Source organism: Pseudomonas sp. MF08817 (genome assembly GCF_059862705.1).
The window spans coordinates 1-56,652 of record NZ_JCBCUY010000037.1 but is presented as its reverse complement, the minus strand read 5'-3'; the positions used below and the strand labels follow the sequence as shown (position 1 = coordinate 56,652).

Below are 56,652 nucleotides of genomic sequence, written 5' to 3'. Positions count from 1 at the left end.
GGGTGGTTTTATCGGTGCTGCGTTTGTAGAGGTAAGTGTCGGGGTCGTCGGCGACTTCCTCGGCGCTACCGCGCCGCTCCTTCACCGGGGTCGCCTTCGCCGCCGCGAAGTCCGCCCCATACCGCCCCGCACACAAATCCGGGCGGTGCAGGCGCTCGTTCAAACCCTGCATCAGCCCGGTTTCCACTGACTCATAGGCGGCGCCGGGGTCATTGACGCCATGCAAAAAAATCACGATACCGGGCATATCCCGAGGGATGGCGATCAGTCGATCACCCGGTCGATTAGGGACAAGCCGACTGCGTAGTTCGGCGATAACACTGTAGTTGGGGTCGCTCATGCCTTAGCTCCTTTGAAGGCGGCCATCAGCCCACCTCACGGGGATTCGATGTCCGGTTCGTACTGATTCAACACCTGCTCAAACGCAGTGCTGCCGGCGTATTTGAGCTTGAGCCGTTGCAGTTCAGCGTCCGTGCCTCGGCATTGCTGGTTGATGTCGTCGATGGCCTGCGATTGCTCATCACCTTGGTCGGGGATTTCGCCACGCAAGTGGTCGCACAGGTCCCGCTGTTGAACGAATTCACTGATATCGCTGGGCATTTGTTCCGATCCGCAAGCCACTTGAGTCAATGCGAATAACAGCACTGCCGCTACTGAGAAATGGGTAGTCATCGGTTACTTTCCATCCGTCGACCAATGCGGTTTGTCTCGGTCGCCCCGCAGAAATTTGATAACGCCGTAGGTCTTCCCCACAGCGTGCAACTCAAGGTTCATTTCGGTTCGAGGTTCGGTATTGATGATCACCGCAGTACCTGATGCGTTATTGATAGTGAGGGTCCCCGCCCAACTGATCGTCGTATCGATGGCGTTACCTTCAATATGTCGGGACGTTAGGGATGGAGAGGTTTTAAGGTTTTGCATGCCGTATGCATTGACCATCGCTTTAGCGCCAGCCACGGATTTAACACGCGAATAAGCGCCTGCATCGTCTTGATGGGCCCACTCAATATCGATGCCTTCACGTTCCGGCACGGTTTGTGGGTCAGCGGCTTTGTTCACGATTTGCCATGCCCAGTGCATGAGGAAGGCCCTGTTGGCAGGCCGTAACGTTGCAGAGATGCTGACGGTTGCGCCGGCAGCACGAAGCGCAGCAATGAAGGCCGTTGCCTTCGTCGCAAACGGTGCGGCTAAGTCATCCAGGCTGACGCTGGTCGGAAATTCACTCACCCACGAGCGGCCGCTGGGCTTTTTCGTGGAAATCTCAACAATCACAGGTGTCTGGTCCGACGTGGGTGTGAGGTTGTGTCGGGCTATCGTCATCGTAAGGCACCTCGATTTTGGCGATTTGTGGTGTGTCGGATTGCACGGTTTGGGTGTTGCCGTGCTCGTCGGTGATGCCAATGACGACATCGCCGGACTCAAGCTGAATTCGATATTTCACGTCGCTGAGCGGCACGCCGGTCTGCTTGTCTTTGATGAGATAGGTGAGGTCATAAGGGCTGTTCTTGCTGGGCGCAGGTTTCAGGCCGCTCCCCACACCCGTTGCACCTGAGTCAAGTAACGGCTTCAACACATTCACATTCGCCAACTGCATGGCTTCTCGCTGAATCTTTTCCGTCCCCCCGTCACCTCCAGTGATCCCTTGCACCACGCTGCCATCCTCCAACGCGACGTTGTAAGCCTGCGATAACGCAGCAGCCTTTGCGTCACCTTCGAAGTGCAAAACGTGACGCTGATCTGCCCCATCACGCCCAAACGCTGGCATCGGCACGCGGTCAGTTTTGGGACCGACCCAATCATGGGCCGCCGCATGCACGATGGCGCTGCCCGCCGTACCGATCTCGATGCCGCCGCCAAGCTTGATGTAGCTGCCGTCGTCGGCGACCAAGCGAATGGTCGGCGCCGTCAGGACGATTTCACCTTCCGCCGCCGAGGCGTGCAGGCTCTTGTGTGCATTGAGGGCGATGTCGTCGCTCTGGCCCTGCACCAACACCTTGCCGCGGTTGGCGATGGCGCTGATGCCTGCATCCTGGGCAAACGCAGAGATGCCTTGGCCCGCGTGCAGGCGCATGGCCGCGCCGCTGGTCATTTGCAAGTGGTCCTGCGCGGTCGTGTCGTGGTTGCCACCGGCGTAATGGGCTTGGGATGCAGGGGTAGTGCTGACAATGCCCGCCTCGCCGGTGATGGCGATCAACGGTTCACCACGGCCAGAACTGTCGGCGGCGGGCCATTGATCCAGGGTTTGGCGAAGGGCCTCGATACCGGCGTGATCGAGGGCCTGGGCGCCTTGTGCCGAGGCGGTTTCGCCCAAGGCCTTGAACAGGTCAGCGCATTGGCTGAGCAACTCCAACAGCGCTTCGCGGCCCAGTTGCGGGTCCAGGGCCTGATGTTTGGCATAGCTGGTCAGCAGCAAACCTTGTGCGGCTCGCAAGGCAATTGCGGCGTTAGTGCGCAGCTCCGCGCCGTTGCCCAACGGCTGGGCCCTGCCTTCACTGCGCGGCGCAGTGAGTTTGCCCAGGTTCAACGCACTATCCTGATGGCGGCTCGCCAGCCGGGCGCGCAGTTCACCGGCAGTGTCATCGAACAGCAACTCGTTATAGCCGCAGCCCTTGTGCTCTTTGGTCTTGATCCCGGACAGGGCTTGGTTGGCGGGCAATTGCCCGGTTCCCCCCACGTCGCTGAAGCGTGGCGAGTGGTGGCTGCTGTTGTAGACAGCCCCGGTAATCAACGGCCGGTTGATGTCACCTGCGATAAAACTCACCACCACTTCCTGACCGATGCGCGGCATGAACTGGTGGCCAAAACCGTCCCCGGCGCTGGGCTGGGCCACCCGCAGCCACGCGGTGTCTTGCGCATGCTGCCGGGCGCTGTCGTGCTCATCAGGCTGTTGGCGTTGCCAATGAAAGCGCACTTTCACCCGCGCCCACTCATCGGTGTACACCTCGCCCAACGCTAGATCGCCCACCACGACGGCAGTCAGAGGCCCCGCCACCACTGGGCGTGGCGTCAAGCATTGGGGGCGGTAGGGAATGTCGCGACGAATGCTGGAAAAGCTGTTGCGGTAATCCGCTTTGTCTTCGTTGAGGTAGTTGTTGCGCCCCTGATGTTGGACGCTTAGCAGCAGAAACTCCCTGGCGTACAAATGATGGCGCTGGGCCGGCGCCCCCTCATGCCGGGGATGCTCTGTCAGGGTGAAGGTGTAGCCCGGCTCCATGGCGCGACAGTTGCTGACACCGCGAAAAGTCTTACTCAGCACATGCAAGGCATCGCGGTGGCTGTCGAGCCGATGCTTGGCCTCGCGTTCATCGCCAGCGCTGTATTGCCCTGAAAAGGCGTAGCGCTCCAGTGGCACGGAGCCACTGGCGGGTGTCAGTAGCGCTGTAGACACGCGATCCCACTGGCCCACCTGTTTGTAATCGAACGTGCCAGCGCTAACGGCATCGGGTTGCCGTACGCGCTGGGCGGTCCATTCGCAGATGGTGTCGGCATGGGTCGGGATCGAGCCCTGGAGGTACGCAATCACCGGTTGTTGTGGCAGTGGCGAGAGCCCACGGCAGTCATCGCGCACCACCAGCGTGTGCCCTTTCGCCGTGTGCTCGAAGTAGAACAGCCAGCCCTCTTCTTCCAACAAACGGCGTACGAAGTGCTCGTCGGTTTCATTGAACTGGGTAATACAACTGTGGGTTCGCAGGGGCAGATCCTGCTGAAGATCGAAGCGCAACACCGCCAATGCGCCGTAATGGGCGAACACCGTGCGCAGTACATCCACCACCGTGCGCTCTTGAAAAATACGGGCATCAACCCGCTGCCCCAAATACCAAAGCCATGGGCTCAGTGTCGCGCAGTAGTGGCTCAAGCCACCGTCACTCTTCAAGTAGCTGAAGGCAGTGATATGGCCATGAATGCAGCGGTGGGCGCCGTTGGCCAGTTCGATTTCAAGCAACGCGCCTTGGTCGATCAGGGTCTTGAGTTCAATACGTGGATCAGGGCTCAGTAACGCCAGATCGAAGCTGAACGGTTGCGATATCGCTTCACTGCCGCTGAAGCTGTCCAGCAGTAATTCATGCTTGGGTTCAGTGTGGACGGTCAGCTTTATCAAACGCTGTTTTTGCGCGCTGAGAAGTGATGCAGGGGTGATGAGCATGCTGGCCTCTTCTTATGCTGAGGACGGCGAACGTTCATCGATAGGGAGAGGGGCTACCCATTCGCCTGACCGCGCGAATTTGAGCATGGGAAAAGGAAAACGACATGTCGGACGCAAGCCACCGACAAGTAGGAGCACTCCGAAAACACGGCATATCGGCTGGCAGCAGTTGCCAAGACAACAGCACTGAGGGTAGGCGCCACGCACCGTTCTTAACCATTTAAGTAAAAAAAAACCGCGCCCTTGGGACGCGGTTTTTTTCGTTTCGCTGCTGGCGTTAGAGCCTCAGCTCAACGCCATCAGTGGTTCAGGGCGAAGTCTTTTTCTGCCGCATCGAAGCGCTGGATCATGCCCGCGGTTGGCGCGCCGGCCTTGCTCACCAGGTAGATGGCGAGGCTGGCGAAGATGAAGCCCGGGATGATTTCGTACAGGCCCAGCAGCTCGAAGTGTTTCCACACGATCACGGTGATCGCGCCGACCAGGATACCGGCCAGTGCGCCGTTGCGGGTCATGCCTTTCCACAGTACCGAGATCAGCACAACCGGGCCGAAAGCGGCACCGAAGCCGGCCCAGGCGTAACTCACCAGGCCCAGTACGCGGTTTTCCGGGTTGGCGGCCAAGGCAATGGCGACCAGTGCAACCACCAGCACCATGGCACGACCGACCCATACCAGCTCGACCTGGGAAGCGCTTTTACGCAGGAAGGCTTTGTAGAAGTCTTCGGTCAGGGCGCTGGAGCACACCAGCAACTGGCAGCTCAGGGTACTCATCACGGCCGCCAGGATGGCCGACAGCAGTACACCGGCAACCCATGGGTTGAAGAGGATTTTCGCCAGTTCGATGAACACACGTTCGTGGTTCTCGGTCACAGGGCCGGCCACTTCCGGGTGCGCCGAGAAGTAGGCGATACCGAAGAAACCAACGGCCACGGTGCCGCCCAGGCACAGGATCATCCAGGTCATGGAGATGCGACGGGCATTGGCGATCGACTTGACCGAATCCGCCGCCATGAAGCGCGCGAGGATGTGCGGCTGGCCGAAGTAGCCCAGGCCCCAGCCCAGCAGGGAGATGATGCCGATGAAGGTGGTGCCCTTGAGCATGTTGAAGTTGTCAGGGTTCTGCGCTTCGATCGCCAGGAAAGTGGTGTCCACGCCACCAGTGGCCAGCAGCACGATGATCGGCGTCAGCAACAGGGCGAAGATCATCAGCGTGGCTTGCACGGTGTCAGTCCAGCTCACCGCCAGGAAACCACCCACGAAGGTGTAGGCAATGGTCGCCGCAGCACCGGCCCACAGCGCGGTCTCGTAGGACATGCCGAAGGTGCTTTCGAACAGACGGGCGCCGGCCACGATGCCGGAGGCGCAATAGATGGTGAAGAACACCAGGATCACGATGGCCGAGATAATCCGCAGCAGGCCGCTTTTGTCTTCAAAACGGCTGGAGAAATAGTCCGGCAGGGTCAACGCGTCGCCGTTGTGTTCGGTCTGCACCCGCAGGCGACCGGCCACGAACAGCCAGTTGAGGTAGGCACCGATAATCAGGCCGATGGCGATCCAGCTTTCCGAAAGGCCCGACATATAGATGGCGCCCGGCAGGCCCATCAGCAACCAGCCGCTCATGTCCGAGGCACCGGCCGACAATGCGGTCACGACGCTGCCCAGGCTGCGGCCACCGAGGATGTAGTCAGAAAGGTTGTTGGTGGAGCGATAGGCCGCAAAGCCGATCAGGACCATTGCCGCGATGTAGATCACGAAAGTGATCAGGGTTGGATTACTTGCACTCATTGAGTTACGCCCTGGCTTTGTTTTTATGTAGCGGCGGCTTCTAGCCCTCCGCCAACGGATCACGTTTGACAGACGATTGCACGAGCCACGCATTTATGACCGATGTTTCCCCAGGAAAGCCATCGGCCGATGCACCGTTCTTTTGGTCCGGTTGCACCTTGGCCGCGAATGCTATGCAACAAAGCAAATAAGGTGCAACCAGTTTCTCGGGAATAAGTTGCACCTAGTCGGAAATATATTTCCCATGCGGTTTTATGCTCCTTTTTGGAGCACAAAACGCCGCATTGCTAAGCCCAAATGCACCAAGGCCGTGCATCCTACACAGGCAGGAAAAATTTTCCTGACGAGCCGTCTATTATTCCGTCAAAAAAAGGGTTGCACCCGGTTGCACCTCTATCGGCTCGCCGCTAATCTTGCCGCCAGCTGATGCCACCGGTCGTGGCAAACATGAGGATAAAAATATGGCTACCACCACCCTTGGGGTCAAACTTGACGACCCAACCCGCGAGCGCCTCAAAGCAGCCGCGACCTCGATTGATCGCACGCCGCACTGGCTGATTAAGCAGGCAATTTTCAATTACCTGGAAAAACTCGAGGGTGGTGCAACCCTGACCGAACTCAGCGGTTTGACCGCCAAGGACGCAGACGACGCCGGCGAAGTGCAAGCCGACCACGCGCACCAGTGCTTCCTGGAGTTCGCCGAAAGCATCCTGCCGCAATCGGTATTGCGCGCCGCCATCACCGCCGCCTACCGCCGCCCTGAGCCCGAAGTGGTGCCGATGCTGATCGAGCAGGCGCGCCTGCCCGCCGCGATGGCCGAAGCCACCAACAAACTCGCCGCCTCGATTGCCGAAAAACTGCGCAACCAGAAGAGCGCCGGCGGCCGTGCCGGGATCGTGCAGGGCCTGCTGCAAGAATTCTCCCTGTCGTCTCAGGAAGGCGTGGCGCTGATGTGCCTGGCCGAAGCACTGCTGCGCATCCCGGACAAAGGCACCCGCGACGCCCTGATCCGCGACAAGATCAGCACCGGCAACTGGCAGCCGCACCTGGGCAACAGCCCTTCGCTGTTCGTCAACGCCGCCACCTGGGGCCTGCTGCTGACCGGCAAACTGGTCTCGACCCACAATGAAACCGGCCTGACTTCGTCCCTGAGCCGCATCATCGGCAAGAGCGGCGAGCCGATGATCCGCAAGGGCGTCGACATGGCCATGCGCCTGATGGGCGAGCAGTTCGTCACCGGCGAGACCATCGCCGAAGCCCTGGCCAACGCCAGCAAGTTCGAGGCCAAGGGTTTCCGCTATTCCTACGACATGCTCGGTGAAGCCGCACTGACCGAACATGACGCCCAGAAGTACCTCGCGTCCTACGAGCAAGCCATCCATTCCATCGGCAAGGCTTCCCATGGCCGCGGCATCTATGAAGGCCCAGGCATCTCCATCAAGCTCTCGGCCCTGCACCCGCGCTACAGCCGCGCCCAGTACGAGCGCGTGATGGACGAGTTGTACCCGCGCCTGCTGTCGCTGACCCTGCTGGCCAAGCAATATGACATCGGCCTGAACATCGACGCCGAAGAGGCCGACCGCCTCGAGCTGTCGCTGGACCTGCTCGAACGCCTGTGCTTCGAGCCGCAACTGACCGGTTGGAACGGCATCGGTTTCGTGATCCAGGCCTACCAGAAGCGTTGCCCGTATGTGATCGACTACGTGATCGACCTGGCTCGCCGCAGCCGTCATCGCCTGATGATCCGCCTGGTCAAAGGCGCGTACTGGGACAGCGAAATCAAACGCGCCCAGGTTGAAGGCCTGGAAGGCTACCCGGTCTATACCCGCAAGGTGTACACCGACGTTTCCTACATCGCCTGCGCACGCAAACTGCTCTCGGTGCCGGAAGTCATCTACCCGCAGTTCGCCACCCACAACGCCCACACGTTGTCGGCCATCTACCACATCGCCGGGCAGAACTATTACCCGGGCCAGTACGAGTTCCAGTGCCTCCACGGCATGGGCGAGCCTCTGTACGAACAGGTTGTGGGCAAGGTTTCCGAAGGCAAGCTGAACCGTCCGTGCCGCGTGTACGCCCCGGTCGGCACCCACGAAACGCTGCTGGCCTACCTGGTGCGTCGCCTGCTGGAGAACGGCGCCAACACCTCGTTCGTCAACCGCATCGCCGACCAATCCATCTCCATCCAGGAGCTGGTGGCCGACCCAGTGGCCAGCATCGAGCAAATGGCCACGGTGGAAGGCGGCTTCGGCTTGCCGCACCCGCGCATTCCACTGCCGCGTGACCTGTATGGCCACGAACGCGCCAACTCCGCCGGCATCGACCTGGCCAACGAACATCGCCTCGCATCGCTGTCCTGCGCCTTGCTGGCCACCGCCCATAACAACTGGAAAGCCGCGCCCATGCTCGGTTGCGCTGCCAGCAGCGAAACCCCGGCACCGGTGCTCAACCCTTCGGATCTGCGTGACGTGGTCGGCCATGTGCAGGAAGCCACCGTCGAAGACGTTGATAACGCCATCCAGTGCGCCCTCAACGCCGCACCTATCTGGCAGGCCACCCCGCCGGCCGAGCGCGCCGCGATCCTGGAGCGTGCCGCCGACCTGATGGAAGCCGAGATCCAGCCGCTGATGGGCCTGCTGGCCCGCGAAGCCGGCAAGACTTTCGCCAACGCCATCGCCGAAGTGCGCGAAGCCGTGGATTTCCTGCGTTACTACGCGGTGCAGGCGCGCAACGACTTCACCAACGACGCCCACCGCCCACTGGGCCCGGTGGTGTGCATCAGCCCGTGGAACTTCCCGCTGGCGATTTTCAGTGGCCAAGTCGCCGCTGCCTTGGCCGCCGGTAACCCGGTGCTGGCCAAGCCTGCCGAGCAAACCCCGCTGGTGGCCGCGCAAGCCGTGCGCCTGATGCTGGAAGCCGGGATTCCCGAAGGCGTGCTGCAACTGCTGCCCGGCCGTGGCGAAACCGTGGGCGCCCGCCTGGTGGGTGACGAGCGCGTCAAAGGCGTGATGTTCACCGGTTCCACCGAAGTGGCGCGCCTGCTGCAACGCAACATCGCTGGGCGCCTGGACACCCAGGGCCGGCCGATCCCGCTGATCGCCGAAACGGGCGGGCAGAACGCCATGATCGTCGACTCCTCAGCGCTGACCGAACAAGTGGTCATCGACGTCGTCTCCTCGGCCTTCGACAGCGCCGGCCAGCGTTGCTCGGCCCTGCGCGTACTGTGCCTGCAGGAAGATTCGGCAGACCGCGTCATCGAAATGCTCAAGGGCGCCATGGCCGAATGCCGCCTCGGCAACCCGGAGCGCCTGTCCGTGGACATCGGCCCGGTGATTGACGCCGAAGCCAAGGCTGGCATCGACAAGCACATCCAGGGCATGCGCGATAAAGGCCGCAACGTGTACCAGGTCGCCATCGCCGACAGCGAAGAGGTCAAGCGCGGCACCTTCGTGATGCCGACCCTGATCGAGCTGGAAAGCTTCGACGAGCTGCAACGGGAGATCTTCGGCCCGGTGCTGCACGTGGTGCGCTACAAGCGCAAAGACATCGACCAGTTGATCGAGCAGATCAACGCGTCGGGCTACGGCCTGACCCTGGGCGTGCACACCCGCATCGACGAAACCATCGCCAAGGTGATCGACAACGTCAACGCCGGTAACGTCTACGTCAACCGCAACATCGTAGGTGCCGTAGTGGGCGTGCAGCCGTTCGGCGGCGAAGGCCTGTCGGGCACCGGCCCGAAAGCCGGCGGCCCGCTGTACCTGTACCGCTTGCTGTCGACCCGCCCTACCGATGCCATCGAACAATCGTTCGTACGCAGCGATGCAGCCAACGCCCCGGACATGCGCCTGCGTGAAGCCCTGCTTCAGCCGCTGACCGCCCTGCAAACCTGGGCCGACAGCCACAAACTGGCCGACCTGAGCGCCCTGTGCGTGCAGTTCGCGGCCCAGTCGCAAAGCGGCATCACCCGCACCCTCAACGGCCCGACCGGCGAGCGCAACAGCTACGCCATCCTGCCGCGCGAACACGTGCTGTGCCTGGCGGAAGTCGAAGGCGACCTGCTGACCCAACTGGCGGCCGTACTGGCAGTCGGCGGTTCGGCAGTGTGGCCGGAAGGGGAGTTGACCAAGGCTGTGTTCGCACGTTTGCCCAAGGCTCTTCAGGCGAAGATCACCCTGGTGGCCGACTGGACCAAGGACGAAGTCACCCTCGACGCCGTCCTGCATCACGGTCACAGCGACCAGTTGCGCCAGGTCTGCCAGCAAGTGGCCAAGCGTGCCGGTGCCATCGTCGGCGTCCAGGGCCTGTCCCAGGGCGAAACCAACGTCGCCTTGGAACGCCTGGTGATCGAACGCGCCCTGAGCGTCAACACCGCGGCCGCGGGCGGCAACGCCAGCCTGATGACCATCGGCTAAACCGCACCAACACCGGGCCGCTGCAATGGCGGCCCGGTGTGCTTGAAAAACCTGTGGGCGCGCCGCCCGGCGCGCTTCCACACAGGTTTCCGGCAACGTTTTTTAGGTGGCTGGTTAAGCCGCTGCTCTGCCCCACCATCACGCTCATCAATCATCCTGTTCAGCCCTTATTCACGCGCCTAGACTCGGTCCATTCCAAAAAAAGGTAGGCCGCCATGTCCGAGACGCTGCTCAGTTCCCGCAATCTGGCTTTCGAGCTGTATGAAGTCCTCGACGCCGAGGGCCTGACCCGGCGTGAGCGGTTCGCCGAGCACAACCGCGAGACGTTTGACGCCGCCATCGGCACTGCGCGCAGCATTGCCGAGAAGTTCTTCGCCCCGCACAACCGCAAGGGCGACGAGAACGAGCCGCGTTATGAGGACGGCAACGCAATCCTGATCCCGGAAGTCAAACCGGCGGTGGATGCCTTTCTCCAAGCGGGCTTTCTCAACGCCGCGCGCAGTTTCGAGGCCGGTGGCATGCAGTTGCCGACGCTGCTGTCGCAAGCCTGCTTCGCGCACTTCCAGGCCGCCAACGCGGCGTCCACGTCTTACCCGTTCCTGACCATGGGCGCGGCCAACCTGATCGAGAGCTTTGGCACGCCGGAGCAAAAACAGCGCTTCCTGCAACCGATGATCGACGGCCGCTTCTTCGGCACCATGGCCCTGACCGAACCCCATGCCGGCTCGTCGCTGTCGGACATCCGTACCCGCGCCGAACCCGCGGCGGACGGCACTTACCGGCTCAAGGGCAATAAGATTTTCATCTCCGGGGGCGACCATCCGCTGTCGGAAAACATCGTGCACATGGTGCTGGCCAAACTGCCGGACGCGCCGGCCGGAGTGAAGGGTATTTCGCTGTTTATCGTGCCCAAGTTCCTGGTCAACGAGGACGGCAGCCTCGGCCCGCGCAATGACGTGCTGCTGGCCGGGTTGTTCCACAAGATGGGCTGGCGCGGCACCACGTCCACGGCGCTGAACTTCGGCGATAACGGCAACTGTGTCGGCTATCTGGTAGGTAAACCGCACCAGGGCCTGAGCTGCATGTTCCAGATGATGAACGAGGCGCGCATTGGCGTGGGCATGGGCGCGGTGATGCTCGGCTATGCCGGCTACCTGTATTCCCTGGACTATGCCCGCGAACGCCCGCAGGGGCGCCTGCCCGACAGCAAGGACCCCAACACCGCGCCGGTATCGATCATCCAGCACGCCGATGTGCGGCGCATGCTGCTCACCCAAAAGGCCTATGTGGAAGGCGCCTTCGACCTGGGCCTGTACGCGGCGCGGCTGTTCGATGACACCACCACGCTGGAAGGCGAGGCCGAGCGCAAGCAGGCCCAGGAACTGCTGGATTTGCTCACGCCCATCGTCAAGTCCTGGCCATCGGAGTTCTGCCTCAAGGCCAACGAACTGGCGATCCAAATCCTCGGCGGCCACGGCTACACCCGCGAATACCCGGTGGAGCAGTACTACCGCGACAATCGCCTGAACCCGATCCACGAAGGCACCCACGGCATCCAGTCCCTGGACCTGCTGGGGCGCAAACTGGCGCAAAACGGCGGCGCGGGGCTCAAGCAACTGATTCGCCTGATCGCCGACACCGGTGCGCGGGCCCAGGAATACCCATCACTCAACGCCTTGCGTGAACCGCTGGAACAACTGGTGGCGCGCCTGCAAACGGTGACCCTGGGCCTGCTCGGCGACCTGGCCCAAGGCAAGGTCAACAGCAGCCTGGCCAACTCGGCGCTTTACCTGAAAGTATTCGGGCATACGGTGATTGGCTGGCGTTGGCTGGAACAGGCGATTCGCGCCGAGGAAGGCCTACTGCGGAGCAATGCGGCGGATGTCACCTTCTATAAAGGCAAGCTGCAAGCCGCACGCTACTTCCTGACCTGGGAAGTGCCGGGTTGCCACCATGAACTGGCGATTCTCGAAGCGCGGGATGACACCTGCCTGGGGATGCAGGATGAGTGGTTTTAGTTGGATCCCACACGCTGGCAACTGACCACCCGCGCGCTGCGCCTTTTGCGCAGCGCGCCAGTCGCCTAGATCACGGTGCCAGCTGTCAAAAATGTGCCCCGACAATCAGCTAGAGGCTCACGCTTCGCTGCCAATGGCCTTGGAAATCACCTCGACCGTGGCGCTGACCTGCTCTTGATAACGGTCCAGTTCCAGCTTGTGCTGCTTTTGCATTTCCAACTGCTGGGAGCACAGGTTCATCGCCGCCAGCACCAGCAACTTGTCGCCGATCAGGGTCGGGTACTTGCGTTTGGTTTCGGCCAGCGCGGCCTTGAGCATCAGGGCGGCGTCCAGCAGGGTCTGTTCTTCCCCCGCGGGGGCCTTGATCGAGTAGTCCTCACCGAGAATGGAGACAACCTTGATTGCGTCTGGCCCCTGTCTCATGCGTTGCCAGGGCCTGCACTGACGCGCTCGACCAGCGCCTGGATACGCGCGGCGGTGGCGCCGTGTTTTTCTTCCTGCTCCATCAAGTTCAGTTGCAGGTTTTCGTTTTCGTCCTTGGCCTGGGCCAGTTCGGCGCTCAGGGTGCGGTTGCTGTCGGCCAGGGCCTGGTTCTGTTGCACCAGATCGCCGACCAGTTGCTCCAATTGACTGAGGGATGCTTCCAACATTTTGATTTCTCGGGCTTTTTCGAAGGGCGCGTACGATAAAGAAAAGTCACCACACACGCCAGGGTTATCCGGGTGCAAAGCCTTGATTTTCCTGGCGATGGACCGGCTTGCGAGCTTTACAGACTGCGATTAGCGCTTCTGGTTCCCCCCCTGGGGGGCTGCGACAAAACCGCACAGGCACTCAAGACTTTGCCTACATGACCGATAGGTCAGGATTCTGCCTTTTTTGCACCCTGCGCCAAGGCGAGCCTTTTGTCGGTAACTGTCATGTCTCTTCGCAATATGAACATCGCTCCGAGGGCGTTCCTCGGTTTTGCCATGATTGGCGCCCTGATGCTGCTGCTGGGGGTGTTTGCCCTCAACCAGATGAGCAAGATCCGCGCCGGCGGCGAAGACATCGCCCTGACCAGCGTGCCCAGCCTCAAGAGCCTGGACGAGTTCACCCAACTGACCCTGCGCCTGCGCGTGCTGTCCTATCGCCTGCTTATCAACCGCGAACCGGACGTGCAGCAAAAGACCCTGGAGCTGTTCGACCTGCGCAACCAGCAGATCGCCAGCGCCCAGCGCGACTACGTAAAACTCATCAACGGCGCCCAGGAACAGGCCGCCTACGACCAGTACGTGCAGCTCCTGGGCCAGTACCGCCAGCTCGAAGAGCGGATGAAAAACCTGTCGCGCAATGACCGGGTCGATGAGTTGCGCGAGTTGCTCAACACCGAGTTGTTGAACAATTCCGAGGCGATCAACAGCGTGCTCGCGCGCCTGATGGACATCAACACCGAGCAGACCCACGCCACCGACCAGAATGCCGCCGACCAGTACGACCACGCCTTCAACCTGGTGGTGGGCCTGTTGCTGGTGGCCAGCGCCCTGACGGTGTTGTTCGCCTGGCTGTTGACCCACAGCATCACTGGGCCTATCGCCAACGCCCTGAGCGCCGCCGAGGCCATCGCCGAGGGCAACCTGACCCAGCCGATCACGGTGGACGGCAGCGACGAGGCCGGCCGCTTGCTGCTGGCCATGGCGCGGATGCAGGAAAAACTGCGCGACACCCTGCAACGGATTTCCGGCTCGGCCACCCAACTGGCCTCCGCCGCAGAAGAGCTCAACAGCGTCACCGACGAAAGCGCCCGGGGCCTGACCCAGCAGAACAACGAAATCGAACAGGCCGCCACGGCGGTCAATGAAATGACCAGCGCCGTGGAAGAAGTGGCCCGTAACGCGGTGAGCACCTCTCAGGCGTCCAGCAACGCCACCACCTCGGCCAGCGACGGCCGCGATTTGGTGCAGGAAACCGTCAGTGCCATCGAACGCATGAGTGGTGATGTGCAGAGCACTGCCACCCTGATCGGTGAGCTGGCCGAAGAATCCCGTGACATCGGCAAGGTGCTGGATGTGATTCGCGGCCTCGCCGACCAGACCAACCTACTGGCCCTCAACGCCGCCATCGAAGCCGCCCGTGCCGGCGAGGCGGGCCGCGGTTTTGCCGTGGTCGCCGATGAAGTGCGCGCCCTGGCCCACCGCACCCAGCAGTCGACCAGCGAAATCGAACGCATGATCGCCAGCATCCAAAGCGGTACTGAACATGCGGTGGACTCGATGCGCAACAGCACCGACCGCGCCGAATCGACGCTCAACATCGCCAAAGGTGCGGGTATCTCCCTGGATACCATCAACACTGCCATCGTCGAGATCAACGAGCGCAACCTGGTGATCGCCAGTGCTGCCGAAGAACAGGCCCAAGTCGCCCGCGAAGTGGACCGCAACCTGGTGAACATCCGCGACCTGTCGGTGCAATCGGCTACCGGCGCCAACCAGACCAGCGCCGCCAGCAATGAGCTGTCGCGCCTGGCCGTGGACCTCAACAGCCTGGTTGGGCGGTTTAGCCTCTAAGGCTTGCGGCCCAGAGCACGGTGGGAGCAACTGGCTTACCCCTGGCCACTCAGTGCCCCCATCGCGAGCAGGCTCGCTCCCACAGTGGAAAAGTGAAAATCCCGCCCGCACCACAGTTCAACTGCAGGCCGGGCAGCGCTTTGCTCGCCCGCGATGGCGGGACTCAAGCCAATAGAGGAGTAGTGGTTATACCGGCTTCATCGCGGGCCAGCCCACTCCGGCTGGGAGTGGGTTCACGCGGTGTGGCCAGATAAAAGCTTTTTGACAGTACGCTATTTCAACAGGTTAGAATCCCTGGCACGCAGACTGCATGGTCAGTTTGCGCCCGCCCTTCTGCTTCTGGAGTACTGCCTTTGAATGCGACGACCATCAACAGCCTGTTCTTGATCGGCGCGTTGCTGGTAGGTGCGAGCATTCTGGTGAGTTCCCTTTCTTCACGCCTGGGCATCCCGATTCTGGTGATTATCCTGGCGGTGGGCATGACCGCTGGCGTCGATGGCGGCGGCATCATTTTTGACAACTACCCCACGGCCTATCTGGTCGGCAACCTCGCCCTGGCGGTCATCCTGCTGGACGGTGGCTTGCGCACGCGGGTGTCGAGCTTTCGCGTGGCGCTGTGGCCGGCGTTGTCTTTGGCCACGGTGGGGGTGTTGATTACCACCGGGCTGACCGGCATGGCCGCCGCGTGGCTGTTTGACCTGAGCCTGATGCAAGGCCTGCTGGTGGGCGCCATCGTTGGCTCCACCGATGCCGCGGCGGTGTTTTCACTGTTGGGCGGCAAGGGCCTGAACGAGCGGGTCAGCGCCAGCCTGGAGATCGAGTCCGGCAGCAATGACCCGATGGCGGTGTTCCTCACCGTGACCCTGATCGACATCCTCGCCAGCGGCCAGAGTGACCTGCACTGGAGCCTGTTGGGCCACTTGGTGCGCGAATTCGGCATCGGCGGCGCCATTGGCCTGGGCGGCGGCTGGTTGCTACTGCAACTGGTCAACCGCATCAACCTGGCCGCGGGCCTGTACCCGATCCTGGTGATCGCCGGCGGCCTCTTGGTGTTCGCCCTGACCAACGCCCTGCACGGCAGTGGGTTCCTGGCGGTGTACCTGTGTGGCCTGGTGATCGGCAATCGCCCGGTGCGCAGCCGCCACGGCATCCTGCATATGCTTGATGGCATGGCGTGGCTGGCGCAGATCGGCATGTTCCTGGTGCTGGGGCTGCTGGTCACGCCCCATGACCTGCTGCCCATCGCCCTGCCGGCCCTGGGCCTGGCGCTGTGGATGATCCTGTTCGCCCGGCCGCTGTCGGTGATGGTCGGCCTGCTGCCGTTCAAGGCGTTCCATGGCCGCGAAAAAGTGTTCATTTCCTGGGTCGGCCTGCGCGGCGCGGTGCCGATCATTCTCGCGGTGTTCCCGCTGATGGCCGGGCTGCCCAATGCCCAGTTGTACTTCAACCTGGCGTTCTTCATCGTTCTGGTGTCGCTGTTGGTGCAGGGCACGAGCCTGCCGTGGGTGGCCAAGTTGCTCAAGGTCACGGTGCCGCCGGAACCGGCGCCGATCTCCCGGGCGGCGCTGGAGGTGCATGTCACCAGCGAGTGGGAGCTATTCGTCTACCGCCTCGGCGCGGAGAAATGGTGCATCGGCGCCGCCCTGCGCGAGCTGAAAATGCCCGAGGGTACGCGGATCGCCGCGTTGTTCCGCGGCCAGCAACTGCTCCACCCCTCCGGTAGCACGGTGCTAGAAGCCGACGACCTGCTGTGTGTGATCGGCCACGAACACAACCTCCCAGCCCTGGGCAAGCTGTTCAGCCAGGCGCCGCAACGGGGCCTGGACTTGCGCTTCTTCGGCGATTTCGTCCTCGAAGGCGATGCCCAACTGGGCGCGGTGTCGGCGTTGTACGGCCTGCAACTCGAGGGCTTGGACCCCGACATGCCGCTGAGCCGCTTCATTACCCAGAAGGTCGGCGGCGCGCCGGTGGTGGGCGACCAGGTGGAATGGAACGGCACAATCTGGACCGTCGCGGTGATGGACGGGAACAAGATTGGCAAAGTGGGCGTCAGATTCCCCGAAGGAAGTCGCCCGGGCCCCGGGTTGTTCCTCTAAACTGCGTTTTTCCACCCTGTCTTGACCGGTCTCTATGCCAATCTTGCGCACTCTTTTTGCCACGGCCCTGCTGAGCCTGTGCCTGTCCCTCGGTGCCGTCCAGGCAGCCGAGCCCCCCAGCAGCGAAGCGGTTCAGCGCAGCCTGGACAAAATCGCCGACCGCAAACTGCCGGAGGCCGACCAGAAAGCCCTGCAAGCGGTGTTGCAGCAAACCCTCAACCAGCTCAATAACAAGGCTGACTACGAGCAGCGGCTGATCGACCTCAAGCAGCAACTGGCCAACGCCCCGCGCCAGAACAGCGAAAACCAGAAAGAACTCGAACGCCTCAAGGCCACCAAAGTGGTGCCCGTGGCCCAGCGCTACGCCAACCTGGACGTGCCGCGGCTCGAACAGTTGCTGACCGAGCGCAGCACCCAGCAAAGCGACCTGCAAAAGGCCCTGGCCGACGCCAACAGCCTGACCATCACCGCCCAGACGCGCCCCGAGCGGGCCCAGGCCGAAATCAGCAGCAGCCAAACGCGCATCCTGCAAATCAACAGCCTGCTCAAGGCCGGCAAGGACGGCGGCAAGCCCCTTACCGCCGAGCAACGCGACCAGCTCAACGCCGAGCTGGCGGCCCTCAACGCCCTGATTCCGCTGCGCCGCCAGGAACTGGCCGGCAACAGCCAACTGCAAGACCTGGGCAACAGCCAGCACGATTTGGTGCTGGAAAAAGCCGCGCGCCTGGAGCAGGAAATCCAGGACCTGCAAACCCTGATTAACCAGAAGCGCCTGGCCCAGTCCCAGGAAACCGTGACCCAGCAATCGATCGAGGCGCAGAAGGCCGGCGGCAGCAGCCTGTTGGCCAGCGAGAGTTCGGCCAACCTCAAGCTCTCCGATTACCTGCTCAAAAGCACCGACCGCCTCAACGAACTGACCCAACAGAACCTCAAGACCAAGCAATTGCTCGACAACGTGACCCAGAGCGACGCGGCCCTGGACGAGCAGATCAGCGTGCTCAAGGGCAGCCTGCTGCTGTCCAAGATCCTCTACAAACAGAAGCAGGCCTTGCCGCGCCTGCAGATGGACGGCGACCTGGCCGACCAGATCGCCGACATCCGCCTCTACCAGTTCGAGGTCAACCAGCAACGCGAACTCATCAGCAGCCCGAGCAAGTACGTCGACAACCTGCTAGCCACCCAGCCCGCGGAGCAAATCACCCCGCAACTGCGCCGCACCCTGCTGGAACTGGCGATGACCCGCGCCGACCTGCTGGAGCGCCTGAGCCGCGAACTGAGCGCCCTGCTCAACGAATCCATCACCCTGCAACTGAACCAGAAGCAACTGCTGACCACCGCGCAAAACCTGCGCGCCACCCTCGACGAGCAGATGTTCTGGATCCCCAGCAACAAGCCCCTGGACCTGGAATGGTTGCGCACCATGCCCCAGCGCCTGGAAAAGCAGATCGATAACCTGCCCTGGGCCTCCAGCCTGAGCGAGTTGCGCGACGGCCTGACCCAGCGGCCGCTGCTGTTCCTGCCGTTGCTGCTGCTGTTCGGCGTGTTGCTGTGGCGGCGCAAGCCCTTATATGCGCGGCTCAACAAGGTCCACCAGGACATCGGCCACTTCAAGCGCGACAGCCAGTGGCACACGCCCCAGGCGATCCTTATCAACGTGCTGCTGGCGATGCCGGTGGCCCTGGCCCTGGCCCTGTGCGGCTACGCCTTGCAGATCGATGCCCGCGGGCAGAACGCCAACCTCGGCGCGGCGCTGATCCAGACCGCCCAGGCCTGGCTGGTGTTTTACACCGCCTACCGCATCCTCGCCCCCGGGGGCGTGGCGGAGCTGCATTTTCGCTGGGAGAAACCTCAGGTCGAGTTCCTGCAGGTGTGGGTGCGGCGCCTGGGCATCGTGGTGCTGGCGCTGGTGGCGGTGGTGGCCGTGGCCGAACACCAACCGGCGGCGCTGGCCGAAGACGTGCTGGGCATTGCCGTGGTGCTGACCTGCTACGCCCTGATGGCGTGGCTGCTCAGCCGCCTGCTGCTGAGCAGCCCGACCCACAAGAACACCTCGCTGTTTCGCAAGGCCCTGGGGGTGCTGTTCACCGCGCTGCCCATCGCCCTGTTCATCGCCGTGTGCTTTGGCTACTTCTACACCGCGCTCAAACTCAGCGACCGACTCATCAACACCCTGTACCTGCTGATGTTCTGGCTGGTGATCGAAGCCACTTTCGTGCGTGGCCTGGGCGTGGCGGCGCGGCGCCTGGCCTATGCCCGGGCCCTGAGCAAGCGCCAGGCCGCCAAGGAGGCGGGCGACGGCGACGTGGTGGTCGAAGAACCGACCCTGGACATCGAACAGGTCAACGAGCAGTCCATGCGCCTGATCCGCCTGGCCCTGCTCGGCGGGTTCATCGCAGCGCTGTACTGGGTCTGGGCCGACCTGATTACCGTGTTCTCCTACCTGGACAACATCACCCTCTACGAATACACCAGCGGCACCGGCGCCAACATGAGCATGGTGCCCATCAGCATCGGCGACATGCTCGGCGCGCTGATTATCATCGGCATCACCTTCGCCCTGGCGCGCAACCTGCCGGGCCTGCTGGAGGTGCTGGTGCTGTCCAAGCTCGACCTGGCCCAGGGCAGCGCCTACGCCACCACCACATTGCTGTCGTACGTGATCGCCGGCGTGGGCTTTGTCTCCACCCTGTCCACCCTGGGCGTGAGCTGGGACAAGCTGCAATGGCTGGTGGCCGCGCTGTCGGTGGGCCTGGGGTTTGGCATGCAGGAGATCTTCGCCAACTTCATCTCCGGGATCATGATCCTGTTCGAGCGCCCGGTGCGCATCGGCGACACCATCACCATCGGCAACCTGTCGGGCACGGTGAGCAAGATCCGCATCCGCGCCACCACCATCACCGACTTCGACCGCAAGGACATCATCGTCCCCAACAAGACGTTCATTACCGGGCAACTGATTAACTGGTCGCTGACCGACACCATCACCCGCGTCACCCTGAAACTGGGGGTGGACTACGGCTCCGACCTGGACCTGGTCAAGGAACTGCTACTCAAGGCCGCCCGGGAAAACCCCCGCGTGCTCAAGGAACCCGAGCCCCTCGTGTACTTCCTCAACTTCGGCGAGAGCACCCTGGATCACGAACTGCGCATGCACGTGCGCGACCTGGGCGACCGCAACCCGGTGGTGGACGAGGTCAACCGTTTCATCAACCGCGAGTTCAAGAAGCAGCACATCAACATTTCGTTCCGCCAGATGGAGGTCTACCTGAAAAACCTCCAAGGCCAGGAATACAAAATGGTGCCCATCGACCCGGAAACCAAAACCATCGGGCTCAAGGCCGACGGTAAACCCGACAGCGAGCCACCGCCGGCCAAGCTCGACTAGCCCGGTTAATCCCAGCAGAATGCTCGGACATTCTGCTGGAGATGGCCCTTGAAAGCCCTCGACGAACTGACCTTCGACAACCGCTTCGCCCGCCTGGGCGACGCCTTCTCGACCCACGTACTGCCCGAGCCCATCGACGACCCGCGCCTGGTGGTGGCAAGCCCCGCCGCCATGGCCCTGCTCGACCTCGACCCGGCGCAGGCCGACACCCCGGTGTTTGCCCAACTGTTCGGCGGCCACAAACTGTGGGCCGAGGCGCAACCGCGGGCGATGGTCTATTCCGGGCATCAGTTCGGCAGCTACAACCCGCAACTGGGGGACGGCCGCGGCCTGCTGCTGGGGGAGGTCTGCAACGCGGCGGGCGAGCACTGGGACCTGCATCTCAAAGGCGCAGGGCAAACGCCCTACTCGCGCATGGGCGATGGCCGCGCCGTGCTGCGCTCTTCAATCCGCGAATTTCTCGCCAGCGAAGCCCTGCATGCCCTGGGCATTCCCACCTCGCGGGCGCTGTGCGTGATCGGCTCCAGCACCCCGGTGTGGCGCGAAAAACAGGAGCGCGCCGCCATGGTCCTGCGCCTGGCGCCCAGCCATGTGCGCTTTGGCCACTTCGAGTATTTCTACTACACAAAGCGTACTGACGAGCACACCGCCCTGGCCGAACACGTGCTGGCCGCGCATTTCCCTCAGTGCCGCGAGCAGCCGCAGCCGTACCTGGCGATGTTCCGCGAGATCGTCGAGCGCAACGCCGAACTGATCGCCAAGTGGCAGGCCTATGGCTTCTGCCATGGGGTGATGAACACCGACAACATGTCGATCCTGGGCATCACCTTCGACTTCGGCCCGTTCGCCTTCCTCGACGACTTCGACGCCAACTTCATCTGCAACCACTCCGACGACCGTGGCCGCTACGCCTTCAGCAACCAGGTGCCCATCGGCCAATGGAACCTCAGCGCCCTGGCCCAAGCCCTGACGCCGCTGATCGAGGTCGAAGCCTTGCGCGAAACCCTGGGGCTGTTCCTGCCGCTGTACCAGGCCCACTACCTGGACCTGATGCGCCGGCGCCTGGGCTTGACCCGCGCCGAAGACAGCGACGCGAAACTGATCGAGCACCTGCTGCAACTGATGCAAAGCGGCGGCATCGACTACAGCCTGTTTTTCCGCCGCCTCGGCGATGAGCCCGCCGAACAAGCCGTGGCGCGCCTGCGCGATGACTTCATCGACCGCCCGGGCTTCGACGCCTGGGCCGCGCACTACACCGCCCGCGTCGCCCGCGACGGCGAGCCGCGGCAAGACCTGCGCCGCAACCGCATGCACGCCGTCAACCCGCTGTACATCCTGCGTAACTACCTGGCGCAACACGCCATCGATGCCGCCGAAAACGGCGATTACAGCGTCGTGCGCCAATTGCACCAGGTGTTGAGCCAACCCTTTGACGAACAACCGGGCATGGCCGCCTACGCACAGCGCCCACCGGAGTGGGGCAAGCACCTGGAGATCAGTTGTTCGTCCTAGGCACCTGCAACATTTGTGTCATACGCGCTGGTTAAGGTGACTGCAAAAACCTGCAGGGAGCCTGATGTGAACCTATTAGAAGACAACCAACCCACCGACCTCGAAACCCTGGTGGGCATGAGCCGGCGTGGCTTTATCAGCGCCGGCGCCCTGTGTGGCGCGGCGATGTTTTTGGGCGGCAACCTGCTCAGCCGCAGCGCCCTGGCCATCGGCGCCAGCAGCGGCACCAGCCCTCTGCTCGGGTTTGCCAGCATCGCCGCCGCCACCACCGACACCATCAGCCTGCCCGCCGGCTACAGCGCCAAGGTCCTCATCAGTTGGGGCCAACCGCTGCACCAGGGCGGCCCGGCCTTCGACCCCAGCGGCAACGGCACGGCCAAGGCCCAGGAACTGCAATTTGGCGACAACAACGACGGCATGAGCCTGTTCGCCTTCCCCGACGACCCCAACCGCGCGCTGATGGCGATCAACAACGAATACACCAACTACCGCTACCTCTACCCCCACGGCGGCATGCCGCAATCGGCCGAGGACGTGCACAAGGCCCAGGCCTGCGAAGGCGTCTCGGTGATTGAAGTGCAGCGCCGCGACGGCCACTGGCAGTTCGTCCAGGGTTCGCGCTACAACCGCCGCATCCACGGCAACGCGCCGATCCGCGTCGGCGGCCCGGCGGCCGGCCACGCGCTGCTCAAAACCAGCGCCGACCCCAGCGGCAAACTTGTGCTGGGCACCTTCCAGAACTGCGCCAACGGCAAGACCCCGTGGGGCACGTACCTGACGTGCGAAGAAAACTTCACCGACTGCTTTGGCAGCAGCAACGCCGAGCAGCACTTCGACGCCGCGCAAAAGCGCTACGGCGCCGTGGCCGCCAGCAAAGAAATCAACTGGCATCAGCACGACCCGCGTTTTGACCTGGCGAAGAACCCCAACGAACTCAACCGCCATGGCTGGGTGGTGGAAATCGACCCGTTCGACCCGCAATCCACCCCGGTCAAGCGCACCGCCCTGGGCCGCTTCAAGCATGAAAACGCAGCCCTGGCCGAAACCGGCGACGGCCGCGCCGTGGTGTACATGGGCGACGACGAGCGCGGCGAGTTCATCTACAAGTTCATCAGCCGCGACAAGATCGACCACAAAAACCCCAAGGCCAACCGCGACCTGCTGGACCACGGCACCCTCTACGTCGCCGTGTTCGATGGCGGCGACGGCAACGCCGACCACCCCAAGGGCCAGGGCCAGTGGGTGGAGTTGAGCCACGGCAAGAACGGCCTCGACGCCAGTAACGGCTTCGCCGACCAGGCCCAGGTGCTGATCCATGCGCGCCTGGCCGCCAGCGTGGTCAAGGCCACGCGCATGGACCGCCCGGAATGGATCGTGGTCAGCCCCAAGGACGGCCAGGTCTATTGCACCCTGACCAACAACGCCAAGCGCGGCGAAGACGGCCAACCGGTGGGCGGCCCCAACCCACGGGAGAAAAACGTCTACGGGCAAATCCTGCGCTGGCAGCCTGAGCGCGGCGAACACGGCGCCCCGACCTTTGCCTGGGATCTGTTCGTGGTCGCCGGCAACCCGGTGGTGCACGGCGGCACGGCCAAGGGTGGCTCGGCCAACATCACCCCACAGAACATGTTCAACAGCCCCGATGGCCTGGGTTTTGACGGTGCCGGGCGGTTGTGGATCCTCACCGACGGCGATTCGAGCAACGGCGGCGACTTCGCCGGCATGGGCAACAACCAGATGCTCTGCGCCGACCCAGACAGCGGTGAGATCCGCCGTTTCATGGTCGGCCCGGTGGGCTGCGAAGTCACCGGCATCAGCTTCGCGCCCGACTTCAAGACCCTGTTCGTGGGCATCCAGCACCCTGGCGAAAACGGCGGTTCGACCTTCCCCGAGCACCTGCCCAACGGCAAGCCGCGTTCATCGGTGATGGCAATCAGCCGGGAGGATGGCGGGATCGTCGGCGCCTGATAAACCGCCATCGCCGGCCAGCCCCAGCCTTGAATGCTTGGCACCCTTCAAGGCTGGGTGCGAGCCTGCTCGCGATAGCGATCCCCACCTATCTGCGCCCGTCTGCGCTAACATGCCGGGCCGGACGCGGCAGCCTGCTGCGCGCAGGAGTCAGCATGGCCCATCCGTTTGAAACCCTTACCCCCGACCTGGTGCTCGATGCCGTTGAAAGCATCGGTTTCCTCAGCGACGCTCGCGTGCTGGCGCTCAACAGCTACGAAAACCGCGTCTACCAAGTCGGCATCGACGACAGCGAACCGCTGATCGCCAAGTTCTACCGCCCCCAGCGCTGGACCAACGACGCCATCCTGGAAGAACACCGCTTCACCTTTGAACTGGCCGACTGCGAAGTGCCGGTGGTGGCGCCACTGATCCACAACGGCGAAAGCCTGTTCGAGCACGCCGGTTTCCGCTTCGCCCTGTTCCCGCGCCGTGGCGGCCGGGCGCCGGAGCCGGGCAACCTCGACCAACTCCATCGCCTCGGCCAATTGCTGGGGCGCTTGCACGCTGTGGGCGCCACCCGCCCGTTCGAGCACCGCGAAGCGCTGGGCGTGAAGAACTTCGGCCACGACTCGCTCAACACCCTGCTGGACGGCAACTTCATCCCCAAAAGCCTGCTGCCGGCCTATGAGTCGGTGGCGCGTGACCTGCTCAAGCGCGTGGAAGAGGTGTACAAGGCCACGCCGCACAAGAACATCCGCATGCACGGCGATTGCCACCCCGGCAACATGATGTGCCGCGACGAGGTGTTCCACATCGTCGACCTCGACGACTGCCGCATGGGCCCGGCGGTGCAAGACTTGTGGATGATGCTCGCCGGCGACCGTCAGGAATGCCTGGGGCAGCTGTCGGAATTGATGGATGGCTACCAGGAATTCCACGACTTCGACCCACGCGAACTGGCGCTGATCGAACCTCTGCGCGCCCTGCGCTTGATGCACTACAGCGCCTGGCTGGCGCGGCGCTGGGACGACCCGGCGTTCCCCCACAGCTTCCCGTGGTTCGGCAGTGAGCGCTATTGGGGCGACCAGGTGCTGGCCCTGCGCGAGCAACTGTCGGCGCTCAATGAAGAGCCGTTGCGCTTGTTCTGAACACCGCGTGGCTACTGAGGTGTGGTGATGCGGGTGGGAGTGAGCCTGCTCGCGATGGCGGCCACCACTCCTCCAGCGGCTGGGAGGCCGCCATCGCGGGCACGCCTGCTCCCACAGAGGAGGACTGAATGCCTGCCATCGTCGCGAGCCCGCCCCCACAAAAAGCGGCAACCGCGGACAAACCTCCTTACAATCACCGCTTTGTTAGTTGCCTAAGCAAGGACTTTGCATGCCAGCCGCCAACCCGCGCCACGGCTACATCCTGGGCCTGAGTGCCTACATCATCTGGGGCCTGTTCCCGCTTTACTTCAAGGCCATCGCCTCGGTGCCGGCAGTCGAGATCATCATCCACCGGGTGTTGTGGTCGGCGCTGTTCGGCGGCTTGCTGTTGCTGGTGTGGAAGCACCCCGGTTGGTGGCGCGAACTGCGCGATAACCCGCGGCGCCTGGCGATCCTGGCGCTGAGCGGCACGCTGATCGCGGCGAACTGGCTGACCTACGTTTGGTCGGTGAACAGCGGGCACATGGTCGAGGCGAGCCTGGGCTACTACATCAACCCCTTGGTCAATGTACTGCTGGGCATGGTGATCCTGGGGGAGCGCCTGCGGCGCCTGCAATGGGTCGCGGTGGGGCTGGCGACATTGGGCGTGGCGCAGCAGGTGTGGCAACTGGGCAGCGTGCCGTGGATTTCCCTGGTGCTGGCGCTGACCTTCGGCTGCTACGGCCTGATCCGCAAACAGGCGCCGGTCAAAGCCCTGCCGGGGCTGGTGGTGGAAACCTGGATGCTGGTGCCGATTGCCCTGGGCTGGTTGCTGCTCAACCCCGGCGCCCACAGCGCGCAGATGGCGTTCTGGAGCACCAGCGAAGCCTGGTGGCTGGTGGCGGCCGGGCCGGTGACGCTCATCCCGCTGGTGTGCTTCAACGCCGCCGCACGGCACTTGCCTTACACCAGCCTGGGCTTTTTGCAGTACATCGCCCCCACCCTGGTGTTGCTGCAAGCGGTGCTGTTGTTTGGCGAACACTTGTCGCCCAGCACCCTGGTGGCGTTGGTCTTTATCTGGGCGGCCCTGGTGGTGTACAGCGTCGATATCTGGCTGAGCATCCGCAAGCGGCGCTGATCGAAAAACGTACAAACCCTCCCGGGCCACGCCTGCCGTGGCCTGCACGCATCTTTCCCAAGGTTATCCACAGGCCCATCCCCGGCGTTTGTGCACAAGCCGTTGAAACTGCTGGTTTTTTGCTCAATTGCTGAAGCAGCCCGGCCCGCCTGGGCTGGCGGCGAGTCTCTACAGGTTATCCACAGGCAGGTGCAGGGTTTCCTTGGATAACCCCCGCCCTTCAGCTGTCGCTGCGCAGCACCAGCTCCACCATCAAGTCGTCGGCCAGGGTTTCCAGGCGTGTTTGCAGCACATCCAGCGACAGGGTCAACGGCACAGCCAGCAGCGCCTCGGCATGGAACAGCGGCTCGCCGCTCATGGGCGCGGGGCGCACATCGGTTACCAACCGCTCCAGGTTGACGCCCTGCTCGCTCAACAGCCGCGTGATATCGCGCACGATGCCCGGCCGGTCGTTGCCCACCAGCTCCATGGCAATGGGCTTCCAGGTGCACGACTGTTCGATGCCGCTTTCGGCGATCAGCACCCGGATGCCGTGGGCGGCCAAGCCTTGCAGAGCATCGACCAACGCGTCATAGGCCTCGGCGGGCACGCCGATGCGCAGGATCCCGGCAAACTGCCCGGCCATGCGCGCCATGCGGCTTTCCAGCCAATTGCCGCCGTGCTCGGCGATGCACTGGGCGATGTGCTCGACCTGGCCGGGTTTGTCCGGGGCGATCACGGTGAGTACGAGGTGGTCCATGGCAAAGCCCTCAGGTGATGGATCGAACCAGTATAGGCAGCGCCCTCGCCTGCCGGAGGCCCATCTGCTGTAGCAAGCGGGCTAGCGCGCTGGCGACGGAGCCTCTGTGGAGCCGGTTAAAAAACATTCTGTGTACTGTTTTTATATTTATCTGGAACAATTCATCTGTTTTTTGAGAACATCGCCCACCACGGCGTGACCAGACTGCCGACTTAGGTCGCAGAACGACGTATTTAGTCTAATTTTCACAACCGCAATTCATCATGTAGTATGCCCCGGCGCGCACTACATAACGTTGGATCGATGTCTGCCACGGCGCCATCGCAACCCCGCACGGCACTATCGGCAAGGCGTCAAGCCTGTGATTGGAACGAACCAGCCGCCACAGTGATGGCATGTACTGGCACCGGGGTTTGTGGTTTAAATGGCCAGAGGCTTCATTGTTTTTTTACAAGAGCTGAAAAGCGAAATAGCTGAGCAGAGTGAGGCAAGCAATGACTGAACACGTTCAAGTCGGTGGCCTGCAGGTCGCCAAAGTCCTGTTCGACTTCGTGAATAACGAAGCCATTCCCGGTACCGGCCTCACCGCCGACCAGTTCTGGGCCGGTGCCGACAAGGTCATCCATGACCTGGCACCGAAGAACAAAGCCCTACTCGCCAAACGCGATGATTTCCAGGCGCGTATCGATGCCTGGCACCAGGCTCATGCCAGCCAGGCCCACGACGCCGTGGCCTACAAAGCCTTCTTGCAAGACATCGGTTATTTGCTGCCAGAAGCAGCGGATTTCCAGGCGACGACGCAAAACGTCGACGATGAAATCGCCCGCATGGCCGGCCCGCAACTGGTGGTGCCGGTGATGAACGCCCGCTTCGCCCTCAACGCCTCGAACGCCCGCTGGGGTTCGCTGTATGACGCGCTGTACGGCACCGACGCCATCAGCGAAGCCGATGGCGCGCAAAAGGGCAAAGGCTACAACAAGGTCCGTGGCGACAAAGTCATCGCCTTCGCCCGCGCCTTCCTCGACGAAGCCGCGCCCCTAGCCGCAGGCACCCACGTCGATTCCACGGGCTACAAGATTGTGGACGGCAAACTGGTGGTCGCCCTGGTGGGCGGCAGCAACAGTGGCCTGCGCAATGACGCGCAACTGATCGGCTACCACGGCGATGCCGCGGCACCGACCGCCGTGCTGCTGAAAAACCACGGCCTGCACTTCGAAATCCAGATCGATGCCAGCACCCCGGTGGGCCAGACCGATGCCGCCGGTGTCAAAGACATCCTGATGGAAGCCGCGCTGACCACCATCATGGACTGCGAAGACTCCGTCGCCGCCGTCGATGCCGACGACAAAGTGGTGATCTACCGCAACTGGCTCGGCCTGATGAAGGGCGACCTGGCCGAAGAAGTGGCCAAGGGCGGCCAGACCTTCACCCGCACCATGAACGCCGACCGCACCTACACCACCCCGGATGGCGGCGAACTGAGCCTGCACGGTCGTTCGCTGTTGTTCGTGCGTAACGTGGGCCACCTGATGACCATCGACGCGATCCTCGACAAGGACGGCAACGAAGTCCCCGAGGGCATTCTCGATGGCCTGATGACCAGCCTGGCGGCGATTCACAGCCTCAACGGCAACACCTCGCGCAAGAACAGCCGCACCGGTTCGGTCTACATCGTCAAACCGAAGATGCACGGCCCGGAAGAAGCCGCGTTCACCAACGAGTTGTTCGGCCGCATCGAAGACGTGCTGGCCCTGCCACGCAACACCCTCAAAGTCGGGATCATGGACGAGGAGCGCCGTACCACGGTCAACCTCAAGGCCTGCATCAAGGCCGCCAGCGAGCGCGTGGTGTTTATCAACACCGGGTTCCTGGACCGCACCGGCGATGAAATCCACACCTCCATGGAAGCCGGCGCGATGGTGCGCAAAGCCGCCATGAAAACCGAGAAGTGGATCGGCGCCTACGAGAACTGGAACGTCGATATCGGCCTGAGCACCGGCCTGCAAGGTCGCGCCCAGATCGGCAAAGGCATGTGGGCCATGCCTGACCTGATGGCCGCCATGCTGGAGCAGAAAATCGCCCACCCGCTGGCCGGCGCCAACACCGCGTGGGTACCGTCGCCGACCGCCGCCGCGCTGCACGCGCTGCACTACCACAAGGTCGATGTATTCGCCCGCCAGGCCGAACTGGCCAAGCGCGGCCGCGCGTCGGTGGACGACATCCTGACCATCCCGTTGGCGAGCAATCCCCACTGGTCGGCCGAAGAAATCCAGAACGAACTGGACAACAACGCCCAAGGCATCCTCGGTTATGTGGTGCGTTGGATCGACCAAGGCGTGGGTTGCTCCAAGGTGCCGGACATCAACGACATCGGCCTGATGGAAGACCGTGCCACGCTGCGTATCTCCAGCCAGCACATCGCCAACTGGCTGCGTCACGGCATCGTCACTCAAGCTCAGGTGCTGGAAAGCCTCAAGCGCATGGCCCCAGTGGTAGACCGCCAGAACGCCGGGGACGCGCTGTACCGCCCACTGGCCCCGAACTTCGACAGCAACATTGCCTTCCAGGCAGCGGTCGAACTGGTGATCGAAGGCACCAAACAGCCCAACGGCTACACGGAGCCGGTGCTGCACCGCCGCCGCCGTGAGTTCAAGGCTGCCAACGGCCTGTAAGCCAACGCCGTAAACCACAAAGCCCCGGCCGCAAGGTCGGGGCTTTGTCGTTTACGGCACCTGTTCGTAGGATGCAGGCTGGCTATGCCATGCCCAGTTCGTGCTTGACCAGCGCCAGCAGCTTGTCGGTATCGATGGGCTTGAGCAAAAAATCCACCACGTTCAAATGCATGGCGGCGATGGCGTCGCCCACTTCGGCGTCGCCGGAAACGATGATGATCGGCAGCGCTGCGCGCACCGATTCGCGTACCTGGCGGATCAGGTCCAGGCCATCGAAGGGCGCCATGCGCAGGTCGGTAATCAGCAGGCCGATGGAGTTGCGCGAGGCCAAGAGGTCGAGCGCGGCCTTGCCGCTGGCGGCAGTCAGGCAGTGGATGCCGTCCAGGGCGAGGATTTCTGCGAGAAGCTCGCGGGCATCGCGGTCGTCGTCAACGATCAGTACCCGTTGCGGCGGCAAATCCGGTTCCAGCATCACGGCACTGAGCGCCTCGCGCTCGGCCTCGCTCAAAATATCGTGGTCAGGCATAACAATCTCTACAGGTTCAAGACAATCTCCCAGCACAGTGGTCTGACATCGCCGGGCGAAGCTTCAATGTGCGCTTCGTCGGAAAGTTTTCCAAGAGTGCCGACAAGCGGTTTATTCGCCAGTTCTCGTAGGCCATGTCTGAATATTTGTGACCGAGCCTAGACTTACGTCCAATGGGCACTGCGCACCGGGCAGCCGACCATGGCCGCCACAACAAATCCAAAAAGACTGCGGTACACGCCAATGAGCAAAACGGATGCCTTCACCCAGGCAGGGAAAACCGCGGTGTTGCAGAACATCCACGGCACCATGCAGTTCCTGCAGCGCTTCCCGCCCTTCAACCAGATGGAAAACGCCCACTTGGCGTACCTGGTGGAGCAATGCCAACTGCGCTTCTATGCCGCTGGCGAGAGTATCGTCAAACCTGCCGACGGGCCGGTGGAGCACTTTTTTATCGTCAAGCAGGGCCGCGTGGTGGGTGAGCGCCCGCACACGGCGCGGGGCGGTACCGAAACCACGTTCGAGATCACTACGGGCGAGTGCTTTCCCCTGGCCGCGCTGCTGGGCGAGCGCGCCACCCGCACCGAGCATCGGGCGGGGGAGGACACCTTCTGCCTGCAACTGAACAAACTTGCGTTCATCAAGCTGTTCGCCCTTTCCAGCGCCTTTCGCGATTTCGCCCTGCGCGGGGTCAGCAGCCTGCTGGATCAGGTCAACCAGCAGGTGCAGCAAAAAGCCGTGGAAACCCTCGGCACCCAATACTCCCTGAACACGCGCCTGGGTGAATTGGCCATGCGCCACCCGGTCAGTTGCCTGCCCGCCACGCCCCTGCGCGAGGCGGTGACGCTGATGCATGAGCAGCAGGTCGGCAGCATTGTGGTGGTGGATGAGCACAAGGCACCGCTGGGCATTTTCACCCTGCGCGACCTGCGCCAAGTGGTGGCCGACGGCACCAGCGATTTCAACCAAAGCATCGCCCGGCACATGACCCAGGCGCCGTTTTTCCTCAGCCCCGAGCACAGTGCGTTTGATGCGGCCATCGCCATGACCGAGCGGCATATCGCCCACGTCTGCCTGGTCAAGGATCAGCGCCTGTGCGGCGTGGTGTCAGAGCGCGATCTGTTCTCCCTGCAGCGGGTCGACCTGGTGCACCTGGCCCGCACCATCCGCAATGCGCCCCGGGTGGAGAACCTGGTGGCCATGCGCGGGGAAATCGGCCAATTGGTCGAGCGCATGCTGGCCCACGGTGCGTCTTCGACCCAAATCACCCACATCATCACCCTGCTCAACGACCACACCGTGTGTCGGGTCATCGAGCTGGCCCTGGCCGACAAGGGCGACCCCGGCGTGCCGTTCACCTGGCTGTGCTTTGGCAGCGAAGGGCGCCGCGAGCAGACCCTGCACACCGACCAGGACAACGGCATCCTCTTCGAGGCCCGCGACGCCGCCCATGCCGCCGAGATCCGCGGCAAGCTGTTGCCCCTGGCGCAGCACATCAACCAGAACCTGGCGTTGTGCGGTTTTACCCTGTGCAAAGGCAACATCATGGCCGGCAACCCCGAGCTGTGCCTGTCGCGGGCCGAATGGGCGCGGCGCTTCGCGGCGTTTATCCGCGAGGCGACACCGGAAAACCTGCTGGCCTCCAGCATCTACTTCGACCTGCGGGTGGTATGGGGTGACGAACAGGGTTGCGAGCAGCTGCGCCGGGGCATCCTGGAGCAGGTCGCCGACAACCGCTTGTTCCAACGCATGATGGCCGAGAACGCCCTGCGCCAACGCCCGCCCGTGGGGCGCTTCCGCGATTTCGTGCTGACGCGCAAAGGCACGGACAAAGCCACCCTGGACTTGAAAGTGCAAGGCCTGACCCCCTTCGTCGACGGCGCCCGCCTGCTGGCCCTGGCCAACGGCGTGGAAGCCAACAACACCCTCGAACGCCTGCGCCAATTGGTCGAGCGCGAAGTGATCGAACGCCTGGACGGCGCCGCCTACGAGGAGGCTTACCACTTCATCCAGCAAACCCGCATGCAGCAACACCAATTGCAGACCCGGGAAAACCTGCCCTACTCCAACCGCGTCGACCCCGACAGCCTCAACCACCTCGACCGGCGCATCCTGCGCGAGTCCCTGCGCCAGGCCCAACGCCTGCAAAGCAGCCTGGCCCTGCGGTATCAGCTATGAGCCTGTTCAACTGGCTGCGCCCCAGCGCACCGACCCTGAGCCCAACCCAGCAACAACGCCTGGAGGCCCTGGCGCCCGCCGCGCCACTGGACGAGTGCAGCCTGCGCGAGCAGCGCTGGGTGGTGGTGGACCTGGAAACCACCGGCCTGAACCTGAACAAAGATGTAGTGCTGTCCATCGGCGCCGTGGTGATCGAAGACGGCGCCATCGATTTTCGTCAACAGTTCGAGCGCACCCTGCAACGCCCCGACCACAGCGTCGGGCCCAGCGTGTTGATCCATGGCCTGGGGCCCAGCGCGATTGCCGCCGGCAGCGACCCGGTGGAGGCCTTGCTCGACTTCATGGAATTTGTCGGCGATAGCCCGCTGCTGGCCTTCCATGCGCCCTTCGACCAGCACATGCTCGGCCGCGCCCTGAAAACCAGCCTGGGCTACCGCTTGCAGCACCCGTTCCTGGATGTGGCGGACATGGCGCCGCTGGTCTGCCCCCAGGCGCACATCCGCGAGGCGGGGCTGGACGACTGGATCGAGCACTTCAAGCTGCACGTGGGCGAACGCCACCACGCCAGCGCCGACGCCCTGGCCACCGCCGAACTGGCGCTGATCCTGTTTAGCCGCGCCCGCCAGCAGCAAATCCACAGCCCGCTGAACCTGCAACAGCGCCTGGGCCAATGGAAACGCCGACGCCAGGCGCAGTCGTTCTGACCTAGCGGGCTCGCCCGCCTGCTACAGCAGCACCCGACCAACGCCAATTGCGCCGCCTCCAGGCTTCTGCCAGAATCGCGAACAATTCTCGTTAGCTTAAACTCCTACGTCGGTGATGCCCTGTGTCGTCAGTCCAAAACCCCAACAATGAGCTGGTAGGTTCGCTTTATCGCGACCATCGCGGCTGGCTGTTGGCTTGGCTGCGGCGCAATGTGGCCTGCCCGCAGCGCGCCGAGGACCTGAGCCAGGACACGTTCGTGCGCCTGCTGGGCCGCGACAGCTTCAACGCCCCGCGTGAACCGCGGGCGTTTTTGGTGGCCATCGCCAAGGGCCTGTTGTTCGACTACTTCCGCCGCGCCGCGCTGGAACAGGCCTACCTCAGCGAACTGATGCTGATCCCCGTGCACGAACAACCGTCCCCGGAAGAACAGCAACTGATCCTCGAAGACCTCAAGGCCATCGATCGCCTGCTAGGCAAGCTCTCGACCAAGGCCCGCGCCGCGTTCCTCTACAACCGCCTCGACGGCATGAGCCACGGCGAAATCGCCGAGCGCCTCGGTGTGTCGGTGCCCCGCGTGCGCCAGTACCTGGCCCAGGGTATCCGCCAGTGCTACATCGCCCTGTACGGCGCGCCGCAATGAGCCGCGCCGAACGCCAACCCGTCTCGGCACAGGTGCTGGACGCCGCGATTGCCTGGCAGTTGTGCCTGGACTGCGGCGCCGCCAGCGCGCTGGAGCGCGAAGCCTTCGCCCAATGGCACGCCGCCGCCGAAGAACACGCCCGCGCCTGGCGGCAACTGGGCATGCTCGACCAACGCTTCAGCGCCGCCAGCGGCCCGGCGCGCACGGCCCTGCTGCAATCGCGCGAAGGCATCCGCCGGCGCGTGCGCAAACTCGGCACCGGGTTGGCCAGTGTGGTGTTGGTGTGCGGCCTGGCGCTGTTCGCCGGCCCGCGCTACCTGCCTGTGGATTACTGGCTGGCCGACCAACGCACCGCCACCGGCGAGCAACGCACGCTGCGCCTGGCCGACGGCACCCTTATCAACCTCAACACCCACAGCGCGATGGACGTGCGCTTCGACGACAAGCAGCGGCGCATCGTGTTGCAGGAAGGGGAAATCCTGGTCGAGACCGGCCACAACGACCCACGCCCGTTTATCGTCGAAACCGCCGACGGCAGCCTGCGCGCCCTGGGCACACGCTTCTTGGTGCGCCGCGAAGCGGCCGGCACGCGCCTGAGCGTGCTGCAATCGGCCGTGGCCGCCCACCCGCAGGCCGGCGCCGACGAGCAGATCTACCAGGCCGGCCAGCAAGTGCTGATGCGCCGCGACGGCCTCGGCCCGCTGATCGCCCTCAAGCCCGGCGCCGACGCCTGGACCCGCGGCATGCTGGTGGTGGACAACGCGCGCCTGGAAGACCTGGTCAACGAACTGAGCCGCTACCGCCCCGGCCACCTGGGCGTGACCGCGCAAGTGGCCGACCTGCGTATCACCGGCAGCTTCCCGCTGCACGACACCGACCTGGCCCTCACCGCCCTGCTGCCGACCCTGCCGGTGCAGATCCAGCAGCACACGCCGTGGTGGGTGACGGTCGAGGCCAAGGTTGAGCCGCTTTAGCCTCAAAACGCTGTTGGGGCATTTTCCTGTGGGAGCAACGGTCTTACCTCGACCATTCGTCACCGCCACTCAGTGCCGCCATCGCGAGCAGGCTCGCGCCCACAGAAAAAATAAAATTCCACCCTCACCACCATTCAACTGTGGGAGCGGGCCTGCCCGCGATGGCGGCAGTACTGTCGATATGTATCCATTCGATGGCCGACCTCATCGCGGGCGAGCGGAGCGGCGCCCGGCCCACACCCCTCTTTACTTGCTGAATCGAAATTAATTTCATTCACGCCCTATCACTTTTCCCATCTCGTTCGGCACCTAGGCAATTGAGAAATATTTCCATTCAGGAGCTGCCGATGTCCCGTTCGTTCGATACCCTGTTGCGCCCCAGCCTGTTGGCCGTCGCCATCGCCCTGTGCGCACCGCTGGCCAGCACCGCCTTGATCGCCGCCGAGCAGGCGTCCGCCGTGCGGGCCTACAACCTGGCGGCTGCACCCTTGGCCGGCACCCTGAATCAGATCGCCAGCCAGGCCGGCCTGGCCCTGACCCTGGACCCCGCCCTGGCCGCCGGCAAGACCTCGGCGCCGGTGCAGGGCCAGTTCGACGCCAGCACCGCCCTGCGCCAGGCCCTACGTGGCACCGGCCTGCAACTGGAACAGAGCGGCGCCGGCACCTACAGCCTGGCCCCAGTGCCGGAGGGCGCATTGGCCCTGCCGGTTACCAGCATCACCGGCCAGGCAAACCTGGAAAGCGCCTGGGGCCCGGCCGACGGTTACGTCGCCACCCGCACCGCCGCCGGCACCAAGACCGACACGCCGATTGTCGAAGCACCGCGCTCGATGACGGTGATTACCCGCGAGCAACTGGACGAGCGCCAAGTGCTCAACCTCAACGACGCCTTGCGCTACACCGCCGGCGTGCAGAGCAGCGGCTACGGTTCCGACTCGCGCGCCGACTGGCTGCGGGTGCGCGGCTTCGACCCGACCCAGTTCCTCGACGGCATCCCGCTGCCCAAGGGCTCGTTCTCCAACCCCAAGGTCGAGCCGTGGAACCTGGAACGCATCACCGTGTTGCGCGGCCCGGCCTCGTCCGTGTACGGCCAGACCCCGCCCGGCGGCATGCTCGACATGGTCAGCCGCCGCCCCCAGGCTGAAAGTGCCCACCAGGTCGAAGCCCAGGCCGGCAGCAACGAACACAAGCAAATCAACTTCGACAGCACCGGCAAAATCGATGACGAAGGCCGCTTTCTCTACCGCGTCAGCGGCGTGGTACGCGACAGCAACGCGCCGGTCGATCACATCCCGGACAAGCGCTACAACATCGCCCCCAGCCTGACCTGGAACATCAACGACGACACCAAGCTGACGTTCATTTCCCAGTACACCCGCGACGATACCGGCATCACCGGGCAGTTCCTGCCGTTGCAGGGCACCCAACTGCCAGGCAGCAAGATTTCCCACCACAAGAACCTCGGCGAGCCGGGCTGGGACTTCTACGACCGCACCTACTACGCCCTGGGCTACGCCTTTGAAACGCACCTCAACGACACCTGGCAGTTCAAGCAAAACCTGCGCTACACCAAGAGCGATTTGGGTTTTCAAGCCGTCAACGTCGGCACCATCAACACGGTCGATGCCAATGGCAACGTCAACCGCGAGGCGGGCATCGTCAACGAAGACATCAGCCAGTTCGCCGTGGACAACAACTTCCAGGCTGACTTCCAGACCGGCGCCGTGCAGCACACCCTGTTGCTGGGCGTCGATCACCAACGCTCCAACACCAACTACCAATGGCTGTACGGCGGCTCGTACACCTACGGCGCCGACGGTAAACCCAATGGCTACAACGTGCCGCCGATCAACGTGAACCGCCCGGTGCACGGCCAGGACATGTCCAATGTCAGCTACTTCGCGTTGCAGGACTTTGGCCAGAAAACCCAGCAAACCGGCGTTTACATCCAGGACCAGATGGCCCTGGACAACTGGCGCCTGACCCTGGGCGGACGTGAAGACTGGGTGCACACCGGCACCACCTTCCACAACAGGGGCGACGCCACCAGCACCCAGCGCGACAAAGCCTTCACCGGCAACGTCGGCCTGAGCTACGTGTTCGACAACGGCGTGACGCCGTACCTGTCCTACACCGAGTCGTTCCAACCGAGCACCGGCGCCAGCGTCGATGCGGCGCAATCGTTCAAACCCACCGAGGGCCGCCAGTACGAGGCCGGCGTAAAGTATCAACCCGTGGGCAGCCGCAGCCTGCTGACCGCCGCCGTGTATGACTTGCGCCAGAGCAACGTGAAAGTCGCCGAAGGCAGCCTCACCCGCCAGGTCGGCGAAGTGCAGGTCCGCGGCCTGGAGCTGGAAGCCACCACCCAGGTCAACGACAACCTCAAGGTGGTCGGCTCCTACACCTACACCGACACCGAAACCCTCAAGGGCAAACCCGACGAAGTGGGCAAGCGTATGGCGCTGATCCCGCGCAACCAGGCCACCCTGTGGGGCGACTACACCTGGAACGCCGGCGTGCTCGACGGCTTCGGCATGGGCGCGGGCGTGCGCTACGTCGGTGACACCTACGGCAATGCCAGCAACACCGCCGTCGCCCACGTGGGCTCCTACACCGTGTACGACGCCGCCGTGCACTACGACATGGGCCGCCTGGGCAACAGCCTCAAAGGCATGACCGTCGCCGTCGAAGCCAAGAACCTGTTCAACAAGGACTACCTGGCCAACTGCGACGGCTACTGGTGCTACTACGGTGACGAACGCAACGTGGTCGCCAGCGTGAATTACAAATTCTAAAAAGAGATAAACCCTTGTAGGAGCGAGCCTGCTCGCGATGGCGGCCGGCCAACCGACAGCGATGTTGGCTGGGCCGGCGCTATCGCGAGCAGGCTCGCTCCCACCCAAGAACAATCCCGTGACCTATAGGCTGCCCGCAAGGCAGCCTATTTTTGCCTGTGGAGCCCCGATGAAAAGCCGAACCATCCGCCGCTGGTCTGCGGTTCATACCTGGACCAGCCTGATCTGCACCGCATTCCTGCTGATGCTGGCGCTGACCGGCCTGCCGTTGATCTTTCACCATGAAATCGATCACCTGCTGGGCGATGCGCCCGAGCTGGCGCAATTGCCCGCCGATACCCCCCAACTGGACTTGCAGCAACTGGTGCTCAAGGCCCAGGCCCATCGCCCCGGGGAAGTGATGCAGTACTTCGGCTGGGATGAAGAAGACCCCAACGGCGTGGTCGCGATCATGGCCGCCACCGCCGGCACCGAGCCCAACGCGTCCCACACCTTCATGCTCGATGCCCGCACCGGCGAGGTGGTGGACATGCCTTCGGCCAATGGCGGGGTGATGATGTTCATCCTGCGCCTGCATGTGGATATGTTCGCCGGGTTAGCGGGCAAGCTGCTGCTGGCGTTCATGGGCATCCTGTTCGTGCTGGCGATTGTCTCGGGCGCGGTGTTGTACCTGCCGTTCATGCGCCGCTTGAAATTCGCCACCGTGCGCCACGACAAATCCACCCGCCTGCGCTGGCTCGACCTGCACAACCTGATCGGCGTCGTGACCCTGACCTGGGCCCTGGTGGTGGGCGTGACCGGGGTCATCAGCGCCTGCGCCGACCTGATTATCGCGGCGTGGCGCAACGACAGTCTCAGCGCCATGGTCCAGCCCTACCGCGATGCCCCGCCGCTGGCCGCGCTGGCCCCGGCCAGCCGCTTGCTCGACATCGCGCAAGAAGCTGCACCCGGCATGCGCCCGGACTTCATCGCCTTCCCCGGCACGCGCTTTTCCAGCGAGCACCACTACGCGGTGTTCATGAAAGGCAGCACTCACCTGACCTCACACCTGCTCACGCCGGTACTGATCGACGCCAGCACCCTCAAGGTCACTGCCGTGGCGCAACGGCCCTGGTACATGGACGCCATGGGCATGTCCCAGCCCCTGCACTTTGGCGACTACGGCGGCATGCCGATGAAAATCCTCTGGGCCGTGCTGGACGTGCTGACCATCGTCGTCCTTGGCAGTGGCCTGTACCTGTGGGTCGTGCGGCGCAAAGCGGCGAAAGCCGTGGAGGTGCCCGCGTGAAGCCACGGCAATCGAGTTTCTGGAAGGTCTTCGCCATTCCCAGCGTCATCGCCCTGCTCAGCGCGGCCGGGCTGTTTGCCGCGCTGCTGGGGGATGGCGTGTGGGACGGCTTGAGTTGGTTGGGGTTGGGGGTGCCGGCGGGGTTGGGTATTCGAGGGTTGTGGCGTAGGGCTTGAGGGCGCCGCCCAGCCCGCTCCCACGGGGATTGCGCTGAACCCTGTGGGAGCGGGCCCGCCCGCGATAGCCATCTGGCGACCAGAAAAACAACCCAGCCTTTTCCCACGCAGACCGCCCGCAGCTACACTCGATGCTTTTCGAGGAACGCCCATGTCCGCGCCCAGCATGACCCTCTTCCACAACCCGGCCTCGCCCTATGTGCGCAAGGTCAGGGTGCTGCTCCACGAAACCGGGCAACAGAGCCGGGTGGCATTGCAACTGAGCCAGTTAAGCCCGGTGCACCCCGATGCGGCGCTGAACCTGGACAACCCCCTGGGCAAGATCCCGGCCCTGCGCCTGGCCGACGGCACTGTCATCCACGACAGCCGGGTGATCCTTGACTACCTCGACCACCAGCATGTCGGCAACCCGCTGATCCCCCGCGACGGCCCGGCGCGCTGGCGGCGCCTGACGCTGGCCTCAATGGCCGACGGGATCCTGGACGCCGCCGTGCTGGTGCGTTACGAACTGGCCCTGCGCGCGCCTGAGAAGCACTGGGAACAATGGCTCGAGGCCCAACGCGACAAAATGCGCCGGGCCCTGGCGGCCTTCGAGGCCCAGGCCATCGCCGAACTCGCCAGCCACTTTGACGTGGCCGCCATCAGCCTGGCTTGCGCCCTGGGTTACCTGGATTTTCGCCACCCCGACCTGCAATGGCGCACCGCCAACCCACAGTTGGCGGCGTGGTATGCCCAGGTCAGTCAGCGTGAATCGATGCGCGAGACTGAACCACCGCAGTAAAACCCCGGCATCGCGGTGGAGGGGCAAGGGTTATCGCGAGCAGGCTCGCTCCCACGGGCAAGCGCATTCCAACGTGGGAGAGGGCCGGGCGGCGCACCGCTTGCCCGCGATAGCGCCTGTAGGTCCCCCACAAAAACCTGCGCCAACCACATCACCAACCGCTCCCCTTCGCGCTGATCCTCGCGCAACCCCAGCGACCTACTCATCGGCCACCTCCAGCGCCTTGGCCGATTTGCCCGGGCCGATGCCATACCAATCCAGTTTGCGCGTCAGCACCATGAACACCCCCAGCAAGCCGAACAGCAGCAGCGAGCCCATCAGCAGTGCGTAGTCTTCAGCGCTGAGCAAGCCGTAGAGCAAGCCGTACAGGGCCGCCAACCCCGCCGAAAAACTCAGGCCATGGCGGGCGCTGCGCAGCACGTGGCTGACGTAAAAGCCGATCAACACCACGCAGGCACTGGCCGACAGCAGGTACGCCAGGGCAAAGCCCAGATGCTCGGACAACGACAACAGCAGCAAGTAGAAGAACGCCAAAGCCGCGCCCACCAGGGCGTATTGGATCGGGTGCACCGCCATGCTCTTGAGCACTTCAAAGAGAAAGAAGCCCGCAAAGGTCAAGGCAATGAACAGCAGCGCATATTTGATCGCCCGGTCGCTCTTGAGGTACTGGTCCACCGGGTCGATAAAGCTCACGCCAAAGCTGCGGCCGTTGAACTCCTCGCAGCGGGCGCCGTTGACGCAGGTGCTCATGGCTTCTTCGAGGTTGGTGGAGAAGAACGACGTCTGCCACTGGGCGGTAAAGCCGCTCTCGCCGATCTCGCGCCGGGTCGGCAGGTAGTTGCCGATAAAGCTGGGGTGGGGCCAGTTGGCCGCCAGTTTCACTTCGCTGGTTTTGCCCACCGGCGTCACTTGCAACTGGCCGGTGCCTTGCAAGCGCAGGTCGAAGCCGAACGGCAATTGCAAAGCCTTGGCCGGGTTCAGCGGCGGCAGGGCGACGCGCACGCCTTCACCCAACCAATCGACGTTGCTGCCGGGGATGAAGTCCAGGTCCTGGCCGTTGAACTGCAACGTGAGGGCGTTCTCGATGCCGCGGATATCGCTGATGCCAACCGCGACAAAGGCCTGCTCAAACTGATAGTCGGCAAAGTCTTCGTCGATACCCCACTGCGGGGGAATCACAAATTGGCCGCTGATGCGGTTATCGGCGTGGAACAGCCGCGCCTGGTAAATACCCCGCGAACGCAGTTCGGTCTGCACCTTACCGTCGAGCTCGAAACGCTCCGGCAGAAAGTACAGGCGCCCGCGCTGCTCACCGATTTCCTGGTAGCGCTGGTTGGTTTTTTCGTTGGTCTTCCAGGTGCGCACCACCTTGCGAAACGGCACGACCATGATCGGCCCGGTCAGTTGCTGGCTGTAGCTGGAGCTGCGGGCGATGTCTTCGAGCACGCCGTCGCGCAGTTGCTGGCGGTCCTGGATCATGCCGTCGATCATCAGCAGCGGAATCAACAACAGCACAATCAGTAGGGCAATGGCCCCTAGTTTTAAAGTCAGGCTGCGGTTCATGGGTGTCTCCCTGTTTGGATGGGGAGAGTCTGGGGCGCGTCGGTGGAGGCTTTATGGAGCGAATGTGGAGATTGTGTGGTGGTAGCAAGCGGGCCCGCCCGCAGGCTACTGGCAGGGGAGAAGGAGGGTAACTTGCACGCCGCCGTCGACATTGCCGATGCTCATGCGCCCGCCGTGCAGTTGCACCACTTCCTCGACGAAATTCAGGCCCAGGCCGGTGCTTTTGCGCCCGCTGTCGGGCCGTGGCAGGGAGTAGAAGCGCTCACAGAGCCTGGGCAAGGCATAGTCGGGAATGGCTGCGGCCTGGTTGAACAACGCCACTTCGACCTGCTCGCCCCGCCGCTGGGCCTGCAGCCGCAGCAAGCCGCCGGGCGGGGTGAAGTCGAGGGCGTTTTCCAGCAGGTTGCCCAGCGCCTGGCGCAGCAGGAACGGCTCGCCGATCAGGGCCAGGCCCGGGGCGATGGTGTGTTCGATGCGCACTTGCCGTGCCTCGATCCGCGCACTTTGCGCGCTGAGCAATTGTTCCCACAGCGGCGCCAATGGCACCGCCACCCGCTCTTCCAAACCTTGGCGCTGTTCCACCAGGGCCAGGTTCAGCAGGCGTTCGATCAACTGCTGCATGCGCGCGCTTTCACTGTCGATATTGCTCACGAAGCGCTGCTGCGCCGCCACCGGCATGTCGCCCTGGAGCAACTCCGCCGCGCCGCGAATCGCCGCCAATGGGCTCTTCAATTCGTGGGTCAGCGTGTGCACGTAGCGCTCGACGTAGGCCTTGCCCTCCAGTTGGGTGCGCATGTGCTCCACGGCGCTGGACAGTTGCGCCAGCTCACCACCGCGATAGTGCGGCACCTGGGCCCGGCGCCCTTCGCTGACGGCTTGGGCGTAGGCAGTGAGGCGGCGCAGCGAGCGGCTCAGCCACCACGACAGCAAGGCGCCGAACAACAGGCCCAGGCCGATCAGCGCCGCGCCGTACCACAGCAGCCGCCGCTCGGTGCGGTCGATATAGGGTTGCAGCGAGCTGTTGGGCTTGGCCACCGTGACCACGCCGATGATCCGGCCGTTATCGCGGATCGGCGCGCCCACGTGCATCACTGAAGAGGTGGAATCATGCGCATCGCTGCGGGTGGAACGTGCGCCGTATTCGCCGCGTAGGGTCAGGTAGACGTCGTTCCAGCGCGAGTAATCCTGGCCCAGGGCCAGGCCGCTGGAGTCGAGCAACACGATGCCCTGGGCGTCGGTCACGTAGATGCGGTGGTTGACCTGGTTCTTCGCCAAACCCCAGATGCTGGCTGCTGGCTGGCGGTCGCCGTAGGCCTTGAGCAGTTGTGGCCAGCGGCTCTGGCCCAGGGTGCCGGCCTTGACGTCGTCGCGCAGGATCTCGGCCATCAGGTTGGCGGTGTCCACCAGGGTTTCTTCGGTGGACTGGCGCACGCCGGGGCGGATTTCTTCCATCACCGTGTTCAGTACGAAGTAGCTGGTGAGGCCGATGAACAGCGCGTACACCAGGAAAATCCGCACCCCCAGGGGCATCAGCCATGCTCCGGGCTGTAGCTGTAGCCCAGGCCCCGATGGGTCTGGATCGGCTCGGCGTTGGGCGCCACCAGGCGCAATTTGGCGCGCACGCTTTTGATATGGCTGTCGATGCTGCGCTCGTAGCCGGCATCCGCCGCCACGCCCAGGGCATCGAGCAATTGCTCGCGGCTGAACACCCGCTGCGGTTGCTCCAGCAGGCAGTGCAGCAAACGGAATTCGTGGCGGGTCAGGCTCAGGGGCTGGCCGCGGTAGGTAATCAACACGCGCTCGGCATCAACCTGGAACAGCGGGCTGCAACCGGCCAGCGTCACCCGTGGCGCCATGCGTTTGAGGATGGCACGCACCCGCGCCGCCACTTCCCGGGGGCTGAAGGGCTTGACCACATAATCGTCGGCACCGATCTCCAAGCCCACCACCCGGTCGATCTCACCGTCACGGGCACTGAGGAACATCACCGGCACGTCACTGAAGCGCCGCAGTTGCTTGCACGTCTCGAAGCCGCTGATATCCGGCAGGCCGATATCGAGGATCAGCAGGTCCGCCGGGGTGTTGCGCTGGTGCTCAAGGGCCGCTGCGCCGAGGCTCAGCCAAGTGGTGGTGAAGCCCTCGCCCTGGAGGGCGAACACCAGGGTGTCGGCAATGGCCGCTTCGTCTTCGACAATCAGGATATGGGGCATGGCATCGGGCCAGGAGTGGAGTGCGCGAACGGTGCCCCAAGGCTGGGGCGCCGTCAATCGTTCAACAGTCAGGTTTGTCCGCGGTAAAACGCCGCGCCGGGTTCACCGCCGCATTGAATTCGCGCAGGGCCTTGGCGCCGATCAGCAACGGGTAGTTGAAGCTGCTGCGGTCGGTGAGGTTGACCTCCACCGTGCGCTTGACGTTGCCCAGGCACAGCTCCAGATCGACCACCGGGCGGCGCGCCGCTTCGGGGGTTTCTTCCTCGTCTTCGTCGGCGCGGCTCTTGATCTTGCTGATGCGCGCGACCTTGTGTTCGTAGACCTTGTTGCTCGCGCCCTTGGTCGCCAGGCGAAAGCGCACCCAGTCTTCGCCGTCGCGGGTGAAGGTTTCGATGTCCTTGGCCGACAGGGACGCGGTCAACGCGCCGGTGTCCATCTTGGCCTTGAGCACCTCGCCGCCGATCTCCGGCAACTGGATGTATTCGTAGCGCCCGTACAGGGTCGGTTCGGCGGCCAGGGCCGGCAGGGCCACCAGGGTCAGCAGTGCGAGAAGGGATTTCACGTGGGCAATGTCCTTGGAGTGGAAGCAGCGGGATTTTAGACCCCGGGCCGCAGGTTGGTTCCTCAGTTGCTCAACATAACGAGGCGCGCGTGAAACATTCGTGACCCCGGCAAAGTTGGCCTGCGCCACTAAGCTGCTTATCATGCCCCGTCCCACATGACCCAAGAGTTGCTTATGCGCCGCCTGCTCACCGGCTGTCTGGTTACCCTGCTGCTACTGCTCAACACCCTCGTGCTGTTTGGCCCGCTAATGGTGTTCGCCCTGCTCAAACTCCTGCTGCCCGGCCGTGGCCGCGACTACGCCTCCTGGGCGGTGATGTGGATAGCCGAGACCTGGGCCGAAATCGACAAGCTTATTTTCGCCCTGTGCATCCCCACCCAATGGGACATCCGCGGCGGTGAAGGCCTGCGCCGCGACACCTCGTACCTGGTCATCAGCAACCACCAGTCCTGGGTCGATATCCCGGCGCTGATCCAGACCCTCAACCGGCGCACGCCGTTCTTCAAGTTCTTCCTCAAGAAAGAGCTGATCTGGGTGCCGTTCCTGGGCCTGGCCTGGTGGGCGCTGGATTACCCCTTCATGAAGCGCTACACCAAGGCGTTCCTGGCCAAGCACCCGGAACTGGCGGGCCAGGACTTGAAGATCACCCAACAGGCCTGCGAGCTGTTCAAGCGCCAACCGGTGACCGTGGTCAACTACCTCGAAGGCACGCGCTTCACCCCCGCCAAACGGGCGCAACAGCAATCACCCTTCAACTACCTGCTCAAGCCCAAGGCTGGCGGCGTGGCCTTTGTGCTGGCGGCGATGGGGGAGCAATTGGATGCGGTGCTGGATGTGACGGTGGTCTATCCGTCACAACGGATACCGGGGTTCTGGCGCCTGATTTGCGGCGACGTGCCCAAGGTCATCATCGATATCCGCACCCGCGAACTGGACCCGGCGCTGTGGCAGGGCGACTACGAAAACGACCCGGTGTTTCGCCAAACGGTGCAGAACTGGGTCAACCAGCTCTGGACCGAAAAGGACGCGCGCATCGCCGCGTTGCGCGACGAGCGCCCCTGAATCAACCGGCGCTGGCGCCCCAGATGCTGCCCAGGCTTTGCAGCAGTGGGCCGCCAACGCCCTGCTCGCCCAGGTACTTGAGCAACACCGGAGCAAACTGGCCGATCATGCCGCTGTCCATCCCCAGCGCGCCGAAGGCACTGTTCAGGTCGGCAGTGTTCTTCACGTTGCCCAGGGCGTTTTCCAGGCCTGCGGCTTTGCCGGAGGCGCCAAGCAAGCCGCTCAAGGCGCCCAACTGCCCGCCACCGGACAACTTGTCCAGCCCCGGTACGCTCTTGGCCAACTGCGAGTAATCGGTGGAACTGAGCTGGTTCTTCGCCAGCCCCAACATCGCACTGGTGCCGCCCACCGCTTGCTGCGGCGTGACGTCCAGCGCCGATAGCGCGCTGAGCAGGCCAGCGGTCTGGGAAGTCGGCGCCGCAGCGGCTGCCTTGTCACCGCCCTGCATGCTCGCCGCCGCGCCCACCACATCGTTCAAGCTAAAACCGGCAAACACCGGCCCGGCCGCCAGGGCCAAGAGCGAAGCCAAAACCAAACCGCGAGACATCTTCATCGGGAACCACTCCTGGGGCTAAATACGGGCCCGGAATCGGGCGCAAAGCTGCCGATAAGACCGGCAAACGGGGGGCATTGTTCCACAGCCTGGCGAACATTGGAGCCTTGAATGCGGCGACTGGAAAACGATCTAACCGCCTTTGGGCGCTAGTCGAAAACAGTCTAGATACCTGTCATATCTGACAGTTACTCCACTAGGCAAAATTGCCCACCATGAGCACTCCAACCACATAAAGGAGTACAGCCCCATGCACACGCAATTGATTGCAGCCGTCCTGGCCACGATGGCATTGATGGGTAATGTCTACGCCGAAGAGGATTTATCCATCTGCCCGAAGGTGTCTGAGATCACGTCAGAAGGGAATGGCAAAGAAGGAAACCTCGCCGGCTTCACCTACACGGCCAAAGGAGTCGATGGGAAAGAGTGGACGGGAGAAACCATGGCCACCGACGACGACTTCCTGGACGCGAAGTACGCGCTCAAAGCCGAGTCGGTAGAGACTCAAGGCGCAAAGGTCATCTGCTCCTATGGCGGCACCGCTGTGACCGAAGGCGAGTTCGTTTCTAAGCCTTATTTGAAGATGGTGCGCCAGTAGGTGTCGTAGCAAGCGGGCTCGCCCACTTGCTACTTCCGCCAAAGGGTTTAGGCCGCGCTAAACAGCTTGTGCGGGTCGATCACAAACTTCTTCGGCACGCCGGCATCGAACTCGCCGTAGCCACGGGGGGCGTCGTCGAGGCTGATGACTTCCACACCGACAATATCGGCGATCTTGATGCGATCCCACATGATGGCTTGCATCAGTTGGCGGTTGTACTTCATCACCGGGGTCTGGCCGGTGTGGAAGCTATGGGACTTGGCCCAGCCCAGGCCGAAGCGGATGCTCAGGCTGCCCATTTTCGCCGCGGCGTCCACCGCGCCCGGGTCTTCGGTGACATACAGGCCGGGGATACCGATCTTGCCCGCCACCCGCACCACGCCCATCAGGGAGTTGAGCACCGTGGCCGGGGCTTCGTGTTTCACGCCGTCATGGCCGTGGCCGCGGGCCTCGAAACCGACGCAATCCACTGCACAATCCACCTCAGGCTCGCCCAGCAGCGCGGCGATCTGTTCGTGCAGCGGCGTGTCCTTGGACAGGTCGACCACCTCAAAACCCTGGCCCTTGGCGTGAGCGAGGCGGATGGAGTTGACGTCACCGATTATCACCACCGCCGCCCCCAGCAGGCGCGCCGATGCGGCCGCCGCCAGGCCCACCGGGCCGGCCCCGGCGATGTACACCGTGCTGCCCGGACCGACGCCGGCGGTGACCGCACCGTGGTAGCCGGTGGGGAGGATGTCGGAGAGGCAAGTCAGGTCGCGGATTTTCTCCATGGCCTTGTCGCGGTCCGGGAGCTTCAACAGGTTGAAATCGGCGTACGGCACCAGCACATATTCGGCCTGCCCGCCGGTCCAGTCGCCCATGTCCACATAACCGTAGGCGCCACCGGCGCGGGCCGGGTTGACGGTCAGGCACACGCCGGTGTGCTGCTCCTTGCAGGAACGGCAGCGGCCGCATGCCACGTTGAACGGCACCGACACCAGGTCGCCGAGCTTCAGGTTCTCGACGTCGCTGCCTTTCTCGATCACCTCACCGGTGATTTCGTGCCCTAGCACCAAACCGGTCTGGGCCGTGGTGCGGCCACGCACCATGTGCTGGTCGGAGCCACAGATATTGGTGGAGACCACGCGCAGGATGACGCCGTGTTCAATCTTGCGGCCACGGGGGTCCTGCATTTTCGGATAGTCGATTTTCTGCACTTCGACCTTACCGTTGCCGAGATATACGACACCACGATTGTCAGACATGTCAGTCACCTTTACTCATTTGTTGTTATGAAAAATCAGGAAGCGATTTGAGCGGCAAGCTACAAGCTGCAAGTGGTGTGCGGTGTACTGCCCTTACTTGCCGCTCGCCACTCAAAGCACCACCGTTCTGTTGGCATTCAAAAAGACCCTGCGCTCAATGTGATAACCCACCGCCCGGGCCAGGGTCTGGCCTTCGATGTCGCGGCCCTTGGCGATCAGGTCTTCGGGGTAGTGGCTGTGGTCCACCACTTCCACGCCCTGGGCGATGATCGGGCCTTCGTCCAGGTCGTTGTTGATGTAGTGCGCCGTGGCGCCCACCAGTTTCACGCCTTTGTTGTAGGCCTGGTGGTAGGGCTTGGCGCCCTTGAAACCGGGCAGCAGGGAGTGGTGGATATTGATCGCCTTGCCGTCCAGGCGCCGGCACAACTCCGGCGACAGCACTTGCATGTAGCGCGCAAGGATCACCAATTCGGCGCCCGCCTCCTCGATGATCTGCAGCACCTGGCGCTCCTGGGACGGTTTGTCGTTGGGGTCCAGGGGAAAGTGGTAGTAGGGGATCTGGTGCCAGTCGGCCAGGGGCTTGAGGTCCGGGTGGTTGGACACCACCGCCACCACCTCCATCGCCAACTGGCCGATGCGCTGGCGGTAGAGCAGGTCGTTGAGGCAGTGGTCGGCCTTGGACACCATGATGACCACCTTGGGCCGGTGGTGCGGCGGGGTCAGCTCGAAGACCATGCCAAAGGCAATGCCCCGCTCGGCCAGGCCGGCACGAAAGGCGAGTTCGTCAAAACCTTCGGGCTGGCGGAACTCCACGCGAATGAAAAACCGCCCCGAGAGCCGGTCATCGAAGGAATGGTGTTCGGTGACGTAACAGCCTTGCTCGAACAGAAAACGGGTCACCGCATCCACCGTACCCAGCACGCTGGGGCAGTCGGCGGTCAAAATCCATGTGTCGGGGGCGCGGCTCATTGCTCGGTGACTCCTCTGGGTGACGGGCCCGGGTAGCAAGCGGGCTTGCTACCCGGGGCAGTGTCATATCAGGCCTGCACGTTCAGGCCATACTCGGCCGCGGCGTCCTGCAACCACAACCACCAGTAATCCGAGAAGCTACGGCGGATCAGCAGTTCCCAGGTGTCGGGCGCGGTATGGCGGATCACCAGTTGGGATTTGGCGAACACCGTGCCCACGGCCTTGCCCACCGGGAAGTTGTTGGGGTGCACGTCGTAGCTGGTGGATTTCATCAGCACCTGGCGCACGTTCGGGCCGCTGAGTTCGAGGATCTGCTGGCCGCCGCTGACGTTAACGATCTGGATATGCAGCTCGCCCAACGCTTCGCGTAGTTTCTGTTCGGCAGCGAATTCTTCACCGCCCGGCAGCACCAGCAGCCACTCGTCCGGGCCGAGCCATTGCAGGCTGGTCTCGCCCTTGACGATCACAGCCAGCGCGCCGGGCAGTTCGATACCCAAAGCCTTGTGCACGCCGGCGGCGAAGGCCGGGTCGTGGCCGTCGCCCCGGATCGTGAGGTGGCCCAGGAGTTTGCGTTCGCGCACGGTTACGCCGGCGCTTTTGCGGCCCTTGCCGGCCAGGCTGGCGAGGTCGGCGTGATGCAGCGAAGATTCGGCTCTGGCCCCCGTAGTGGGGCGTTGTTGGTAAACGTTGGCTGCGGTCATAAAGCACCTGTGCGAATTCTGTGGTGGCTGTTCTGGCCTCACCGGGGGCAAGCCCCCGATGCAGGCGCGTGGGTCCGTCAGATGTTCTGGCGATCGCCTTTAGGGTCGAAGAACACTGAGGAAACGATCTCGGCCTCGATCACGCTGCCGTCCGCCTGGGGCGAGAACACCCGCTCACCGAGGCGCTTCAAGCCGCCCTTGACCACCGCCATCGCAAACGAATAGCCGAGGGAGTTGTGGGCATAACTGGAGGTGACGTGGCCGACCATCTTCATCGGGATCGTCTGCTTGGGGTCGAACACCAGTTGCGCGCCTTCCGGCAGCCACACCTTCGGGTCGATGGGCTTGAGGCCCACCAGTTGCTTGCGCTCGTCATGCACGCAGTCCTCGCGGTTCATTCCGCGCCAGCCGATCCACGAGAACGGCTTGGTGCGGCCCACGCACCAGCCCATGTTCAGGTCGTCGGGGGTCATGGAGCCGTCGGTGTCCTGGCCGACGATGATGAAACCCTTCTCGGCCCGCAGCACGTGCATGGTCTCGGTGCCGTAGGGGGTCAGGTTGTACGGTTTGCCGGCCTCGACGATTTTTTCCAGTACGCCCATGGCGTAGTCGGCCTGCACGTTGACCTCGTAGGACAGCTCGCCGGTGAACGAGATGCGGAACACCCGCGCCGGTACGCCGCCCACCAGGCCTTCTTTCCAGGTCATGAACGGGAAGCCGTCCTTGTCCAGGTCGATGTCGGTGACTTCGCTGAGCAGCTTGCGGCTGTTGGGGCCCGACAGGGTCATGGTCGCCCAGTGGTCGGTGACCGAGGTGAAGTACACCTTCAGGTCCGGCCATTCGGTTTGTTGGTAGATCTCCAGCCACTGCAACACGCGGGCCGCGCCGCCGGTGGTGGTGGTCATCAGGAAGTGGTTGTCGGCCAGGCATGCCGTCACGCCGTCGTCGAAGACCATGCCGTCTTCCTTGCACATCAAGCCGTAGCGGGCCTTGCCCACGTCGAGTTTGGTCCAGGCGTTGGAGTAGATGCGGTTGAGAAACTCACGGGCGTCGGGGCCCTGGATGTCGATCTTGCCCAGGGTGGAGGCGTCGAGCAGGCCCACGCTGTCGCGCACCGCCAGGCATTCGCGCTTGACCGCCGCGTGCAGGTCTTCGCCATTGCGTGGGAAGTACCAAGGGCGTTTCCATTGGCCGACGTCCTCGAACTCGGCGCCGTTCTTCACGTGCCAGGCGTGCAGCGCGGTGTAGCGCACCGGCTCGAAAATATGCCCGCAATGGCGGCCCGCCACGGCGCCGAAGGTCACCGGCGTGTAGTTGGGGCGGAACATGGTGGTGCCCATCTGGGGGATGGTCACGTTCAGCGAGCGGGCGGCGATGGCCAGGCCATTGACGTTGCCCAGCTTGCCTTGGTCGGTGCCGAACCCCAGGGCGGTGTAGCGCTTGACGTGCTCCACCGACTCGAAGCCTTCACGGGTGGCCAGTTCGATAGCAGCGGCGGTGACGTCGTTTTGCAGGTCGACGAATTGCTTGGGCGCCCGCGCCGTGGTTTTTTCGTGGGGCACTTGGAACAGCGCCAGGGTTGGCTCTTCGAGGCGGCTCAGGGCCTTGGGCAACACCCCTTGCACCGCGCCGAAACCCGCTTCGCTGGCAGCACGCACGCCGCCCTCGAAACCGTCGGCCAGGGAATCCCCCAGGCCATACACGCCGTTGATACCGCCGACGCACACGCGTTTTTGCGGGGCATTGCCCGGCACAAAGCCCAGGATGTCTTCGCGCCAGGTCGGTTTGCCGCCCAGGTGCGAGGCGAGGTGGACCACTGGACTGTAGCCGCCGGAGCTGGCCACCAGGTCGCAGTCCAGCCATTCGCCGGGGCTGGTGACGGTGTGGGCACGTACGTCGATGGCGGCGACCCGGGCACCCGTCACATGCTTGCTGCCACGGGCCTCGATCACTGCACTGCCGGTGAGGATGCGGATGCCTTTGGCCCGCGCCTCTTCCACCAACGCACCGCGTGGGTTGTGGCGGGCATCGGCCACGGCCACCACGGCCAGGCCTGCGTCGAACCAGTCCAGGGCCACGCGGTAGGCGTGGTCGTTGTTGGTCGAGAGCAAGAGTTTTTTACCCGGCGCCACACCGTAACGGCGCACGTAGGTAGACACCGCGCCGGCGAGCATATTGCCCGGCACATCGTTGTTGCCGTACACAAGCGGCCGCTCGCAGGCGCCGGTGGCCAGCACCACGCGCTTGGCCCGCACACGGTGGATACGCTGGCGCACCTGGCCGATGGGCGCACGGTCGCCGAGGTGGTCGGTGAGGCGTTCATGAATGGTCAGGAAGTTGTGGTCGTGGTAGCCGTTGACCGTGGCGCGCGGCAACAGCAGCACGTCGGGCAGCACTTTCAATTCGGCGATGACGCTGGCCACCCAATCCATGGCCGGTTTGCCGTCCAGGCTCTCGCGTGAATCCAGCAGGCTACCGCCGAACTCTTCCTGCTCATCGGCGAGGATTACCCGTGCACCACTGCGCGCGGCGGCCAGGGCGGCGGCCAGCCCGGCGGGGCCGGCGCCGACGATCAGCACGTCGCAGTGCTGGTTCATGTAGTCGTAGGTGTCCGGGTCGTTCTCGGTGGGCGAGCGGCCCAGGCCCGCAGCTTTGCGGATGTACTTCTCGTAGGTCATCCAGAACGACTGCGGGTACATGAAGGTTTTGTAGTAGAAACCCGGCGGCATCAGCTTGCCGCCGACCTTGCCAAGAATGCCCATCACGTCGTTGTTCACGCTTGGCCAGCCGTTGGTGCTGGTGGCGACCAACCCTTGATACAGCGCCTGCTGGGTGGCGCGCACGTTGGGGATCTGCGTCGCTTCGGTGGCGCCGATCTGCAGCACCGCATTGGGCTCCTCGGCACCGGCAGCGAAGATGCCGCGCGGGCGCGAATACTTGAAGCTGCGCCCAATGATGTCCACGCCGTTGGCCAACAGGGCCGCGGCCAGGGAGTCGCCCTCAAAACCCTTGTAGCTCTGGCCGTTGAACGTGAAGGTCAAGGCTTTGGTGCGGTCGATCCGGCCACCGTTGGCCAGGCGATTGATCTGGCTCATACCTTCTCTCCCAAGGCCGGCGCGGCCGCTTTGGTGTCGCCTGCGCTGGCCGTGAATTGCGGCCGGGTGCCGATCTTGTAGGTTTCAAGAATTTCGTAGGTGAGGGTGTCGCGGGTGGCGTTGAAATACTGGCGGCAACCGGCGGCGTGAATCCACAACTCGTGATGCAGGCCACGGGGGTTGTCGCGAAAGAACATGTAGTCGCCCCACTGCTCATCGGTGCAGGCGTTAGGGTCGAGCGGGCGCGGGATGTGGGCCTGGCCGGAGGCGTGGAATTCCTCTTCCGAGCGCAGCTCGCCGCAATGAGGACAGAAGATATGCAACATAGGGAATTTCTCCTGTTAGTGGGCGACGGCCGCAGCGCCGTGTTCGTCGATCAACGCACCGTTGTGGAACCGGTCGATGGAAAAAGGCGCCGCCAAGGGGTGCATTTCGCCCTTGGCCAGGCTGGCCGCGAAGACGTTGCCCGAGCCCGGCGTGGCCTTGAAGCCGCCCGTACCCCAGCCGCAGTTGAAGAACATGTTCGGCACCGGGGTCTTGGAGATGATCGGGCAGGCGTCCGGCGTGGTATCGACGATGCCGCCCCATTGGCGGTTCATGCGTACCCGCGAAAGCACCGGGAACATCTCGACGATGGCCTGGATGGTGTGCTCGATCACCGGGTACGAGCCACGCTGGCCGTAGCCGTTGTAGCCGTCGATGCCGGCGCCGATCACCAGGTCGCCCTTGTCGGACTGGCTGATATAGCCGTGCACCGCGTTGGACATAATCACGCTGTCGATGATCGGTTTGATCGGCTCCGAAACCAGCGCTTGCAGCGGATGGGATTCGATCGGCAGGCGGAACCCGGCAAGGCCGGCCATGTGCCCGGAGTTACCGGCCGTAACCACGCCGACGCGCTTGGCACCGATAAAACCCTTGTTGGTTTCGACGCCGATGCACACGCCGTTTTCCTTGCGAAAACCGATGACTTCGGTCTGCTGGATCAGGTCCACGCCCAGGGCATCCGCCGCCCGGGCAAAGCCCCAGGCCACGGCATCGTGGCGGGCCACGCCGCCGCGCCGTTGCACGGTGGCGCCCAGCACGGGGTAGCGGGTGTTTTTCGAGCAATCCAGGTACGGGATTTCGTCGGCCACTTGCTGGGCGTTGAGCAATTCGCCGTCAACGCCATTAAGGCGGTTGGCGCTGACCCGGCGCTCGGAGTCGCGGATGTCCTGCAGGGTGTGGCACAGGTTGTAGACACCGCGCTGGGAGAACATCACGTTGTAGTTGAGGTCCTGGGACAGGCCTTCCCAGAGCTTCATCGCGTGTTCGTAGAGGTGCGCCGACTCGTCCCACAGGTAGTTGGAGCGCACGATGGTGGTGTTGCGCGCCGTGTTGCCGCCGCCCAGCCAGCCTTTCTCGACCACGGCCACGTTGGTGATGCCGTGCTCCTTGGCCAGGTAATAGGCCGTGGCCAGGCCATGCCCGCCGCCGCCGACGATGACCACGTCATAGACTTTTTTCGGGGTGGGCGTGCGCCACATGCGCTGCCAGTTTTCGTGGTGGCTTAAGGAGTGCTTGAAGAGGCCGAAGCCCGAATAGCGTTGCATAGTCGTTACTCCAAAACCGCGCTCAGCGATAAACCGGGAAGTCCGCGCACAGGGCCGCGACATGGCGCGCCACATTGGCCTCGACATCGGCATCGCCGAGGTTGTCGAGGATGTCGCAGATCCAGCCGGCCAGTTCCACGCACTGGCTGACCTTGAAGCCGCGCGTGGTCACCGCCGGGGTGCCGATGCGCAGGCCCGAGGTGACGAACGGCGACTGCGGGTCGTTGGGCACCGCGTTCTTGTTCACCGTGATGTGCGCCCGGCCCAGGGCCGCGTCCGCGTCCTTGCCGGTCAGGCCCTGGCGGATCAGGCTGACCAGGAACAAATGGTTGTCGGTGCCGCCGGACACTACATCGTAGCCGCGTTTGATAAACACGCCGGCCATGGCCTGGGCGTTGTCGATCACCTGCTGCTGGTAAACCTTGAAGCCAGGCTCCAGGGCCTCCTTGAAGCACACCGCTTTACCGGCGATGACGTGCATCAGTGGGCCGCCCTGGGCACCGGGGAACACCGCGGCGTTGAGTTTTTTCTCGATCGCTTCGTTGGCCTTGGCCAGGATCAAGCCGCCACGGGGGCCGCGCAGGGTCTTGTGGGTGGTGGTGGTGACCACGTCGGCGTAGGGCAGCGGGTTCGGATACAGGCCGGCGGCGACCAACCCGGCGACGTGGGCCATATCGACGAACAGCAGCGCGCCGACCTTATCGGCGATCTGGCGAAAGCGCGGGAAATCCAGGGTCTTGGAATAGGCCGAGAAGCCGGCAACGATCATCTTCGGCTGGCATTCCACCGCCAAGCGCTCGACTTCGTCGTAGTCGATCAGCCCGGTGCGGGTGTCGATGCCGTACTGCACGGCGTTATACAGCTTGCCCGAAGACGACACCTTGGCGCCGTGGGTCAGGTGCCCGCCGTGGGCCAGGCTCATGCCCAAAATCGTGTCGCCGGGCTGGATCAAGGCCAGGTACACGGCGCTGTTGGCCGAGGACCCGGAGTGGGGCTGGACGTTGGCGTAATCGGCGCCAAACAGCTGCTTGGCGCGCTCGATGGCCAGCGCCTCGACCTTGTCCACGTGCTCGCAACCGCCGTAGTAGCGCTTACCCGGGTAGCCTTCGGCGTACTTGTTGGTCAGGCCGCTGCCCTGGGCCTGCATCACCCGCTTGCTGGTGTAGTTCTCCGACGCGATGAGTTCGATGTGGTCTTCCTGGCGTTGCTCCTCGGCATTCATCGCCGCCAGCAGTGCATCGTCATAACCCTGGATCTGGTCTTGCTTGCTGAACATCGCATCTCTCCCAGCGGCGGCGCTGCGCCATTCGTCTCGGTGAGGCAAAAGCCCTTAAGGCCGTGCCCTTTGGATGCGATGGTAGGGCTGGCGCAGGCCGGCCAAATGCCCATGGACGCCACGCAGGGGTTTGTTTGCGACATGGGCGGCCAGCGGCCATTCGCGCATTGCGGCTAAACACTCCCCGGCAGTACTGGCGCGGCCCTCAATGGGCGAAAAACCTCTCATACGCCAGCTCCAAACGCTGCAAGAAACCGGGGTCCGGCGCGGTGGATAACCGATGGATCGCCCGGCGGTTCATGTAGTGCCGGGCATGCACCCACGCGCCGAAGGCCGTCTCGATATCCGACTCGGCCATGCTGTCGTGGATGTCGCTGAGAAAGTGCGGGTACAGCGCTTCGATCTCGGCGATTCGGCTGCCGGGGTTGTTCCACAGCCAAAACAACGCCTGGGCCTGCGGGTCGCTGATGAAGATGTCCGGGGCCACTTCGCCGTCGAGTTGGCGCCGCGCTTGCGGCGGGTCGAACTGCGGGCCGGAGCGGGCGTGGCGGTCCATGTAGGCCAACTCGTCGGCCAGTTTCTGGTAGCGGCCAAAGGCTTTGGGGTCCAGCGGCACGCCCAGGCCCCAGCCACGGGTCTTGCGCCCGGCGCTGTGCTGGTGCTGGTCGTACCACATGCGCAGCCAGTGGATGAAGATCACCGTGTGGCCGCTGAGTTCTTCTTCGATGGTTGTCGGCAGTAGGCTGATAAACAAGGGCGCTGCCGGCACCGTGCATTGGTACGCCGAGGCTTGCGCGTTGACGATCTGCGGCTTGAAACGCTCGGTGGCCCGGCCCGACTCAAGCACCAGCGAGGGGATTTCCCGGGTGGTGGCCGCCAGTTGCTTAACAGCGGCGCGGTAGTTGCGCTGGAAGGTGGTGATTTCGGGGGGGATGAGGAAGGTTTGATATAGCCGGGCATCAATATCCTCCAACTTTTCCAGGCTCGGCATCGGCACTCCCGCCGCGTAGGCGCGGTGATACATCATCTGCAACGGGTACCGCGACACGTTATCCGACACGTTCTCGTCATCCTCATCGGCCCCACCGCCGACATCGACCTGAGCACCGGGGAACAAACGCTCCTGGCGGGGCCCGCGACAGTCCTCGGGGTCGGCGCCGAGCATGCTCAGGGGTTTGTAAAAGCGCAGTTCGTGGGCGGCGGCGTAATGCACGCAACGCTCAACCTGGGGCGAGAGGTGCAGTTGCGAAGACACCTGGTTACTCAGTGGCATAAACCCCGTCAGCAGGTTGTCGTCATAGCGGTTGGTCACGCAATCGAACAAGCCCATGAACCGGATGTGCAAGGGAATGCCCTGGTAAGCCCCGCCCTCCATGAGGCCTTTCAGCAGGCGTTGGGCAAAGGCCAGGGCCAGGCCACCGCCCATGTCGTAGCCGAAAATCGCCACGTTGATCTTATGGATCGGCAGGCGCTGCTGGGCGCTCATCACCGCCAGTTGAAAGTCGCGCCGGGCGGCGTTGAGGCGCACCTCCACGCCGGTATTGAACAGCGCGGCCCCTAGGGAGCCATCACGCACCCAGCCCCAGGACTCGGCCACAGCCCCTGCCGAAACCTTGGCCCCGGCTTGCCCCGCCGACT

42 protein-coding genes and 1 pseudogene are annotated in these 56,652 nt (G+C 63.6%); 21 read left to right on the top strand and 22 right to left on the bottom strand.

The features are described 5' to 3' along the window. The 5 genes from AC19YR_RS20620 to putP form a co-directional block, all read right to left on the bottom strand. The coding region (locus AC19YR_RS20620) for a T6SS effector phospholipase Tle3 domain-containing protein (protein ID WP_500599933.1) at positions 1-340 on the bottom strand (340 nt) is incomplete at its 3' end. Positions 341-375: 35 nt separating this feature from the next. Next, the gene (locus tag AC19YR_RS20615) at positions 376-600 is read right to left on the bottom strand and encodes a hypothetical protein (protein WP_500599931.1); all 225 of its coding nucleotides are present in this window, start codon (positions 598-600) and stop codon (positions 376-378) included. Positions 601-675: 75 nt separating this feature from the next. After that, positions 676-1,272, bottom strand: coding sequence for a peptidoglycan-binding domain-containing protein (locus AC19YR_RS20610; protein WP_500599929.1), 597 nt, complete (start codon positions 1,270-1,272; stop codon positions 676-678). Next, the gene (locus tag AC19YR_RS20605; RefSeq protein WP_500599927.1) at positions 1,262-4,144 is read right to left on the bottom strand and encodes a type VI secretion system Vgr family protein; all 2,883 of its coding nucleotides are present in this window, start codon (positions 4,142-4,144) and stop codon (positions 1,262-1,264) included. Before AC19YR_RS20605 ends, AC19YR_RS20610 begins: the two co-directional genes overlap by 11 nt. Positions 4,145-4,443: 299 nt before the next feature. Further along, entirely contained in the window at positions 4,444-5,928 is a 1,485-nt protein-coding gene (putP, locus tag AC19YR_RS20600) for a sodium/proline symporter PutP (protein ID WP_095110896.1), read from the bottom strand. A 461-nt stretch (positions 5,929-6,389) separates the two neighbouring features. Here putP and putA point away from each other — a divergent pair, with 461 nt between their 5' ends. Both putA and AC19YR_RS20590 read left to right on the top strand, forming a co-directional pair. Beyond that, positions 6,390-10,343 carry a trifunctional transcriptional regulator/proline dehydrogenase/L-glutamate gamma-semialdehyde dehydrogenase gene (putA, locus tag AC19YR_RS20595; protein ID WP_500599925.1) on the top strand — a complete coding sequence of 1,318 codons (3,954 nt, stop codon included), beginning with the start codon at positions 6,390-6,392 and terminating at the stop codon, positions 10,341-10,343. A gap of 215 nt (positions 10,344-10,558) precedes the next feature. Further along, positions 10,559-12,361: an acyl-CoA dehydrogenase gene (locus AC19YR_RS20590; protein WP_500599923.1), complete on the top strand. Its 1,803-nt coding sequence runs from the start codon at positions 10,559-10,561 to the stop codon at positions 12,359-12,361. Between the two features lie 117 nt (positions 12,362-12,478). Here the strand turns inward: AC19YR_RS20590 and AC19YR_RS20585 are convergent, their stop codons facing one another. After that, entirely contained in the window at positions 12,479-12,784 is a 306-nt protein-coding gene (locus tag AC19YR_RS20585; protein WP_095110899.1) for a cell division protein ZapA, read from the bottom strand. After that, on the bottom strand, positions 12,781-13,011 hold the full coding sequence (locus tag AC19YR_RS20580) for a hypothetical protein (RefSeq protein ID WP_095110900.1): 231 nt from the start codon (positions 13,009-13,011) through the stop codon (positions 12,781-12,783). Before AC19YR_RS20580 ends, AC19YR_RS20585 begins: the two co-directional genes overlap by 4 nt. A gap of 267 nt (positions 13,012-13,278) precedes the next feature. Here AC19YR_RS20580 and AC19YR_RS20575 point away from each other — a divergent pair. The 8 genes and pseudogenes from AC19YR_RS20575 to rarD form a co-directional block, all read left to right on the top strand. Next, positions 13,279-14,001: pseudogene (locus AC19YR_RS20575) on the top strand (MCP four helix bundle domain-containing protein); the annotation flags it as partial. A gap of 30 nt (positions 14,002-14,031) precedes the next feature. Then, a complete protein-coding gene (locus AC19YR_RS20570; RefSeq protein ID WP_500599935.1) occupies positions 14,032-14,904 on the top strand; it encodes a methyl-accepting chemotaxis protein in 873 nt (290 codons plus the stop codon). A gap of 353 nt (positions 14,905-15,257) precedes the next feature. Then, positions 15,258-17,000: a potassium/proton antiporter gene (locus tag AC19YR_RS20565; RefSeq protein ID WP_095110902.1), complete on the top strand. Its 1,743-nt coding sequence runs from the start codon at positions 15,258-15,260 to the stop codon at positions 16,998-17,000. 34 nt (positions 17,001-17,034) lie between these two features. Then, positions 17,035-20,385 carry a mechanosensitive channel MscK gene (gene mscK, locus AC19YR_RS20560; RefSeq protein ID WP_500599922.1) on the top strand — a complete coding sequence of 1,117 codons (3,351 nt, stop codon included), beginning with the start codon at positions 17,035-17,037 and terminating at the stop codon, positions 20,383-20,385. Between the two features lie 48 nt (positions 20,386-20,433). Beyond that, positions 20,434-21,897: a protein adenylyltransferase SelO gene (selO, locus tag AC19YR_RS20555; protein WP_500599920.1), complete on the top strand. Its 1,464-nt coding sequence runs from the start codon at positions 20,434-20,436 to the stop codon at positions 21,895-21,897. A gap of 66 nt (positions 21,898-21,963) precedes the next feature. Then, a complete protein-coding gene (locus tag AC19YR_RS20550) occupies positions 21,964-23,865 on the top strand; it encodes a PhoX family protein (protein WP_500599919.1) in 1,902 nt (633 codons plus the stop codon). A 155-nt stretch (positions 23,866-24,020) separates the two neighbouring features. After that, the gene (locus AC19YR_RS20545) at positions 24,021-24,995 is read left to right on the top strand and encodes a serine/threonine protein kinase (RefSeq protein ID WP_095110906.1); all 975 of its coding nucleotides are present in this window, start codon (positions 24,021-24,023) and stop codon (positions 24,993-24,995) included. A gap of 229 nt (positions 24,996-25,224) precedes the next feature. Then, positions 25,225-26,112: an EamA family transporter RarD gene (gene rarD / locus AC19YR_RS20540; protein ID WP_095110907.1), complete on the top strand. Its 888-nt coding sequence runs from the start codon at positions 25,225-25,227 to the stop codon at positions 26,110-26,112. Positions 26,113-26,332: 220 nt separating this feature from the next. Here rarD and AC19YR_RS20535 read toward each other — a convergent pair whose 3' ends face one another. Beyond that, positions 26,333-26,851 (bottom strand): glycine cleavage system transcriptional repressor, encoded by a 519-nt coding sequence (locus AC19YR_RS20535; RefSeq protein WP_500599917.1) that lies wholly within the window; start codon positions 26,849-26,851, stop codon positions 26,333-26,335. A 494-nt stretch (positions 26,852-27,345) separates the two neighbouring features. On the opposite strand from AC19YR_RS20535, the gene AC19YR_RS20530 reads away from it, so the two are divergent. Then, positions 27,346-29,523 (top strand): malate synthase G, encoded by a 2,178-nt coding sequence (locus AC19YR_RS20530; protein WP_500599915.1) that lies wholly within the window; start codon positions 27,346-27,348, stop codon positions 29,521-29,523. Positions 29,524-29,605: 82 nt separating this feature from the next. On the opposite strand, the gene AC19YR_RS20525 is transcribed toward AC19YR_RS20530, so the two are convergent. Continuing rightward, positions 29,606-30,049 carry a response regulator gene (locus AC19YR_RS20525; RefSeq protein WP_095110910.1) on the bottom strand — a complete coding sequence of 148 codons (444 nt, stop codon included), beginning with the start codon at positions 30,047-30,049 and terminating at the stop codon, positions 29,606-29,608. Between the two features lie 243 nt (positions 30,050-30,292). Between AC19YR_RS20525 and AC19YR_RS20520 the strand changes: the two genes are divergently transcribed. The 8 genes from AC19YR_RS20520 to AC19YR_RS20485 all read left to right on the top strand — a co-directional run bounded on the left by AC19YR_RS20520 (position 30,293) and on the right by AC19YR_RS20485 (position 39,586). After that, on the top strand, positions 30,293-32,227 hold the full coding sequence (locus tag AC19YR_RS20520; protein WP_095110911.1) for a putative nucleotidyltransferase substrate binding domain-containing protein: 1,935 nt from the start codon (positions 30,293-30,295) through the stop codon (positions 32,225-32,227). Beyond that, a complete protein-coding gene (locus tag AC19YR_RS20515; protein ID WP_500599912.1) occupies positions 32,224-32,931 on the top strand; it encodes a 3'-5' exonuclease in 708 nt (235 codons plus the stop codon). The genes AC19YR_RS20520 and AC19YR_RS20515 overlap by 4 nt, the downstream gene beginning before the upstream one ends. A gap of 122 nt (positions 32,932-33,053) precedes the next feature. After that, complete coding sequence (locus AC19YR_RS20510; protein ID WP_095110913.1) at positions 33,054-33,572, top strand: RNA polymerase sigma factor; 519 nt, start codon at positions 33,054-33,056, stop codon at positions 33,570-33,572. After that, positions 33,569-34,546, top strand: coding sequence for a FecR family protein (locus tag AC19YR_RS20505; protein ID WP_500599910.1), 978 nt, complete (start codon positions 33,569-33,571; stop codon positions 34,544-34,546). The genes AC19YR_RS20510 and AC19YR_RS20505 overlap by 4 nt, the downstream gene beginning before the upstream one ends. A 347-nt stretch (positions 34,547-34,893) precedes the next feature. Continuing rightward, the gene (locus AC19YR_RS20500) at positions 34,894-37,341 is read left to right on the top strand and encodes a TonB-dependent siderophore receptor (RefSeq protein WP_500599908.1); all 2,448 of its coding nucleotides are present in this window, start codon (positions 34,894-34,896) and stop codon (positions 37,339-37,341) included. Between the two features lie 169 nt (positions 37,342-37,510). Further along, positions 37,511-38,629, top strand: coding sequence for a PepSY-associated TM helix domain-containing protein (locus AC19YR_RS20495; RefSeq protein ID WP_500599906.1), 1,119 nt, complete (start codon positions 37,511-37,513; stop codon positions 38,627-38,629). Next, positions 38,626-38,805, top strand: a complete 180-nt coding sequence (locus AC19YR_RS20490) for a hypothetical protein (RefSeq protein ID WP_500599905.1) — start codon at positions 38,626-38,628, stop codon at positions 38,803-38,805. Before AC19YR_RS20495 ends, AC19YR_RS20490 begins: the two co-directional genes overlap by 4 nt. A 151-nt stretch (positions 38,806-38,956) precedes the next feature. Beyond that, positions 38,957-39,586 carry a glutathione S-transferase N-terminal domain-containing protein gene (locus AC19YR_RS20485; RefSeq protein WP_500599903.1) on the top strand — a complete coding sequence of 210 codons (630 nt, stop codon included), beginning with the start codon at positions 38,957-38,959 and terminating at the stop codon, positions 39,584-39,586. Positions 39,587-39,784: 198 nt separating this feature from the next. Here the strand turns inward: AC19YR_RS20485 and creD are convergent, their stop codons facing one another. The 4 genes from creD to rloA2 form a co-directional block, all read right to left on the bottom strand. Next, positions 39,785-41,149: a cell envelope integrity protein CreD gene (creD, locus tag AC19YR_RS20480; protein WP_095110919.1), complete on the bottom strand. Its 1,365-nt coding sequence runs from the start codon at positions 41,147-41,149 to the stop codon at positions 39,785-39,787. A 105-nt stretch (positions 41,150-41,254) separates the two neighbouring features. Then, complete coding sequence (gene creC / locus AC19YR_RS20475) at positions 41,255-42,679, bottom strand: two-component system sensor histidine kinase CreC (RefSeq protein WP_500599901.1); 1,425 nt, start codon at positions 42,677-42,679, stop codon at positions 41,255-41,257. Then, positions 42,679-43,359: a two-component system response regulator CreB gene (gene creB / locus AC19YR_RS20470; RefSeq protein ID WP_500599899.1), complete on the bottom strand. Its 681-nt coding sequence runs from the start codon at positions 43,357-43,359 to the stop codon at positions 42,679-42,681. Before creB ends, creC begins: the two co-directional genes overlap by 1 nt. Positions 43,360-43,420: 61 nt before the next feature. After that, the gene (rloA2, locus tag AC19YR_RS20465) at positions 43,421-43,921 is read right to left on the bottom strand and encodes a retropepsin-like aspartic peptidase RloA2 (RefSeq protein WP_095110922.1); all 501 of its coding nucleotides are present in this window, start codon (positions 43,919-43,921) and stop codon (positions 43,421-43,423) included. A 174-nt stretch (positions 43,922-44,095) separates the two neighbouring features. On the opposite strand from rloA2, the gene yihG reads away from it, so the two are divergent. Then, positions 44,096-44,983, top strand: a complete 888-nt coding sequence (gene yihG, locus AC19YR_RS20460) for a 1-acylglycerol-3-phosphate O-acyltransferase, YihG family (RefSeq protein WP_095110923.1) — start codon at positions 44,096-44,098, stop codon at positions 44,981-44,983. Position 44,984: 1 nt separating this feature from the next. Here the strand turns inward: yihG and AC19YR_RS20455 are convergent, their stop codons facing one another. Continuing rightward, a complete protein-coding gene (locus AC19YR_RS20455; RefSeq protein ID WP_095110924.1) occupies positions 44,985-45,536 on the bottom strand; it encodes a DUF2780 domain-containing protein in 552 nt (183 codons plus the stop codon). Between the two features lie 250 nt (positions 45,537-45,786). On the opposite strand from AC19YR_RS20455, the gene AC19YR_RS20450 reads away from it, so the two are divergent. Then, positions 45,787-46,134, top strand: coding sequence for a DUF3757 domain-containing protein (locus AC19YR_RS20450; RefSeq protein WP_095110925.1), 348 nt, complete (start codon positions 45,787-45,789; stop codon positions 46,132-46,134). A 47-nt stretch (positions 46,135-46,181) separates the two neighbouring features. Here the strand turns inward: AC19YR_RS20450 and fdhA are convergent, their stop codons facing one another. The 8 genes from fdhA to AC19YR_RS20410 all read right to left on the bottom strand — a co-directional run. Beyond that, the gene (gene fdhA / locus AC19YR_RS20445; RefSeq protein ID WP_095110926.1) at positions 46,182-47,381 is read right to left on the bottom strand and encodes a formaldehyde dehydrogenase, glutathione-independent; all 1,200 of its coding nucleotides are present in this window, start codon (positions 47,379-47,381) and stop codon (positions 46,182-46,184) included. 111 nt (positions 47,382-47,492) lie between these two features. Next, positions 47,493-48,350, bottom strand: a complete 858-nt coding sequence (gene purU / locus AC19YR_RS20440) for a formyltetrahydrofolate deformylase (protein ID WP_095110927.1) — start codon at positions 48,348-48,350, stop codon at positions 47,493-47,495. A 68-nt stretch (positions 48,351-48,418) separates the two neighbouring features. Next, positions 48,419-49,051, bottom strand: coding sequence for a sarcosine oxidase subunit gamma (locus AC19YR_RS20435; RefSeq protein ID WP_095110928.1), 633 nt, complete (start codon positions 49,049-49,051; stop codon positions 48,419-48,421). 77 nt (positions 49,052-49,128) lie between these two features. Then, positions 49,129-52,146 (bottom strand): sarcosine oxidase subunit alpha, encoded by a 3,018-nt coding sequence (locus AC19YR_RS20430; RefSeq protein WP_500599896.1) that lies wholly within the window; start codon positions 52,144-52,146, stop codon positions 49,129-49,131. Then, a complete protein-coding gene (locus AC19YR_RS20425) occupies positions 52,143-52,472 on the bottom strand; it encodes a sarcosine oxidase subunit delta (RefSeq protein ID WP_095110930.1) in 330 nt (109 codons plus the stop codon). Before AC19YR_RS20425 ends, AC19YR_RS20430 begins: the two co-directional genes overlap by 4 nt. A 15-nt stretch (positions 52,473-52,487) precedes the next feature. After that, a complete protein-coding gene (locus tag AC19YR_RS20420) occupies positions 52,488-53,738 on the bottom strand; it encodes a sarcosine oxidase subunit beta (protein WP_410019505.1) in 1,251 nt (416 codons plus the stop codon). Between the two features lie 22 nt (positions 53,739-53,760). Continuing rightward, complete coding sequence (glyA, locus tag AC19YR_RS20415; RefSeq protein ID WP_095110932.1) at positions 53,761-55,014, bottom strand: serine hydroxymethyltransferase; 1,254 nt, start codon at positions 55,012-55,014, stop codon at positions 53,761-53,763. 205 nt (positions 55,015-55,219) lie between these two features. Further along, on the bottom strand, positions 55,220-56,652 hold a 1,433-nt coding region (locus AC19YR_RS20410), incomplete at its 5' end, for a phospholipase effector Tle1 domain-containing protein (protein WP_500599894.1).

Coding starts and splice junctions, on each gene's coding strand:
- AC19YR_RS20455 (WP_095110924.1), bottom strand. CDS start 45,536: ATGAAGATGTCTCGCGGTTTGGTTTTGGCTTCGCTCTTGGCCCTGGCG.
- creD (WP_095110919.1), bottom strand. CDS start 41,149: ATGAACCGCAGCCTGACTTTAAAACTAGGGGCCATTGCCCTACTGATT.
- creB (WP_500599899.1), bottom strand. CDS start 43,359: ATGCCCCATATCCTGATTGTCGAAGACGAAGCGGCCATTGCCGACACC.
- rarD (WP_095110907.1), top strand. CDS start 25,225: ATGCCAGCCGCCAACCCGCGCCACGGCTACATCCTGGGCCTGAGTGCC.
- AC19YR_RS20515 (WP_500599912.1), top strand. CDS start 32,224: ATGAGCCTGTTCAACTGGCTGCGCCCCAGCGCACCGACCCTGAGCCCA.
- AC19YR_RS20545 (WP_095110906.1), top strand. CDS start 24,021: ATGGCCCATCCGTTTGAAACCCTTACCCCCGACCTGGTGCTCGATGCC.
- AC19YR_RS20615 (WP_500599931.1), bottom strand. CDS start 600: ATGCCCAGCGATATCAGTGAATTCGTTCAACAGCGGGACCTGTGCGAC.
- mscK (WP_500599922.1), top strand. CDS start 17,035: ATGCCAATCTTGCGCACTCTTTTTGCCACGGCCCTGCTGAGCCTGTGC.
- glyA (WP_095110932.1), bottom strand. CDS start 55,014: ATGTTCAGCAAGCAAGACCAGATCCAGGGTTATGACGATGCACTGCTG.
- AC19YR_RS20425 (WP_095110930.1), bottom strand. CDS start 52,472: ATGTTGCATATCTTCTGTCCTCATTGCGGCGAGCTGCGCTCGGAAGAG.
- creC (WP_500599901.1), bottom strand. CDS start 42,679: ATGCCCCTGGGGGTGCGGATTTTCCTGGTGTACGCGCTGTTCATCGGC.
- AC19YR_RS20430 (WP_500599896.1), bottom strand. CDS start 52,146: ATGAGCCAGATCAATCGCCTGGCCAACGGTGGCCGGATCGACCGCACC.
- AC19YR_RS20570 (WP_500599935.1), top strand. CDS start 14,032: ATGGCGCGGATGCAGGAAAAACTGCGCGACACCCTGCAACGGATTTCC.
- AC19YR_RS20435 (WP_095110928.1), bottom strand. CDS start 49,051: ATGACCGCAGCCAACGTTTACCAACAACGCCCCACTACGGGGGCCAGA.
- AC19YR_RS20505 (WP_500599910.1), top strand. CDS start 33,569: ATGAGCCGCGCCGAACGCCAACCCGTCTCGGCACAGGTGCTGGACGCC.
- AC19YR_RS20590 (WP_500599923.1), top strand. CDS start 10,559: ATGTCCGAGACGCTGCTCAGTTCCCGCAATCTGGCTTTCGAGCTGTAT.
- putA (WP_500599925.1), top strand. CDS start 6,390: ATGGCTACCACCACCCTTGGGGTCAAACTTGACGACCCAACCCGCGAG.
- AC19YR_RS20485 (WP_500599903.1), top strand. CDS start 38,957: ATGTCCGCGCCCAGCATGACCCTCTTCCACAACCCGGCCTCGCCCTAT.
- AC19YR_RS20420 (WP_410019505.1), bottom strand. CDS start 53,738: ATGCAACGCTATTCGGGCTTCGGCCTCTTCAAGCACTCCTTAAGCCAC.
- AC19YR_RS20500 (WP_500599908.1), top strand. CDS start 34,894: ATGTCCCGTTCGTTCGATACCCTGTTGCGCCCCAGCCTGTTGGCCGTC.
- fdhA (WP_095110926.1), bottom strand. CDS start 47,381: ATGTCTGACAATCGTGGTGTCGTATATCTCGGCAACGGTAAGGTCGAA.
- AC19YR_RS20450 (WP_095110925.1), top strand. CDS start 45,787: ATGCACACGCAATTGATTGCAGCCGTCCTGGCCACGATGGCATTGATG.
- AC19YR_RS20585 (WP_095110899.1), bottom strand. CDS start 12,784: ATGAGACAGGGGCCAGACGCAATCAAGGTTGTCTCCATTCTCGGTGAG.
- AC19YR_RS20580 (WP_095110900.1), bottom strand. CDS start 13,011: ATGTTGGAAGCATCCCTCAGTCAATTGGAGCAACTGGTCGGCGATCTG.
- AC19YR_RS20605 (WP_500599927.1), bottom strand. CDS start 4,144: ATGCTCATCACCCCTGCATCACTTCTCAGCGCGCAAAAACAGCGTTTG.
- AC19YR_RS20495 (WP_500599906.1), top strand. CDS start 37,511: ATGAAAAGCCGAACCATCCGCCGCTGGTCTGCGGTTCATACCTGGACC.
- purU (WP_095110927.1), bottom strand. CDS start 48,350: ATGAGCCGCGCCCCCGACACATGGATTTTGACCGCCGACTGCCCCAGC.
- AC19YR_RS20525 (WP_095110910.1), bottom strand. CDS start 30,049: ATGCCTGACCACGATATTTTGAGCGAGGCCGAGCGCGAGGCGCTCAGT.
- yihG (WP_095110923.1), top strand. CDS start 44,096: ATGCGCCGCCTGCTCACCGGCTGTCTGGTTACCCTGCTGCTACTGCTC.
- putP (WP_095110896.1), bottom strand. CDS start 5,928: ATGAGTGCAAGTAATCCAACCCTGATCACTTTCGTGATCTACATCGCG.
- AC19YR_RS20535 (WP_500599917.1), bottom strand. CDS start 26,851: ATGGACCACCTCGTACTCACCGTGATCGCCCCGGACAAACCCGGCCAG.
- AC19YR_RS20520 (WP_095110911.1), top strand. CDS start 30,293: ATGAGCAAAACGGATGCCTTCACCCAGGCAGGGAAAACCGCGGTGTTG.
- AC19YR_RS20530 (WP_500599915.1), top strand. CDS start 27,346: ATGACTGAACACGTTCAAGTCGGTGGCCTGCAGGTCGCCAAAGTCCTG.